Raw genomic sequence first — 54,134 nt, 5'->3', positions numbered from 1 at the left:
CCGCGAGCCGGCGATCGCCGAAATGACCGAAATCATGGATGCAATCCGGTCGCGCAAGCCGGACGAGGCGGAGGCGGCGGCGCGGCGGCATGTCGAATCCGCGTGGCAGATCGCCCGCAACACGCTTCGCCTTGGCTGACTGGTATGCCGCCGGCGGTCCATCGTTCCACGGCAGGCATCTAACTGGTGCGTACAGTGACATGTGTGACATGCCAATTTGCTTTCAGTTGCGGCGGCAAAATCGTATATCGGGTCAGTTAGGTGTGCATCTCTTGCCAAATTGCTCTGTCATTCGAACGGAGTATCGGACGGACTGAGACAGAAAAAATAGTAAAATGAATATGTTACGCCACAAAGTTGCCGTGGCGCCGATGATGGACTGGACGGACCGGCACTGCCGGTTCTTCCATCGCCAGCTGACGCGCGAGGCGCTGCTCTATACCGAGATGGTGGTGGCCGATGCGGTCATCCACGGCGCACGCGAGCGGCTGCTCGGCTTCGACGACAGCGAACATCCGGTTGCGCTGCAACTCGGCGGCGCCGATCCGGGAAAGCTGGCCGAGGCGGCGCGCATCGGCGAAACCTTCGGCTATGATGAAATCAACCTCAATGTCGGCTGCCCGTCCGACCGCGTCCAGTCGGGCACCTTCGGCGCCTGCCTGATGAAGACGCCCGTGCTCGTCGCGGATTGCGTCGCGGCAATGAAGGCGGCGGTGAAAATACCGGTTACCGTCAAGTGCCGCATCGGCGTCGATGAGCAGGATCCGGAACCGGCACTCGATGCGTTGGCCGATGCTGTTTTCGCGGCCGGCGCCGACGCGCTGTGGGTGCACGCCCGCAAGGCCTGGCTGGAAGGACTGAGCCCAAAGGAAAATCGTGACATCCCACCGCTCGACTATGACCGCGTCTATCGGCTGAAAGCCAGAAAACAAAACAAATTCATCGGCATCAACGGTGGCATTCAATATCTCGCAGAGGCGCTGACGCATCTCGACCATGTCGATGGCGCCATGCTCGGCCGCGCCGCCTATCACACGCCAGGGATACTGACCGGCATCGATGCCGCGTTTTACGGCAGCACAGCTGAGTCGTTCGATTTTGCCGCACTGATCGATGCCATGGCGGATTACGCGTCACGCCATATCGAGCAGGGCGGACGGCTCGGGCATGTCACCCGGCACATGGTCGGGCTGTTTCACGGCCTGCCCGGTGCACGCCGCTATCGGCAGATCCTGTCCACCGAGGCGACAAAGCCCGGTGCCGGACCGGAGGTGATCAAGACGGCTTTCGCAGAGGTCGATTTCGGCCGGACCGCAGAGGCGGCCTGAGGAAAAACTTAATCCCGCAAAATCATGCGATCGCCGCGTACGTCGAAACCCGATAGCGAGCCGATGAAATTCATACCGAGAAGGCTCTGGCCGAGCGTGCCTGGTGCGGCGATCATGATGGGCATGTCCTTGCGCACGATGCCGCCGATCGACAGTTCGTCGGTTCGCACCGCCGCCGCGCGTGTCATGCCGTTGGCGGTAGAGATCGGTATGGTGAAGCGGAGAGCCGCCGAATTGAACCCGACCGCCAGCGCGTCCTCGGCGGTCAGAACGGTGCTGGTCGCGCCGGTATCGACAACCGTCAGGATCGGCGTGCCGTTGATCGTGACGCGCGCTTCGAAATGGCCGCTGCCGGCCTTGTCCAGGGTGACTGTGGCATGGCCTTCTTCCACGCCCAGCGCCAGCGGACTGCCGGGAACAAGGCCGGCGGTGACGCGGCTGGCGAAATCCTGCAACTCATAGCGGTACTGATAGCCGGCGATCAGCGCCAGCACGATGGCACCCCAGGCGCCGAGGCTGCGGGCCATGGTGCCCAACGGCCTGCCCGATCTGACCAGGCCGGCGCCGACGAGTGCCGCTAAGGCGCCAAGCCAGATCAACTGGCTGAAATCGTAATTCTCGATGCCGAACGTACTGCCGGCGGAATCGTTGAGCATGAGCAGGAGCACACCCGCCCCGATCGCGACGATCAGAATCCACAACAGTCGGTTCATCTCTGCGGCCGGTTCACGAGAGGGCGTCGCGTTCGCGTGCCATGCGGCTGCGACGGGTTTCCCGGCGGGGGCGTCGCTCGACCGTTTCCAGCCTTGCCGGCAGCTCGGCCATGACGCTGCGGCGGGTTTGCGGGGTCATGTCGATCCAGGCGGCGATTTCCTCGCGCGTGCGCCCGCAACCGAAACAGAAGCCGGTTTTCATGTCGATCGAGCAGACCAGGATGCACGGGGATTCAATGGCCGTCATAAGGATTTCCTTGGCTAGCCTCCACATGGTGCAACGACAAAGTCAATGCAAGCCCTCCGGGAAGCGCCGCCAACGAATGCTTTCGCGTCAATACCGCCAAGTTGTACCAGGCCTGGAGGTTGTGCCGGCTTGAGGTTGTGCCGGCTGGCCAAGGCGGCTATGCCGCTCACCAATCCACACGGACGATTGCCATCGACATGACCAGCGCGCTGCCTTTCGACGATTTTCGCGACCTCCTGGTGAGCCTGCCGCCGGGAGATATGGCGGCCAAGGCCCGCGTGCGCCAGTTGTTTGCCAAGGCAGACAAGCCCAAAGGCTCGCTTGGCCGCATCGAGGACATCGCCGCCTGGCTTGCCGGGTGGAGCGGCCGCGCGCCGCCGGCGGTGACGCGGCCATTGGTGGCGATCTTTGCCGGCAATCATGGCGTCACCCGCCACGGCATTTCGCCGCGCCCCGCCGCCGCCACGGCAAATGCAGTCGAGCTCTGCGCCGCCGGCGGTGCAGCGATCAACCAGATCTGCATCGCCAACGATCTCGGCTTGAAGGTGTTCGATCTGGCCCTGCACATTCCGACAGCCGACATTACGGAGGATGCGGCACTGGACGAGCGCGGTTGTGCCGCTACCATGGCCTTCGGCATGGAAGCGATTGCCGGCGGTACCGACCTGCTTTGCCTTGGCGACCTCGGCGTCGGCAATTCGACTGTCGCCGCGGCCCTTTGCACGGCACTGTTCGGCGGCACCAGCGCCGACTGGGTCGGCCCTGGATCAGGGGCGGACGCGGCGATGCAGAGGCGCAAGGCGGAGGTGGTCGATGCCGCGGTCGCGTTTCACGGCGCGAGCCTCAAGGACCCGCTGGAAGCGCTGCGCCGGGTCGGCGGGCGGGAATTCGCCGCGATCTGCGGCGCCATTCTGGCGGCGCGGATGCAGAAGATCCCGGTGCTGCTCGATGGGTTTGCGGTGACTGCGGCCGCTGGTGTCCTACATACCGCCAACCCCGCCGCGCTCGATCATTGTCTCCTCGCAAGCCTGTCGCCAGAGTCTGGTCATGCCAAGGCCGCCGAGCGCCTCGGCCTTCGCCCGCTGCTCGATCTGGGCGTCAGTCAAGGCGAGGGGGTAGGGGCGGCGCTTGCCGCCGGCCTGGTCAAGGCGGCCGCGCTGACCAGCTCCGGCATGGCAGCCGCGGTCCGCGGTTAAGCATTCAGCGCCGGCGCGAGGCAACCGCCTTGGTCGGCAGCGCCGGCAGTTCCTCCATCACCCGGCTCAGCGGGAAGATGGCGATCGCCTCGGTGCCTTCGCGCAGCCTGGAATGGAGCTGGAATTCGCCGCCATGCATGGCCAGCAGGCCTTGCACGATCGGCAGGCCAAGCCCGGTGCCCTGTTCGGCGCTCTTGATGGCGATCGAGCCCTGGCCGAAGGCCGAAAGCACGATCGGAATCTCGTCTTCCGGTATGCCCGGCCCATTGTCCTTGACGGAGAGATATTGCCCGCCGCCCGCCGTCCAGCCGACGCGCACGCGGATTTCGCCGCCGGTGGCGGTGAACTTGATGGCATTGGACAACAGGTTGAGCGCAATCTGCCGCACCGCGCGTTCGTCGGCGAACAAGCGCGGCAAGGCGTTTTCGAAATCCTGGACGATGCGGATGTCCTTGTTGCGCGCCTTCAGCTCCATCATGTGGCAGCAATCCTCGACGACGGAGAGCAGCATCATCGGCTCCTCGTTGAGCTGGTAGCGGCCCGCTTCGATGCGCGACAGATCGAGAATTTCGTTGATCAGGTCGAGCAGATGCTGTCCGGAGTCGTGCACGTCACGGGCATAGTCGCGATAAGTCGGGTTGCTCATCGGGCCGAGCACCTCGTTGGCCATCACTTCGGAAAAGCCGAGAATGGCGTTGAGCGGTGTGCGCAGTTCGTGGCTCATCGAGGCTAGGAAACGCGATTTCGCCAGATTGGCGTCTTCCGCCCGCCGCCGTGCCTCGTCCGACATCGATTTCGCCGTCTCAAGTTCGGCGATCAGCGCATCTTTTTCGGAGCGGAACGACAGCAGCATCAGCGAGGAACGGTTGAGCTGGCGCGCCACATAGGCGAAGAAAGGCAACGAGGCGATCAGCAAGCCTGCCATGATCGCCTCGACCGGCATCCATAATTTCGCACTGGCATAAGCATAGATGGCGACCGGGAGGGCGAAGGTCGCCAACAGCGCACCGCGCAGGGACGAGGCCAGGATAGCGGTTGCCGACATGGCGAGCAGCAGCACCACCGCCTTGGCGACCTGGAACTGATCCATTTGGCAAGTTTCGCAGCCGAGCCATGCGAACCAAGCCCAGCCAAGCCCGCACAGAAAATGGCCGATCAGGAAATCCCTATGCGTTTCCAGCGGGTTGAGTTCGGACGCTCGCGTGACGCGTCTGGCCATGAATGCAACGATGGTATAGCAGATGAATGTGAACAGCGCCCAGACGCCGATCTCCTTGCCGATGCCCGCGAGCAAGCCTGCCGCGGCCGTTGCCAGAACGAGCAGCGGGATAACGATCACGCCGCCGGTCATCGAAAGCGCGTGGAGCTTCAACAGCTCGCGGTCGAAGTCGGGATTTCCGGCTTGCTGCGAAAGACGGTCGCGCGTCTTGCGCACCGCGCGCGCGACATCGCTGTTGCGATGGCGTTTTCTGCGGTCCACAATAAACTTGTCCGCCGTGGTCGAGCGTTGCAGGGGCATGAAGTCTTCAATTTACGCGGGCAGCAATTTCAAATCGTTAAGCTACGTTCGAATGATTAACCAACGGTTTGCCATATGAGCCGTTCGTGGTCGCGATGGCCGTGCCAGCGATACTATGCGCCGCGTCCGCGAAGCCTGTGGCGCCGACTAATGGACTATGGGCTGACACTCATCGTGCTCGGCCTGGCGATCCTCCTGGCGGCGCGCCTCGACCGGGTGGAGACGCGCAAGACGGAGGGCGCGGCCACCGTCAATGACGGCGATAGCATCACGCTCGGCGGCGAGCGTATCCGCATGCGTGGCATCGACGCGCCGGAATATTCGCAGATCTGTCGCAAGGACGGTGCCGACTATCCTTGCGGCAAGCTCGCGCGGCAGTCCCTGGTGCGGTTGATCGCCGGCAAAGCCGTCTCCTGCAGCGGCTGGCAGCGCGACCGCTACAGCAGGCTGCTCGGCGACTGCAAGGCCGGCGGCAAGGATCTCAACCGCGCACAGGTCGAGGCCGGCTGGGCGGTCGCCTTTGGCGATTTCGAGACCGAGGAAGCTGCTGCGCGCGCGGGCAAAGCCGGCATCTGGGGCGGAACTTTCGACGAGCCGAAGAACTGGCGCGAGAGCCACGGCCACGAGCTGGTCGAAAGAAAGCACGGCACCTTGGCGTCGATCGGCGATGCCTTGCGTGAAATTTTTCGCTTCTGGTGAGTTGTGCCTATAGTTCGTCGGGACGGACGAGGAGGATAGAGATGAAGCTGTTCGACGGCGGGCGCGCGCCCAATCCACGTCGGGTTCGGATTTTTTTGGCCGAAAAGGGACTTCAGGTTCCGCTGGTGCCCGTCGACATGGGCGCGCTGGAGCACAAAGAGCAGCCGGTCAGCTCGCGCAATCCGCTGAAGCGTCTGCCGGTGCTCGAGCTCGACGATGGCACCATCATCACCGAATCCGTCGCAATCTGTCGTTACTTCGAGGAACTGCACCCCGAGCCGGCTTTGTTCGGGCGTGGCGCGCTCGGCAAGGCAATCGTCGAGATGTGGCAAAGACGTGTGGAGTTCAATCTGTTCGGCTGCGTCGCCGCGGCGTTCCGGCACATCCACCCCGCAATGAGGGAATGGGAGATCCCGCAAATCCCCGAATGGGGCGAGGCCAACAAGCCGAAGGCGATCGAATTCCTGAGATTTCTGGACACTGAGCTCGCCGGCAGGGAATTCGTCGCCGGCGATGCGTATTCGATCGCCGACATCACCGGGCTGGTCGCCATCGACTTTATGAAGCCGGCTCGCATCAAGGTACCCGAAGAGTGCACCAACGTGCTGCGCTGGTATCGGGAAATCTCCAGCCGGCCGAGTGCCGCCGCCTGACAACGAGTTCCGAATGAGCAAAGAGCTGGAAGCCTTGGCGGCGCGGGTACGCGCCTGCCGCATCTGCGTCGATAAGCCGGCCGGCAGGCCGTTGCCGCACCAGCCGCGTCCGGTGCTCAGGCCATCGTCGAGTGCGCGTATCCTGATCGCCAGCCAGGCGCCGGGTACCAAGGTTCACATCACAGGCATGCCGTTCACCGACGCCTCCGGCGACCGGCTGCGAAGCTGGCTGGGCGTCGGCAGCGAGGAATTCTATGACACGGACAAGTTTGCCATCGTGCCGATGGGCTTTTGCTTTCCCGGTCAGGACGCCAAGGGCGCCGACCTGCCGCCGCGCCGCGAATGTGCGCCGGCCTGGCGCACATCGCTGATGGCGCTGATGCCGCAAGTCGATATGGTGCTGACGATCGGCATCTACGCGCAAAGCTGGCATATGGGCGCGGCGCGCCGTCCCTCGCTGACGGAAACGGTCATGGATTGGCGTGCCATCTGGGCGGCGGCAACCGACCCGAAAGTCCTGCCGCTGCCGCACCCGTCCTGGCGCAACACCGGCTGGCTGAAGCGCAATCCATGGTTTGAAATGGATTTGCTGCCCTTTCTGAGATCGGAAATCCGCTATCGCCTCGGCTAGGCATTCAGCAAGAAATCACTCGCTTTCGCACTATGCGGCAGAATTTCTTTCTTGTAATAGGCTCGAGCAAGAGGGAATATGGTAATCCATTCCTCGAAGCGCGTCGCGCATGAGGGGACGCGCGTTAAATTCTTGTTTTTATGCATGTCGTTGTGCCAAGGCCGTTGCGCACTTGGACGACTTGCATCAGGGGAGCACCCAATGGACCGCCTTGATAGAAAAATTCTCCGCCTCCTGCAGGAGGATGCGACGCTTGCAGTCGCCGACGTCGCCAAGAAGGTCGGCCTGTCGACGACGCCGTGCTGGCGGCGCATCCAGAAGCTCGAGGAGGAGGGCGTCATAAAGCGGCGCGTCGCCATCCTCGATCATGAAAAGGTCAATGTGCGGGTCACGGTGTTCGTCTCGATCCGCACCAATTCGCACAGCCATGAATGGCTGCGGCGCTTTTCGGAGGTCATCCAGGAATTCCCGGAAGTGGTCGAATTCTATCGCATGAGCGGCGACGTCGACTATCTCTTGCGCGTCGTGGTGCCCGATATCGCCGCCTATGATGCCTTCTACAAGCGGCTGATCGCCAAGATCGAGATCCGCGACGTGTCGTCTTCCTTCGCCATGGAGCAGATCAAATACACGACCGAGATGCCGCTGGATTACATGATGCTCGACAAGGAGTCCGGCGCGAACGCCGCCTGAGATTCTTCTGTTTAGTTCTTCTTTTTGTTGAGGAAACTCCAGGGCGAGTTGACCGGCAGCGTGATCGTGTCCGGCACGGTGTCGACATTGACCACCTCGGCCTTGCGCACGGTGTAGCCCGACTGGATGACGCTGACGCCGTCAAGGATGAAAAGCTGGCTCTTCTCCATGCCCGGCCGTAATGCGCCGGTCACCGAAACCGGCTGGTAGGTCTCGGACATCCTGTAAGGGTGTGCAGGCGTGACGAGGACGATCTGGTTGGGCGGCGGCGTCGGCATGTGGCTGCAGGCTCCCGTCCACGGCACCAGCAGGAATTGGTAGACGAGATCACCATCGCGGTCGACCGGCAGCGCATAGCCTGCGAGTTGCACGGTCTTGTCCTGCAAGTCGAGTGAGAGCGTCTCGCCACGATCCGGCATTTTGGCCGCGATCATTGGCAGTCCGACGCTTTCGGCGGCTGCCTGGGTCGCCGGGCGCAGATCCTTCCAGAAAATATGCATGGTTCCGGCGGAAGCGCTTGCCGCGATCGCGGACGCCAACAAGGCAGTTGCCATGATCGTGCCTGATTTAAAACGGTTGCTCATCGCTGCTCCGCCGTTGAGCCTTGATCTGCGGACATCAAGTAAAGCTGCCGCTGCCTCACAGGTCAACGTTCAAGCCGCATCACATGCCGGCGCGAGCCGGTCATGCCGATCTCGCGAAAGCCGCGGGCGGCGAACATGTCGCGAAAACCCATGAAGCTGTAGCTCGGCGACGCCTGGTCGACGGAATAGGCTTCGATCGTCCTGGCGCCTTTGGCAAAGGCGTGATCGATGGCCGCGTTGAGCAATGCGCTTGCCAGCCCGCCGCCGCGCAGCGCTTTCGGTACATAGAAGCAGACGATCGACCAGATGCCCATCTCGCTATCGTCCTGCTGCCGCGACAGCCTGCGATAGGTCTCGCGCGGCGCAATCGAGCACCAGCCGACGGTCCGGCCATCGATCTGGGCGACAATGCCGACCGGCGTGCCGGCGTCGATCAGCGTCATCATCGCGCGTTTCTTCTCGTCGTTCTCGACATGCTCGCGGCGGTCGAGATTGCGCCAAGCCATACACCAGCAGTATTTCGGCCCGCCGGGTTGCTCGAACAGGTTTTCGAAATCGGCGCGCGTCGATTGCGTCACCTCCGTGAAGCGCACTTCGCTCAGGTCAGGCTTTTCTGGCGGCGAGCCGCTCGAGCGTCTTGGCATCGGAAAGTTCCTTCACGGCGTCCTTGCCGATCCAGCGTGCGGTCCTGTCTGTCGAGGCCGCCAGTTTTAGCGCCACGGCAAGGGCAAGGCCGTGCAAATTCATCGATCGCTTGCCGATCGAACGAAGCGCCCAGTTCACGGCCTTCTTCACAAAATTGCGGCCGTCGGTCGCATGCGCTTCGATGATCGGCAGGAATTCGAGGAAGGTCGTCTCGGGTTCCTTCTTCCGGTGAACCACCGACCAGGCCATCATCGCAAAAGCCGTGCGCCGAACGAATTCCCGTTCGTCGACCGCGAATTCGGCGATCAATTCCCTCCAGCAATCCGTATCGACAAAGAGATCGGAGACCCCATCGACGATATCCCAGGAATCGAAAGTCGCCGCCCATCGTCTTGCATCCGCGGCGGAGAACCGCTCCGGATCGGCTGTCACGGAAGCGATGAACTGCGCCTCCATGATGCCTGTCTGCCAAAGCTCGAAGGCACGCTCATGGTTGCGCCTGATTTTCTTGGCAATCTGCCGCTGCACGCCATGCGAGATACCTAGCGCACGTTCGATCTTGATGCCGTAGCGCAGCATGCCAAGTCGATTTTCCTCCGAGGCGATCGAGCGCAGATGAGCGACAATTTCATCGGCGCTGGATTGAGGCGAAAGCTCGGCCACGGTGAAATCCTATTTCTCCAGCCTTGCCAGCAGCGAGGACGTGTCCCAGCGCTTGCCGCCCATCGCCTGCACGTCCTTGTAGAACTGGTCGACAAGTGCCGTCACCGGCAGTTTGGCGCCGTTGCGGTCGGCCTCGGCGAGGCAGATGCCAAGATCCTTGCGCATCCAGTCGACGGCGAAGCCGAAATCATATTTGCCGGCATTCATCGTCTTGTGGCGGTTCTCCATCTGCCAGGAACCGGCGGCGCCTTTGGAGATAACCTCGATTACCTTTTCGATGTCGAGCCCAGCCTTCTTGCCGAAATGGATGCCCTCCGCCAGGCCCTGAACGCGGCCGGCGATGCAGATCTGGTTGATCATCTTGGTGAGTTGGCCAGCCCCGGCCGATCCCATCAATCCGACCATGCGGGCATAAGCATCTATAACTGGCTTGGCCCTGTCGAAGGCGTCGGGCTCGCCGCCGACCATCACGGTCAGCATGCCGTTCTCGGCGCCTGCCTGACCGCCGGAGACCGGGGCGTCGAGGAACGCAAACCCGAGCGCTTGCGCGTCCTGTGCCAGTTCGCGCGCGACCTCGGCCGATGCCGTGGTATTGTCGATGAAGATGGCGCCTTTCTTCATGGAATTGAAGGCGCCTTCGGCACCGGTCGTCACCGAGCGCAGATCGTCGTCATTGCCGACGCAGGAAAAGACGAAGTCCTTGCCCGCGGCCGCCTCCGCTGGCGTCGCGGCGAAGCTGCCGCCATGCTGGGCAACCCACTGCTCGGCCTTGGCGCTGGTGCGATTGTAGACGGTGACGTCGTGACCGCCCTTGTTCTTGAGATGTCCGGCCATCGGATAGCCCATGACGCCAAGACCAAGAAATGCCACCGAAGCCATGTTTTCGAATCCCTTAGAAGCCTGCTTTGCGGCCTTCTTACCGGATCAGGCAAGGCGATGGGAGTCAGCGGTGCAGATGGATGGTGATGCGCCGTTCGATCCACTCGACCGCGTGACGCAGGATCTCGACAATGATCAGATAGATGATCGCCGCCCAGATAAAGGACTGGAAGTCGAAAGTGCGCGCATAGGTGAGCTTCGTGATGCCCATCAGATCATAGACGGTGATGATGGCAACGATCGCCGAGCCCTTGATCATCAGGATGATCTCGTTGCCATACGGGCGCAGCGCCACGATCAGGGCCTGCGGCAGGATAATTTTCCGTAGGATTTGCACTTTGTGCAGGCCGAGCGAGGCGGCACCTTCCCATTGACCCCTCGGTACACTCTCGATCGCGCCGCGCAAAATCTCGGCTTGATAGGCGGCCGTATTCAGCGAAAAGGCGAAGATCGCGCAGTTGAACGCTTCGCGGAAGAAGCCCCACAGTCCGACCATCTCGAGCTCCGGCCGGAAGGAGCCGACCCCATAGTAGACCAGGAAGGTCTGCGCCAACAGCGGCGTGCCGCGAAAGAAATAGACATAGGCATAGGCAAACCCCGAAAGGATCGGGTTCTTCGACATGCGTGCATAGGCGATCGGCACAGACAGGATCGCACCAAGCACAATCGAGATGGCAACCAGCAACAGGGTGATGCCGAGGCCGGATATGTAGCCGGGTGCATATTTCTGGAAGAACTCCGGGTTCCACGCAGCGGTCAGGTAGACGACCATGCCGATGCCGAGAGCGATCCACAGGCCGACCAGGACATGGCCGAGGATGCGTTGGCGCGACCAGCCGCGTGCGGGGGGCGGCGGCCGGTCGACCTTCAGCGTGTCGGTGGCCAGGCTCATCTCTTGACCTCGCTGCCGCCGACCGCTCGTTCGATCGCATTGATGCCGAAGGAGGAGACGATCGCCAGCAGGAGATAGATCAGGCCGGCAAAACCATAAAACAGGAAGGCATGCTTGGTGACGCGAGCGGCAACCCCGCTCTGCCTGAGGATCTCGTTGAGCCCGACGGCCGAGACGAGCGCGGTGTCCTTGAGCAGGATAAGCCAGAGATTGGCAAGTCCGGGTAACGCGATGCGGATCAACTGCGGCAGCACGATCAGCCGCATCGTCTGGCCGCTGGACAGGCCAACCGAATAGCCTCCCTCATATTGCCCTTTTGGAATGGCGCGGAACGCGGATAAAAACACCTCGCTGGAATAAGAGGAAAAAATGAAGCAGAGCGCGATCATGCCGGCGACGAAGCTGTTGACGTCGGCGGACGTTCCGGGGCTCACCAGCCGGACAATGTACTGCAGGATCAATGGGATGCCGAAGAAGATCAGAAACAGCGTGAGCAGCTCGGGTATTCCGCGAAAAATCGTGGTGTAGATGTTCCCGGCCAGTCTCAGCGACGGCTCTTCCGACTGTTTGGCCAGCGCCACGAAAAAGCCGAGCGTCAGCCCGAAGGGCAGAGTGGCCAGCGCAAGACATACTGTGACAAACACACCCGCGGCGATGTCGTCGAGCCAGCCTTCGGGTCCCCAACTGAGAAGCGTCAGTGCGCTCTGCATCCGCCTGCCTGTTCTCCTTGAGGCTCTTTGAGACCCGTGCCGCGTCACCCCTCGTGCGCGGCATCCTTATAAGAACGGCGGGAATCTCCCGCCGTTCAAGTCCTCGTATGTCGGTCGATCAGGACTCGCCGCCATAAACATCATATTTGAAGTATTTGTCGTTGATTTCCTTGTACTTTCCGTTTGCTCGGATGGCGTCGATCGCCGCATTGAACTGGTTGACCAGATCGGTCTCGCCCTTGCGCACGGCAATGCCGGCGCCCGGACCGTGGATTTCGATGACCGGCTTGATTGTGCCGACCAGCTTGCAGCAGGCGCCGTCCGGCGAATCCAGCCATTGCTGCAGCACGACGATGTCGTCATTGGCGGCATCGAGCCGGCCATTGGCCAGATCGAGCTGGTATTCCTGTGCGGTCGGGTACGGCTTGACGGTGCTGTCGGTATAAGTCTTGGTCGAATAGTTGAAATGCGTGGTGGACGCCTGCACGCCGATCGTCTTGCCGGCCAAATCTTCCTTGGTGACACCCTTGATGTCGGTGTCCTTGGGCGCGGCAATCGCCGGCGGCGTATTGTAATATTTGTGGGTGAAGTCGACCTTCTCGGCGCGTTCCGGCGTGATCGACATCGACGCGACGATGGCGTCGAACTTGCCTGCCTGAAGGGCGGGAATGATGCCGTCCCAGTCCTGCGCGACAAAGGTGCACTTCACCTTCATCTCGTCGCAGAGCGCCTTGGCAATGTCGATATCGAAGCCTACGAGCTGGCCGTCGGCTGTCAGATTGTTGAATGGGGGATAGGCTCCCTCGGTGCCGATCCTCAAGGTCTTTTCCTGGGCCTGGGCAACGCCAAGCGTCAGCAGCGCAGCCGAAGCGGCAAGCGCGATACGCAGTGCAATACGCATAATGGTCCTCTCTGTTAGTCCCGGCCGTCGTTCCCGAACGGCTCTGTGGGCGGTGCTTTTGACCGCCCGCTGATGCGATATTCCCATTCTTTCCCAAGAAAAAGCAACTGCAAAACCGTCGCTTGAGGGAAGGTCATGTTCAGAAAGCGATGACGCTGGGTCAGACGCCTAAATTGGAAAGCAACTGGGCGGAAACTGTCTTCTGCCGCATTTTCAGCGCGACAGGCTTGTGGCGCGCTCGATGAAGTCAGCTATCGAATTCGTGTCGTCGAGATCGAAGGCCGGCAGGTCTTCGCCGACAATGGGGAAGTCGGAGGCGATGGCGACAATGTGTGGATCGCCTGCCGAGAGCGGTGTCCGGTCCTTGGCCTCGAGCCGTCTCGTCTCGATTTTCATGTGCGCTTCGCGCTTGTAACCCTCGACCAACACGATGTCGCACGGTGCCAGCCGTGACAGGATCGCGTCCAGCGTCGGCTCGTCCTCGCCGCGCAATTCGTGCATCAGCGCCCAGCGCCTGCCCGACACGACCGCGACCTCCATCGCTCCCGCCTGCCGGTGGCGAAAGCTGTCCGCTCCGGGTTTGTCGATGTCGAAATCATGATGGGCGTGTTTTACCGTCGACACTTTCCAGCCGCGCCGGACGAGTTCGGCTACCAGCTTTTCGGTCAATGTCGTCTTGCCGGAGTTCTTCCAGCCGGTGATGCCGAAAATACGTCTTTTCATGGCTTGATGCTCTGCAACAGATGCACGGCCTGGGCAAGGTCGTCGGGAGTGTTGATGTTGAAGAACGGATCGATCTCGGCCCCGCCGGATTTCAGGATGGGAAATTCCACCTCGACAAAACCGTGCCGGTCGATGAACGCCGCAACGCGCCGGTTGTCTTCCTCGACGAGAAATTGTCGCAAGACCTGATCTAACCCTAGCGGCCAGAGTGCAAAGGTCGGATGCCGTTTGCCGCCGGAACAGGCGACCGCAATCGAGCCGGGGCGTTCGTCGGCTGCCGCGAGCAGCCGCTCGACCATATCCCTGGGCAGGAAAGGCGTATCGCCGGCAGCCGTGACCAGCGCCTGGCAGGTCGTGTCGGAAGCCCATTCGAGGCCGGTCAGGATCCCGGCAAGCGGCCCGGCATAACCTTTGACAGTGTCGGCAAGCACCGGAAGCCCCGTTGCGGCAAACCGTGTCGGATCGCCATTGGCGTTTAGCGCAAGCGGTCCGACCTGCGGGCCAAGGCGCGAAACGACACGGTCGAGCAGGGTACCGTCGCCAAGCGCAAGCAGCGTCTTGTCGCCGCCACCCATCCGGCTCGATCGGCCGCCGGCCAGAATGATCCCTGCGATATGTCGGCCCATCGTTTGCTGCCTAGACCCAAAATCCAGTTTTCAAATCAGACAGTCGTCGACAGTCACTCTATATGCCGTCCGGCGCCATGTCCGGTCCAGTGCTTTCGGCGGCTGTTTTTCGCCGGCCGACGATCCGTTCGCGGTAGAGTGCATAGAGGCCTGACGCGATGATGATCGTGGCACCGAGGATCATCGGCAGATCGGGGACATCGCCGAAGATCGTGAAGCCAAGCAAGATCGACCAGAGCAGGGCGGTGTAGCGAAACGGCGCGATGAAGGAGATATCGCCCACCCGCATCGCCGTGATGATGAAGTGATAGCCGATGAGCACGAGCACCGCCGCCAGCGCCAGGAACGCCGTGCTTTGTCCTGTCATCGGTGTCCAGCCGCCCATCGGCGAAAGCAGTGCCGCGCCCAGAACTGTCATGGCAAGGGCGGTGGCGGTCGACACCAGCAATGTTGGAATTGCCTGCGGGATCCGCTTGGTAGCGAGATCGCGCACCGCGCAGCATGCGACGCTGGCCAGCGCCAGCAGAGAAAAGACGCTGAACCCTTCGAAGCCGGGCCGCACGATGATCAGCACGCCGGCAAAACCGGCGGCAATGGCCAGCCAGCGCCGCCAGCCGACGCCCTCGTTGAACACAAGCGCGGCGCCCATCGTCACCGCCAGCGGCAGCGCCTGCAGTACGGCGGAGACATTGGCGATCGGAAGGTGTGCCAGAGCAACCAGGAACGACACGGTGGCGCCGGCCTCGCCGGCGACGCGCAGCGCAACGGTCGGCTGCAGCATCGAACCTGGCCGGGCAAGCGCGCCCCGTTGCCACGCAAGCAGGCCAACGAAAAGCGAAGCGAAGGCGCCGCGGATCAGCATGACCTGCGCCATGTTCATCGATTCTGATGAGAATTTGGTGATCGCGTCGTTCAGAGTGAAACCAGCCATGGCCACCATCATGAACAACGCGCCGCGGAGGTTTGGCGAAAGAGGCAAGGCGATTACCGGGTGAGTCCTGCAGCAAGCGTCTAGCAGGCACCCACAAGACAGCAACGTCAAAGGGCTGGGCCACAGCCTTTCTGTGGCCCGTGACATCTGCCGCGCAAGAGCGGCAGGGCTTATTTGGGCGTCAGTACCTCGGTGCCGTTGCCTTCCTTGCCGGCAATCGTCCACAGGCCATGCAGCGAGCCGTCTTCCTGCACCTTGTAGACAACTAGACCGACCGCCTTGCCCATGACATAGCCGGCGGAGAAGGCATCGTCGTTGCGCATGCAGATACCGTCCGAGGACGAGCCGCCTGTCTCCCAATGGATCGTGCAGGTCGTCTCGCTGGTCAGCGTGATCGTGGCGTCGCCACCATAGGACGACCCATCGAAATTGGTGCCGGCCACGGCATAGGTGCCGCCGATCGACTGAGCCGCCGCGGGCAGGGCCGCGAGGCTGAGCAATGCAAGAGAAAGAATGAGTTTGCGCATATCGTATTCCCCCACTGGGCGAAGAACCGCTCCAGAGCAGAGGCTAGGCCCGAATGGGCTTGCGGTAAATCCGGTGACCGTTTGCGGACAAGACCTTTTCTGGGTGTGACCCCAAAAAAGGTGCCGTTCTAAAGGATGGGTTCGGAGGGCAAATTTGTCACACTGCGGCTCGAGGAGAATTTTTCGACGAGATCAAATTTGCTCGGCAAGATTCACCAAATTGGTCATTGTAAGCTTCTGATCGTGTTGGGGAGATGGTCCATGATGAATGCACGAGGCAATGCGGACTGGCTTGGCACAGGCAGCAGGCGGCATGTTTCGTCGGCTTTTCCGGTTCTCCTCTGCCCTGGCGGTTATCCTCATGGCGATAGCGCCTGCGTTCGCCGAGAACGGCGCTTCGGCGTCGGCAGTCGAACGGATGTCCACGCCGGGTCACGAAGCGGATGAGCTCGCTCGCCGCGTCGGGAAATGGTCCGTCGTCAACACGATCTGGCCAACGCCCGGCGCCCAGCCGATCGTGATGACGGGGCTGGTGGCCGAGCGCACGATGATCGGTCCCTTCATGCAGGAGGTGATGCGCCCGGCGCCCGGGTCGAAAATGCCGGACTTCCAGCGGATAGCCTATTTGAGCTATGACCGGGTGGAGGGCCGCTGGAAGTATGTCTCCATGGACACCCGTTTCCCGGCAGGGATCATGCCCGCCTGGAGTTTTGGTGGCGAGGAGGACGGCAAGATTTCACTGCTGTTCCAGCCGCTTGGTTTCGTCGGCTTCGGCCCCGAGGTCGAAGGGCGGTTCACGGCCTCCGATTTCGTCATTTCCAGGGACGGCGACAATCACGAAGTGGCCGAGCAACATTTCCTCCAGGCCAATGGCAGCGGCAAAAAATGGCTTGCCGTACGATATGACTACACGCGCCAACAACCGTGACTCGCTAGCAAAAACAATAGGCTGCCAATAAGTTCTGACGTCGCCGGATGCTCACGGTCCCCTGAGGCTGCCGGCGATCGCATCGACGAGCGGGTCGTATTTCGATTTCAGGGCTGGCGGGTAGTCGATCCAGACCGTGCGGATGACACCGTCTTTTCCAAACAGGCGGCGTTCATAGAAGATGTTCCCGCCTTTGATGCCCGACAGCACCGCCCAGTCCTTGCCGGTCTTGCTGTAGGTGATCCTGTAGCCAGGTTCCTTGCTGGCCCTCTCGGCGGAGACGAAGGCTGTCGGGGTGTCATCATCGATGTTGAGGATACCCGAACAGATCAGGCTGGCGCCATCGGCAGTGAGCCATTGTTGTCCATCGCCATTGTCCGGCTCAGGCTGGCGAAGAGTGAAGATTTCATCCGGATAGGTGCAGATGGTACCGAAGCGCTCGTTCGTGTAGGTAAATGGCGCGGCAACTGCCGTGGTCCCCGCCATCACTCCGAAAAACGTCAGGACTGCAAAAAACCGCTGCACGCCTTGCCTCGCGCCGATACCAAGGTGATTATTCTTGCACGAAATCGGCGAAAAATCAGCCGCCGGTGACGCTCATATGCCGCGACACCGACGGACGGTTGGTGCGGCGATCGATGATGAAGTCGTGGCCTTTGGGCTTGCGGCCGATTGCTTCGTCGATGGCATCGGCGACCAGCTCGTTGCCTTCCGACGCACGCAGCGGCGCGCGCAGGTCGGCCGCATCTTCCTGGCCGAGGCACATGTAAAGGGTGCCGGTGCAGGTCAGCCGGACCCGGTTGCAGCTTTCGCAGAAATTATGCGTCATCGGCGTGATGAAGCCCAGCCGTCCGCCGGTCTCGGCGACTTGGACATAGCGGGCCGGGCCACCGGTCTTGTAGGGAATGTCGCTTAGCGTGAACTGGCGTTCGAGAGCCGCGCGCAGCAGCGACAGCGGCAAATACTGGTCGGTGCGGTCGGCGTCGATCTCGCCCATCGGCATGGTTTCGATGACCGTCAGATCCATGCCGCGGCCATGCGCCCAGCGCAGCATTTCCGGCAATTCGGCGTCATTGAAGTCCTTCAACGCCACGGCGTTGAGCTTTACCTTTAGCCCGGCCGCCTGCGCGGCGTCGATGCCGTCCATGACCTTGTCTAGATTGCCCCAGCGGGTGATCTGGCGGAATTTGTCGGCATCGAGGGTATCGAGCGAGACGTTAATGCGCTTGACGCCGCAGTCGGCGAGCTCGGTGGCAAAGCGGGAAAGCTGCGATCCGTTGGTGGTCAGCGTCAGCTCTTCCAGTGCACCACTCTCGAGATGCCGCGAAAGCTGGCGTACCAGGTGCATGATGTTCTTGCGCACAAGCGGCTCACCGCCGGTGAGGCGGAGCTTGCGCACACCCTTTTCGATGAAGACCGTGCAGAGCCGGTCGAGCTCTTCCAGCGACAGCAGGTCCTTCTTCGGCAGGAACGTCATGTCCTCGGCCATGCAATAGGTGCAGCGGAAATCGCAGCGGTCGGTGACCGACACGCGCAGGTAGGTGATCGTGCGACCGAAAGGATCGATCATATCCATGCTTGTGCGCTTCCCGTGGGCGTGAACGGCTTCGTTATATATGGCTATGTGATACGAGCCAACTTGGCATTCAAGATAGAAGCTCGCGATCATCGGTAACATTCCGACGCCGACAGATCATGTCGGAACTTTCCATGCGGCCTTTTCCCTCGACGCGAAGCGGCGTAGGGAAGGGCAGTTCTCCGCAGGATCCACCACCATGACAGCGCCAAAAGAACTTAGGGTCTCGAAGGACCGCAAGCTGCTTTCCGTCACCTTTCCGGGCCATCAGCCGTTCGAATTGTCGGCCGAGCTGCTGCGCGTCGCCTCGCCATCGGCCGAGGTGCAGGGCCATTCGCCCGAACAGCGCGTCACCGTTCCCGGCAAGCGCAATGTAGCGATTCTGAAGATCGAGCCGGTCGGCAATTATGCCGTGCGCATCACCTTCGACGATTTCCATGATACCGGCATCTTCACCTGGAATTACCTGCATACGCTGGGTCATGAGAAGGATGCACGCTGGGCCGCCTATCTCGCCGAACTGGAAGAGAAGGGGCTGAGCCGCGACCGTTGAATGGATCCCGCAGGACTCTCAGGTCAACGCAGGATCGCCAGTATCTCGCTGGTGTCGTAATAAAACGGCGTGCCTTCGATCAGCCGGTCATCCTTGAAGCGCAAGACTTCGGCAAACGGCTGTTTGATGGTTGCACCATTGGCCCACGATGTCAGCGAAAGCGAGCAGCTCATGAACACCGTGTCATCGTTTTGGGCGACCTGAAGGTCCTCCACCGCCACGTCGCTCCAGATTTCCCGCATTTTGCGGAAAAGGGCGCCAACGCCGTCGAGGCCGTTCCAGTCACCGGCATAGGGCAGGGAGCGCGGCTCATGCACGACAATGTCGGCATGAAATGCGCCGGCAAGCACATCGAGGCTCTCCGAGCCTGATTGCAGGAAACGCATTTCAACATTGAACATGTTTTCAATAAGTTCCATGGCGGTGCGTCGCCGGTCGAGCGGTTTATCCATTTTTGACCTCCGTATCCGTTGGCACGATCATGCAGGTAAAGCGGTTTGCCCTTGTTTGCGTTGCCTCGACACCCGTTTCCTGATGACCGGCAAACGGGCACTTGTCGTGAAAACGTCATCCATCTGGAGTAGCGCCGGCAAAGCTTTGGAGACGAAAACATGTCCATGATCACCAGCATCGAACAGCTTGAAGCGCTCTATGGCCCGCCCGGCGAGGCGTCGGTGGTCAAGGAACTCGACCAACTGATTCGCGAATACGCAGCTATCATCGAGGCTTCGCCGTTTGCCGCGCTCGCAACCTGCGGGCCAGAAGGGCTGGACTGCTCGCCGCGCGGCGATCTCGCCGGCTTCGTCCGCATCCACGATCCGAAAACGCTGATGATGCCGGACCGGCGCGGCAACAACCGTGCCGATTCGCTAAGGAACATCCTTCGCGATCCGCGCGTCGCGCTTCTGTTCCTGGTGCCGGGTTCCGGCACGACACTGCGCGTCAATGGCCGCGCCCACATCACCACCGATACCGGGCTCTGCGCCTCGTTCGCCGTCGAGGGCAAGCCGGCGCGCTCGGTGACGATCATCGAGATCGATGCGGTTTATTTCCAGTGCGCCCGCGCCATCCACCGATCGGAACTGTGGAATCCGGCAAGGCATGTCGACCCGAGATCGCTGCCGACTCCCGGCCAAATCCTGGAAATCACCAGCCGCAAGAACATTGACGGCGAGGTCTACGACAAGGAATGGCCCGAGCGCGCGAAAAAATCGATGTGGTGAAGCAGTTGGTGGTGGAGCACTGGGCTGTCAGGCGGTCTTCAAAACCTCGGCAATCCTACGCATCTGTTCGCCGATCATGTCACATTGTTCCGGCGTCGACTGGCTCATCGCCTTCTCGATCAGCGCCATATGGACCTTCAGCGCCTGCATCAGCAGTGCCTCGCCGGCCTCTGTCAACGTCAGCCTCAGCACGCGCTTGTCCTTCTCGTCGCCCTCGCGGCGCAGCAGGCCACGGGTCTCCAGCTGAGGCAAAAGCATGGTGATGTTGGAGCGGCCGACGAGCAGCCGACGAGCAAGGTCGTGCTGCGACATGCCGGGATGACGGTAGAGGTTCATCAGCACGTCGAGCTGCGCCGGCTTCAGGTCGAGCGGCGCAAGCTTCACCGCCAGGGTGCGTTCCACCACATGGCAGGCGCGCGCCACCGCGACCCAGTTGCGAAAACGCGGGTTGTCCCAGGGCAGGTCTTGCTTAATGTTCATGTTTGAACTATTATGTTCATGCTTGAACCAATGAATGGATCGCCACTATGGCATCATTTGGACTGAAGGTCATCCGCGGCACGTTCGGCGTGGCTGAGCATGTGGCACCGCGACTCACCGGGCGTGCTGCATTCGAGCTGTTCTGCCGCACGCCGCACGAGAAGAGCTTGAGCAAAGGCGAGCGCCGCGCAATTGATCGCGCCGCCGATTTCATGACCCAGGCACGCCATCACCGGCTAAAGACCAGAACCGGCTGCGTCATGGTGCATGAATTCCGGCCCGAGCCGGGCAGGGCGACTGCCGGCACCGTGCTCGTCATCCATGGTTGGCGTTCGCGCACCGAATACATGCGCGCGCTGATCGAAGCCTATCGCGATGCCGGCTACAAGGTGGTCTCGCTCGATCTGCCGGGCCACGGCCAGTCGCAGGGCCGCCGGCTTACCCTGGTCAGTGCGGTCGATGCGGCACGGGTTGCCGGCGAATGGTTCGGCCCGTTCGCGGCCATTGTCGGCCATTCCTTCGGTGGTGCCGTTGCCGCCAACGCCGTCGCCGGTTCGATCAGGAACATCCCGCGATTGGCGGCCGGGCGGCTGGTGCTTATCGCCGCGCCGAGCTCGCTGCCGGCGATCTTCGCTGATTTCAGCCGCATGCTGAATGTCGGCTCGCGCTCGCAGGCCGCCATGGCCGACCGGGCCGAGCGCATCGCCGGCCGGCCGTTGCACGAGTTCACCGGTGACCGCCAGCTCGCAAGCACGCCGCTGCCGACGCTGGTGATCCACGCGCCGGACGACCGCGAAGTGTCCGCCGAGCATGCAAGGCTCTACACGCGCGCCGGAGACCATGTGCGGCTTTACTGGGCCGACGGGCTCGGCCACCGCCGCATTCTCGCCGACAGGGGTGTGGCGGAGCGTGCCGTTGGCTTCGTTGCCGGCAGACTGGAGCCGTCTCTGCAGTGACCTGAATATCGTTCTTGTCAGCCGGTTTCGACCGTCACGCCGCCCCGGTGCTGGCCATCGCTATCCAAGCCGCCATTGCCCCGGCCACCGTCGCCAGAAGAGCCGAGCGCGACGCGCCGTCGCGCGCCTGGATCGACATGCCGTGCTGCACGGTCGCGTAGAAGGTCGCGGCTGTACCGCAGTCGAAATCGGCCGGCAACTCCCCCTCGGCCACGCCACGCTCGAGCCGTCTCAGCAAGGCTTCGCGGTTTTCGGCGCGGCGACGGCGCAGATCATCGCAGATGGCGCCGCGGCTTGAGTCCTGGTGCAATGCGCCGAGCGCGATCAGGCAGCCTTGCGGGCGACCGGTCTGTGAATAGGCCCTGGCCGTCTGCCGCAGGAACCGCTCGACCGCCTGGCGCGCGGTCGGCGCCTTTTCCAGCGCGGACCAGATCTCGGTTCCCTCGACCCGCGTGTAAAGCTCGGTTGCCTCGAGAAACAGCGCTTCCTTGCTGCCGAAGGCGGCATAGAGGCTGGGAGAGTTGATGCCCATTGCAGCGGTCAGGTCGCTTATCGACGCGCCCTCATAACCCTTGACCCAAAACACTTCCATTGCGCGCCGCAAGGCGGCGGCTCGATCGAAGGTGCGGGGGCGGCCTCGTTCCGGCATGGCATCCTTTCTGTATTGATCGATACATAATTCGGTTGACGTGGTTCAGCAAGGCTGGCAGATATTTATGTATCAATCACTACAAAATGGAGAAGCAGGTGTCATCCAGAAGCTTGAACGGCAAGGCCGCCCTCGTCACCGGCGGCAGCCGCGGCATTGGTGCGGCGATCGCAAGAAGGCTCGCGGCCGACGGCGCAGGCGTGGCGATCACCTATGTGAATGGCGAGGAAGGGGCGCGTGCGGTGGTCAGGGAAATCGAGGCGGCCGGCGGCCGGACCTTTGCCATCAAGGCCGACAATCGCGATGCTGGTGCGATCGAGGCGGCAGTCGATGAGGCAGCAAAAGCCTTCGGACGGCTCGACATCCTGGTCAATAGCGCCGGCATCTGGCGCGCTGCGCCGATCGATGTCCTGTCGCTTGCCGATTTCGATGAGACAATGGAGGTCAACCTCAGAGCCCCGTTCGTCGCCGCCAAGGCGGCAGCAGCGCATATGGGCGAGGGTGGCCGGATCATCTCGATCGGCAGCAATCTGGCCGAGCGTGCCACCGACACCGGCCTGAGCGCCTATTCGGCCAGCAAGGCTGCCTTGGTTGGCCTGACCAAGGCCTTTGCACGCGATCTCGGTCCGCGCGGCATCACCGCCAATGTCGTCCATCCGGGGTCGACCGATACCGACATGAATCCGGCAGCCGGCCCGCACGCCGAGCATCAGCGCCAGAAGATGGCGATGCCTCGCTTCGGCACGGCCGACGAGATCGCCGGCATGGTCGCCTGGCTTGCCGGTCCCGAAGGGCGCTTCGTGACAGGCACGGCATTGACCATCGACGGCGGCGCCAACGCTTGAGGCTTGGCTCACGGGCACTACCATTGATCGGGGGCGATGGCGGATCGGCTCGACCCGTCACGATCTTGTGAAACCGTTCTGCAACAGACGTTCCGAAATTTATGGAAGCTTAACGAAATCAGTATGAATCAGTGTAGTCACGCCTTACATCCGCCATGCGGTGGGCGAGACCGTGAAAGCGGCGCGGAATGGGATCCGGTTCAACCGGAGCGGGTGATCCATGAAACTCTTTGGAAACAAAGCAACCGTGCTGCCGTTTGCGGTGGCCGCGGCAATGCTGGCCTTCGGGGCGCCGAAGGCTGAAGCGCAAGGGTTCTTCGACATGCTTTTCGGCGGCGGCGTCAAACACGCACCGCCGAAAGGTAACTTTCCGCCGCCACCGTCAAAATACAAGCCGAAGCCCAAGGCGCCGGCCGCTTCCGGTGGTGGGGGCGGTGGTGGTGCGCAAATCAGCGGCCCGTCCTATTATACCTACAAGAGCGATCCGCTGGTGCGCGTCGATTTTTCGGCACTGTCGGCAGCGCCTGAACCAGCAACGCCTCAGGACGCTGCTTTCGAGCCGGCGGCCACCGGGGCTGCATTCCGCGAAGCCATTGCCGGCCTCGACGGCTATGACCTCTACGCCGAGAAGGACACCGCCAAGGCGCTGATCGCCTATTACTCGGCCAATCCGGATTTCATCTGGGTGACGGGAACCAGTCCCAGCAGCCGTGCCCAGGATGCCGTGCGGGTGCTGGGCGAGGCCGCGAGCTACGGCCTGACGCCCGCCGACTACACCGTCGAAGTTCCGGCAGCAGGCACATCGGCGGGCAATGTCGATGAACGCCTGAAAGAGCTGGTCCGCTTCGAGATGGCGCTGTCGGCGCGTGTCCTGCGCTACGCCCGTGACGCACAAAGCGGCCGCGTCGATCCCAACCGCATGACCGGCTACTACGATTTTCCGCCGAAGCCGCTCGACATGGAAGGGGTGCTGAAGACGCTGGCCCATACCCAGCAAGTGCGCACTTATCTCGAGTCACGGCATCCACAGAATTCCGAGTATCAGGCGCTGCGCGTCGAACTGGAAGCGCTCCAGGCCAGCGCCGAAGACGAAATCACCATCGATCCCAACCTGCTGTTGAAGCCGGGGCAGACCAGCCCCGAGCTGCCGAAGCTTTTGACAAAGATCGCGCGCAATCTCGATGACGAGATGGGCGGCGCCTATGGCGAGGTCCTGGCGAGGCTCGCCGCCAGCGAGGTCTACGATCCGGAGCTGGTGCCGGTGATCAAGGCGGTGCAGAAACGGGCCGGCATGAAAGGCGACGGCGTCATCGGCCCGCGTACCGTTGCATCGTTGGCCGGAACGTCCAAGGCCGACAAAATTCAGAAGGTTCGGGTTGCGCTCGAAGAGTTGCGCTGGTTGCCTTCCGACCTTGGCAGCCCGCGCGTCTTCATCAACCAGCCGGCTTTCACCGCGAGCTATATCGATGATGGCGAGGAGAAGCTGAAGACCCGCGCCGTGGTTGGCAGGCCCACCAACCAGACTGCTTTCTTCTATGACCAGATAGAGCAGGTCGACTTCCATCCCTATTGGGGCGTGCCGCAGTCGATCCTGGTCAACGAGATGCTGCCGCGGCTGCGCCGGGATCCTGGCTATCTTGACCGCGCCGGCTACGAGGTGGTCAATGCCCGCGGCAAGCGCATTCCCTCGTCCTCGGTCAATTGGGGCGCCTACGGCGCAAAGATACCCTACGGCGTGCGCCAGCTGCCGAGCGAGGCCAACGCGCTGGGCGAGCTGAAGATACTGTTCCCCAACAAGCATGCAATCTACATGCACGATACGCCGCAGAAGTCGTTTTTCCAGCGCGACATGCGTGCGCTCAGCCATGGCTGCGTTCGCTTGCAGGATCCGCGCGGCATGGCCGCTGCCGTGCTCGGCACCTCGGTCGACTACATCGAGGACAGACTGAAACACGGACATTCGACCGAGGACGTGACACGCAAGATCCCGGTCTATGTCGCCTATTTCACCGCATGGCCGGACCTGTCCGGTACCGTCGAATACTTCAACGACGTCTACGGCCGCGATACAAGGCTGCAGCAGGCACTCGACAGCACGGAAGCGGTGCGTTCGCCGGCAAGCTGACGAATGCGGTTCTAGCGCTGAAACAGCGGACGCCGGAAACCGGCGTCGCGTCCGGCGATGAGCCAATAGACCAAGCCCGCGACAACGCCTGCGGCGGCAATGATGCCGATATCGGCCCAGCGCTCCGGGTTCGTGTCATCCGGTACACTGGGCCAGATCAAGGCGAAGCCGCCAACCGCGGCCGCCGCGCCGAAGACCATGTGCAGCCAAAAACTGCGCAGCGAGAAAAACTCGGCAATCAGTGCGAAGATCAGCGTCTGCAGGCCGGTCAGCACGATCGTCAGAAAATAGATGAACATGCCTAGCGGCGGCAACAGCAGCACCGCAACGGGGGTGACACCCATGACGTCGAAATAATTCGGCGCATTTGGCAGCGAACTCAGCCCGCCATAGATCGCCGCCACCGCGATCAGCCCAACCAGTACCGCTATGAAATAACCCGCGAGCATCATCAGAAAGCGTTTCAATACGTGCTTTACCGTCGCCATGCCCACCCCCGCGCGCAATGATAGCACCGCAGTCAGCCATCAAAGTCATATCTGCGCAAGTGCATGCCCAAGGCCGGGTGCCTCCGGGCGCGCCTTTTTCGAATGCTGACCTTTGCAGGCAGCGACTATTTCGGCGCGGCTGTCACCGGATCGTAGGTGATTTCGACTTTCGCCTTGTCGCTCGTGTAATAAATGACGGTGTAGCCATCGCTGTCCCAATCGATTTCCTTGATGTAGCGGAAGTCGTCGCGCTGCTCGACCTTGGCGATGATTTCCGACAGCTTCTTGGCATTCTGCGGCGGCACCGGATTTTCGTCCGCGGCAAAGGCCGATCCGCCGACAAGCAGCACGGCGGCCGCCAAAACAAGTCTGGACATGGCTTTCCCTCACATCTCGATCAGCAGAAACTCGTTTCTATGTAGGTTTGTTCCGGGATAGCGGACCGTTGCGCTACAAGGAGGCGCCGTCCGTACCTGATTTATGGCTGCCGAAAGAAAGGCAGCTCGCTAAAAATCATGATGCGGCGAGGGGGCGACCTGCAGCTGCGAGGTAAGCCGGGTCATAGGCCGTGTAGCGCTCCGTAACGCCCGGCCGCCTGTGTCCGAGCTGGGTGGCAGTGTCCCACTCACTCACGCCCTCTCGGCGCATCCAGCGGGCCGCTGTGTGCCTCAGGCTGTAGGGATTAACCTTGTCATCCAGTCCCGCAGCAACGCGGGCAGCACGCCACTCAGTTTTGACATCCTGCACCGGCGCTGTCTTGTAAGGCAGAATAAATACCAGCCAGAGAATCATGTGGCAAAGCCCACTTCTTGACCAGCGATTTCGAGCGTTAGCGTGTATAAGCGCTCTAGGGAAGAGCTTGGGAGGATGGTTTGGCGGCAAACCCGGTCGGTACTATTGAAATCACTGTCGACGGCGCTTGGGATATTCAGGACTTGTTTCATCTGTCCGAGAGCCTGACTGAGAGTTACGGCTACTTCCTGCCGTTAGTGGCGCAGGATGAGGACACGCGGGCTCAGCTGCATTCCATCGTTCAGGCGCAGTTTTGGCGCGGCGACATCGAGACCCGGCGCTTTGGGCTGTTTCTCTATCGCCAAATCCCGAAGGACGACGGCCTACGCATCAAGTCCTTCCACTACTCTTCGCCAGGCACCCTGATATTGGTCGGCATCCTGCCGGCACTCTTGCTTGCGGCGCGCGTGGCCAGCAAGTGGCTGGACGTGTCGGAGAAGCTGTTCGACCTCTACGCCAAAATCGAAAAATACTTCCTGAAGCGGAGGAACCTGGTCAAGCCCGGCCGTAAGACAGAGATAGACGACCAAATGGGGTTCGACCTGGACGAAGCCCGCGTGTTGCTCTTTCAGCTTTCCGAATGCCTTGGCTTTGACGAGGAATCGACGGAGCGGATTTGTGCCATCGTTGGCAATCCGGTGTCGGCCCTGAAATTCATGGTGGCGATGTGCAATGAGGCGCGCAAGCTGTCCGCGCTGGAGCGGGAAGGCCTGTTGAAGCTCCCGCGCATCGGTAACCACAACATCAAGGTGCTGCCCCCGGTAAAGGCACTGGACGGGCGCCAGAACACGCGGAGCGGGGTTGTGGTGCAGACCCGGAAGCGCCGGAAGGTCAAGAAGCCGGGCGCCGCTTGACATTCTTCCGCCACTTATCCCAGCCGCTGCCTTTGCTGCGGTCGAGCGCATAGTAGGTTTCGCCGCCGAACTCCCACGCCATCGCCTCAGCATGCTCCGGCTCCTTGAACCGGAAGCCGAGGTATTCCCGGTAATCGCGCCGGATGAAGGCGTGGCGCTCAGCCGTCCCCATTGCCGCCGCCCGCCCGTGGGCAGGCTCATAGGCCTTCTCGCAGCAGTTTTCCCCACGGAATCAAGGCATGGTACGGCCAAAAACGGTCTAGGCATCGGAGTTGATGCCCTTGTGGCGGGCTGGCATGGTGACCTCGCGAACGTTCTAGGAATATATTCCTTGTTTGTTCCAGAGGAGTCAAGGCCATGTCGGGAGATTGCAATTGTTAAATACTCCAGCTAGTCTCCGCTTGTAACAGAGGGGGGACTTGCATGCGTAAGCTAATCGCATTACTCGCTTTTTCTACCTTACTTGCCACATCGGCGTTTGCTTTCTACTCCGATCCGGCTACGGAAGCCTCGGTAAAATTGCATCGGCAAGTGCCAATTCCGATGAGTAAGAAATTCAAAGAGGTTGCTTGCACAAATCGAGGTTCAGCATGTGGGGAATCTTACCCCGACGTGAGTTGCTGCAATAGTTGTTACATTCCGCCCGATAACTCGAACGGGCAGTGCACCTAATAGGCTGGACGATGCAACTGGGGCGTTTTTTAGATGCGGTCACTGTACGAGGAAACGCTCCAGCATCTGTTTGCGGGTTAGCACGTTCGAGCGGATCGCCAGCTTCACGTCGCGGATGAACGCGGCCAGCGAAGGCAGCTTGTCTTCACCGCGGATTGCCATTTGTAGGCCCCGTATTGGTAGCTCACCATGTCATTGCTCTCACAAATCGATTGAGCGCCCGATTTGTAGGCATCTTCGTCCGAGATATCCTGCAACCGCTCTACCCGTACGCTGACGATTTCCAAGAGGATGCGAGAAAGCTCACGCCCAAGTCGGATACGACGGTATCAAGCGAGGGAAGCTGGAGCGGGTCACTCGCGGCACGTTCTGGATTAAGGGCAAGCCGATTCCTACGGCTGCGGAGCGAAGGGGCTAATAGCACCGTGCCTACGGCACCCCCAACCGCCCGCCCAAGCGGTGCGATTGGAGAACCAGGTTGCGTCTGTGCTTTTCCGCCGAGATTCTGCGCTCGGCAAAGGTCTTTTTGGTTTACGCGCCAGTTACGCGCCAGTGAGCTTTTTTGGAAAAAAGATGGCTGGGTCAAATCATCTAACCGTTTTAGTAGGTTAGATGGTGGGCGATGCAGGGATTGAACCTGCGACCCCACCCGTGTGAAGGGTGTGCTCTCCCGCTGAGCTAATCGCCCGCTCGTTGCCCGAAGGCCAAGCGCGCCGCGATATAAGGGAGGCCGGCCTGCTAAGTCAACCACTTGTCGGTCGGCATTTGGCGGTCCGCCCGATGGACAGCTTTCAGCCTTCTGCCGCGGCCATCAGCCCTTGCACCAGATCGAGCGTCAGCGAATCGAAATGCGAGATCACCGCCGACGGTTCGAACTCTCGCACATGACGGTCGGTGTAGCCGAAATCGACTGCCACTACCGGAATCCCGGCGGCTTTCGCCGTGTCGATGTCGGTCTGCGAATCACCGACCATCAGTGCACGGTGCGGGTCGCCGCCGGCGCGCGCGATGGTCTGCGTGAGATGGCGCGGGTCGGGCTTGCGGAACGGAAAACTATCCTGACCGCAGATCGCCGCGAAATGCCTGGTCATACCGAGCGCCTCGATCAGCGCCACCGAATTGGCCTCGTATTTATTGGTGCAGATGGCCAGCAGGTAACCGGCTGCCTCGAACCGTGCGATCGCCTCGGGGACGCCGGGGTAGGGGCGCGACTTGCCGGGGATGTTAACGGTGTAATGGTCCAGAAACAGCTTGAGCAGGCGGTCGTGCTCCTCCACTGCCAGCGACCTGTGCTGCGCTGCGTGAGCGCGCTCGATCATCACCCGGCCGCCATGGCCGACGAAGCGCTTGAAGCCGGCTTCGTCGACGGCCGCGAGCTGGCTGGCGGCAAGGCTGTGGTTGAGACTGTCGAGCAGGTCCGGCGCCGTGTCGATCAGCGTCCCGTCGAGGTCGAACACGATGATCGGTCGGGTCATGGCCTGTCCTGTGACGATTTGATTGCCGGCAGGCGATAAACGCTGCGGCCCGTTCAGGCAAGCCGGCTTATCCACCGCGGGCAAGGTCCTTTGACCAGCCCGGCAAAAATGCTACGAGCGCCGAAACAAATCTCGGGACCCGGCATGGATGCGAGGCAATTGAAGGTTGAGGCCGCGCGGGCAGCGCTTGCCCATGTCACGGATGGCATGCGGCTCGGCATCGGCACCGGCACGACGGCGGACGAGTTCGTCCGGCTGCTCGCCGACAAGGTCGCCACCGGCCTGACTGTCATCGGCGTGCCGACCTCGGAGCGCACCGCCGTCCTTTGCAGCGAGCTTGGTGTGCCGCTGTCGACCCTCGAGGAAACGCCCGAGCTCGACCTCACCATCGACGGCGCCGACGAGATCGATCCGGCGCTGACATTGGTCAAGGGCGGCGGCGGCGCGCTGCTGCGCGAAAAGATCGTCGCGGCGGCCTCCGCCCGCATGATCGTCATCGCCGACAGCTCCAAGATGGTCGAGATGATCGGCCGTTTTCCGCTGCCCATCGAAGTCAACCGGTTTGGCCTGCGCGCCACCGAAATTGCGGTCGGCGCGGCGGCTGCAAACCTTGGCCTTTCCGGCCCTGTTACATTGAGGATGACGGGGAGCCAGCCATTTGTTACAGACGGCGGCCATTTTATCCTCGATGCATCTTTTGGCCGCATTCCGGATACAAGAGCGCTTTCGAATGCTCTCCACGCCATTCCGGGCGTGGTCGAGCATGGTCTTTTCATCGGGCTGGCATCAACGGCCATCATAGCCGGCGGCGACGGCATCCAAACCGTCCATGCCGCCCGAAAATCAGGGAGTTTTACCGATCATGATGTTGCATAACCGGGTTGGCCGCTTTTTTGCCATTCTGGCGGCCTCGGCCGTTTTCGCGTTTTCGTCGCCTGCGTTTTCGCAGGACGTCACCGATGCGCATTTGAAGGCGGCGCGCGCCGCCGTCACGGCGATCCATGCGACGGATACGTTCGACAGCATCCTGCCGCAAGCGGCCGCGGCACTGGAGCAGCAGCTGATCCAGAAGAACCCGGACATGCAGGAACTGATCGCCAAGACGATCAACGAGAAGGCGATGGCCCTGGCATCGCGCCGCGCCGACCTGGAAAAGGAAGCGGCGCTCGCCTATGCAAAGGTGTTCTCGGAAAAGGAACTCAATGAAATTGCCGCGTTCTACAATTCCGATTCCGGCAAGAAGCTGCTCGACAACGGCCCGATCGTGACGCGCGAACTGGTGAAGGCTGCCGAGATCTGGCAGAACGGCCTGGCTCGCGATCTCGCCCAGCAGGTCGGCGAGACCCTGGGTGCAGCGGCGAATGCCAAGGCGCCGGCTGCACCTGCCGACGGTACCGCTCCGGCCGATGGCGCAGCTCCCGCGGACGCTACACCGAATTGATTGCGGACTTCCGAGCCGCCTGACCGCCACTGGACCAAAAGCCCGGCAAATCCGGGCTTTTCTTTTGATAGTCGGCAGCCTACCTGTCTCGGGGTTTGAGGGGCAAGGAGTTCAGCCATGGCCGGTTACGACTACGATCTTTTCGTCATCGGCGGCGGCTCCGGCGGGGTGAGGGCGGCGCGCGTCGCGGCCGCACTCGGCAAGCGTGTCGGCATTGCCGAGGAATACCGCTATGGCGGCACATGCGTGATCCGTGGCTGCGTGCCGAAGAAGCTCTATGTCTACGCCTCGCAATTCCCCGAGCATTTCGCCGACGCCGCCGGTTATGGCTGGACGGTGCCTGAGGCGCGTTTCGACTGGCAGACGCTGGTCGCCAACAAGGACCGCGAAATCAGCCGGCTGGAGGCCATCTACAAGAAGAACGTGCAGGGCGCCGGCGGCGAGGTCTTTCATTCGCGCGCCACCCTGGTCGGTCGGCATGTGGTGCATCTTCTCGGTGAGGATCGCACCGTTACCGCCGACCAGATCCTGATCGCTACCGGCGGGCGACCGGCGCCGCATCCGGCATTGCCCGGCCATGAGCACTGCATCTTTTCCAACGAGGCCTTGGACCTCAAGGAACTGCCGAAGGCAATCATGATCGAGGGCGGCGGCTATATCGCCGTCGAATTCGCCAACATCTTTCACGGCCTCGGCGTCGACACGACGCTGGTCTACCGCGGCAAGGAGATCCTCAGCCGTTTCGACATGGACCTCAGACGCATGCTGCACGACACGATGGAAAAGAAAGGGATAAAAATCCTCTGCCACGCCGTATCAGAGTGGGTCAGGAAGCGGCCTGACGGCCGGCTCGACGCGCTTGTCACCGGCGGCACGGTGCTGACGGTCGACCAGGTCATGCTCGCCATCGGCCGCATTCCCAATACCGAGAACATGGGCCTGGAAGGCGTCGGCATCGAGATGACCAAAACCGGGGCAATCCACGTCGACGAATACTCCCGCACGAACATCGACAACATCTGGGCAATCGGTGACGTCACCCATCGCGTGCAATTGACGCCGGTGGCAATCCACGAGGCGATGTGCTTCGTCGAGACCGCCTTCAAGGACAAGCCGACGGCGCCCGACCATGACACGATCGCTACCGCAGTCTTTTCGCAGCCCGAGATCGGTACGGTCGGCCTGTCGGAGGATGAGGCGGCAAAGCGCTTTTCGGATGTTGAAATCTACCGCGCCACCTTCCGGCCGATGCGGCACACACTTTCCGGCCGCGACGAAAAGATGCTGATGAAGCTGGTCGTCGACGGCGCCTCGAAAAAGGTCCTCGGCGCCCACATCCTCGGGCCGGATGCCGGCGAAATGGCGCAGCTTCTCGGCATACCGCTGAAGGCCGGCCTGACCAAGGATGATTTCGATCGCACCATGGCGGTGCATCCGACCGCCGCGGAAGAACTCGTCACAATGTACAAGCCGACTTACCGGGTGAGAGATGGTGAGCGGGTCTGACGCGACAAGAACCCATCGCGGCAACGAGATTGCCGCGATGGAAGTGCGTGAGTTTTCTTACAGCAACGTTCCGCGCAGGATCACCAGCGCCACAGAAAAATAGATCACCAGCCCGGTGACGTCGACCAGCGTGGCGACGAACGGGGCCGATGCGCTGGCCGGGTCGAAGCCCATGCGCTTCAGGGCGAACGGCAGCATCGATCCAGACAGCGAGCCGAAGGTGACGATGCCAACCAGCGTGGCGCCGATCGTCATTGCGATCAGCGGCCAGTGCGGGCCGTAGTCGTAGAAGCCGAGATACTGCCAGAGCGCGATGCGGCAGACGCCGACCACGCCAAGAATCGAGCCAAGCACCAGGCCAGTGGGCAGCTCGCGCAATGCCACCCGCCACCAGTCGCCAAGGCCGATCTCGCGCAGCGCCAGCGCCCGGATGACGAGCGAGGTCGCCTGCGAGCCGGAATTTCCGCCGGAGCTCATGATCAATGGAATAAATAGCGTCAGCACGATCGCCTTTTCCAGCTCGCCCTCGTAGCTCTGCATCGCGTTGGCGGTCAGCATCTCGCTGATAAACAGCGCGCACAGCCAGCCGGCGCGTTTCTGGATCATCGCCAGAAAGCCCATCTTCATATAGGGCTCGTCGAGAGCCTCCATGCCGCCGAAACGATGCACATCCTCCGTCGTTTCCTCGATCATTGTGTCGATAATATCGTCGATGGTAACGATGCCGAGCAGTCTGCCGTTGTCCACGACCGGAACGGCGAGCAGATCATATTTCGAGATCAGCTGAGCAACCTTTTCACTATCGGTCAGCGGTGAAACGGTGATAGGCGCGCGATCCGGCGCTATTGCCATGATCAGCTGATCCGGCTCGCCAGCGATCAGTCGACGCAGGCTGGTCGAGCGCAACAGGACATGCGTTTGCGGATCGACGATGTAGATCGCGTAGACGGTTTCGCGAGTCCGCTCCACCTTGCGGATATAATCCAGCGTGCGGGCCACGCTCCAGTCCGGCGGCACGCTGACATATTCGGTCGTCATGAGCGAGGCGGCGCTGCCCTCGGGATAGCCGAGAATGGCAAGCAGCGTCGCGCGCAGCGGTGGCGCCAGGCCGCCGAGCAGTTCGGAACGAGCCGGCTCGTTCAGATCGCGCAGTATGTCGGCGGCGCGGTCGACCGACATGGCGGCAAGCAGTCTGCCTGCCTTGATGCGGGGCAGCGCCTCCACCAGTTCGGAAGCGCCGTCGAGTTCAGGCTGGTCGAAGATCTCGACCAGCCGCTCGAACGGCACTTCGCAAAGCAGCGCCGATGCCGTCTCCCGGGGCTCCTGGTTCAAGGCCTCGACGATGTCGGCGACGTGTTCGTTGGCAAGTACGCGAGCGATGGCGATGGCATCGCCGCCCGCGACAGGGGAAAACTCGTTCATGGCTCACTCCTTGCCGTCCGGCAGGACGTGAGCCTGTCAGGTCACGTCAAGCGGACGGCGGTTGCGTTCGACTGTGACTGTCGCCAGGCATGGCGCGGTGACCTTTCTGCTCGCGGGTTCGAGTTGAGATTCTGCAAGCCGGCGCAACATAGGAGCGCGCCTTGCCGAGTCAATCGCGAGAGCGGGTTAAAGCGGCGGCAAACCGACTGGATCGCGAGACTGTGATCGGGCGACGTGGCAGGCTGGCTGGATGCCGGCAGTGGTGCCCGCGGCTATCTCTGCTTCAGCCGGCGGGGAAAGCGCAGCCATTTGTCCTCGGCCGGCCGCGTCGGCTGCGTGAGGATGGTGGTGAGCTCTACCGGCAAGCTCGGAACCAGCGGCTTCTTGGTGGCGACGCCGTCGGCGATCGCAACCACGCTGTGGTAGAATTCGGTGCCCGCGAGCGATCTCGGCGGCGTCGCCTCATGCATGATCGAGATCACAGTTGCATCAGGGCAATTGTCCTTGATCGCCTGATGGAAGGCGATCCGTCCTTCGGGATCGAGCGCGCCGGTGGCTTCATCGAGGAACAGTAGTCCCGGCTGCTGCAGCACGATGCGGGCGACGACGAGCTTCTGTTTCTGCCCACCCGAAAGAACCTGATCCCAGATCTTTCCTTCACGGCTCTCATCGGCCAGATGCTCGATGAAGTCGCCGAGGCCGGCCTTGTGCAAGGCGGACGCGACCTGCACGTCGGCATAATCATGCTCGGAACCGGGCAGGCAGACCAGTTGCTTCAGTGAAACCTGCTGCAGCTTCACCTCCTGGGCGGCGTAGAAACTCCTGACCCCTTCCGGGAAGACGATGGTGCCGCGACCGTAAGGCCACAGCCCGTTGATCGCCTTGATCAGCGAGGTCTTGCCGCAGCCGGATTCGCCCTTGAGGAAAGTCCACTCGCCACGCCGGAAGCGCAAATTTGCAGCACTCAGGAAGGGCGTTGCGTCCTCGCCCTGATGCGCCAGTTCGAGCTTCTGGATGGTCAGGCCGAAAACCGGGTTTTGGCGGTCGTAGCGAAAATCGGAGCGGCCGGTCTGCTGATAAAATTCCTGCGGGTGCTGGACGTTTTCGATCGCGTTTGCGAGTTCGGTGACGCGCTGGCTGTTGGCCCGCAGCGCGGCGATGGCAGGCATGACGTGGATGAACCACGAGCATTGACTGATCAGCGAGTTGACCATCTCGGAGCCGGTTATGTAGCCCTTGAGATCGAAGCCGTTATGGATAAAGGGAACCAAGCCTGGCCCGTAGGCGACAATGCGGGCACCGATGAAATTGTAGATCAGCTCGAACGAATTGTAGCCTGTGTTGACGATGTTCAGCCGCGCCCAGGTGCGGTCGATGTCGACATAGCGCTGGCTGTGCACTGCCTTCTGCACGTTCTCGCCTTGCGATGCGGCGACATGAAAACTGCGGCGCAGAAACGTGATCAGCTCGCCGCGATAGCTGCCTTCGGCCTGCTGCATCCTGACATTGAGTCGTTCCAGCAGCCTGCCCAGCTTGACCGCGATCCAGGTGTTCAACGGCACGTAGGTGGCGACCGCCAGAAAGGCGAGGACGGCGCTGCCATAGCTGCCGAGGAACTCCAGCCCTTTGACCTCCGCCGAGTGTGCAAGCAGTTGCTGGCCAACGAAATACAATGAAGTAGCAACGGCCAGAACCCCCATCGCGAGGCCGATGGCTCCGCCCGTCATATCCTTGATCGATTCCTGGATGCGCTGATCGATATTGTCGGGAGCGGCGGCACCTGACGAGCCATGCTGAGCGTGGAAATGCGTGTGATTGGCGTCAAGCAGGGCTTCGTTGAACTGGCTGTCCAGCCAGCCGCGCCACTTGCGATGCAACGTTGCGGATACCAGGCTGCGGATACCGGTAAAACCCGCATCCTTGAGCAAGACCAGGAGGACAAGTATCCCGGCATTGGTCAGCAGTGTCTGAAGCGGGGTGGTGTTTGCGGCATCGTGGAAAAAGGCGATCGAGTTGACCAGCTCTCCGGATGCCACGGCAAACCACACGCCTGACTTGCTGGAGAGCGCGGTGAGCAGGGCGATCACCAGCGTCAACGTCCAGGCTTCCACCCACCGGTCCGAGAACCAGTAGGCCCGCATCAGTCCCCAGAAGCTGCGCATCGACGATACGGGCGTCAGGGGCGACGGCCTTGCGGCACCGCGGAGCCATTTTTCCGATATTGAATGTCGCGTTGGTCTATCGACCCGAATCACTATCCCGCCCAAACGATTTTTCTTTTGTTACGGACAGTAACACCAATTGATCATTTTCCATTAGCTTTTCACCAGTCGCAGGTGGCTTAGCTCGCCGGCCGTTGCAGTAGAGCAACAGAATGAATGATCACGGCGCTATGCCGTCATGCTTCGAGGGGCGGAATACCAACGCAATTTCAAATAGTTACTTGCCTGAGCCGGAGCAAGCAGTGACCTTCCCTAAGGGAAGGTCTTCACACAGCTTTGTGAACATAGAAGCGCCGTCCAGCGGTCGATCTTTCACAGCCTGAATCGCCTTCACGGCCAGTCCGGCCTCGTCGGCGGCCAGAACGTGACCGTATGATTCGTGGTTGAAGCCGCCTTGTCAGGACCCCGTAGTCGGCCAAGCAATGACTTTGCCGACACAGTCCAGGATGAAGATCAATATCAATTGGCCCGTGCCGTTTTAAGAGCGCGCACAAACCGCGTTTGACAAACACGCGCTTCGGATTGAACCTGGCCGGACGCATCCAGGTTTGAACCAGGGGGAGTTCGCCATGCTTGCACTGACATTTTTTGTCGCGACGCTCGCAACATTTTTCTGGCTGCCGCAAACATATGCCGGCAGCCAGACCGTTCCCGCAAACGCCGAGGGACAGATCGAGTTCAACACGCCGTCCGGCAATATTGGCTGCATCTACACGCCGAAGGGCGGCACCAGCACCTACGAGCCACAGGATGGCGGACCGGAACTGAGCTGTTCGCGTGTCGAGCCCAGCTACGTCACCGTCATCCTCGGTCCGAAAGGTCCGGCGACGCTGATCAAGAATCCGGGCGAGCAAGGCTGCTGCGGCGACGTCACCAGGCTGGCGTACGGCGCCAGCTGGAGTAAGGGCCCGTTTTCCTGCCAGTCATCCACCAAGGGATTGACCTGCACCGGCAAGCATGGCCATGGCTTTTTCGTCAGCAAGGCCAAGGTGACGGTGAAGTAGTCCGACTCAGTTCGCTGTTTCCAGTTCGCCGCGCGCCTTGGCCGCGGCGACCTGGCGGAGCGCATCGGCAAGCGTATCGGCGTCCTGGGCTCCCATCACCGCATATTTGCCTTCAAGCAGAAAGCACGGCACACCCGATATGCCCATGCGCGAAGCGGTGGCGATTTCGGTGCGCACCGCCTCGACATCGGCGTCGGTCGGCAGAAGCGTTTCGACCACGGAGGCATCCATGCCGGCCTCGCGGGCGGCTTCGATCAGCACGGCATGATCGCCGAGATTGGCGCCTTCCTCGAAATTCAGCTGGAACAGCCGGCGCACCAGCCGGTTCTGAATGGCCTCGCCGGCCGTGCCGGCCCAGCGAATGAGACGGTGCGCATCCAGCGTATTGGGCGCGACCTTGATGGCGTCGAAGGCGAAGGAGATGCCTTCAGCCTCGCCCAGCGGTTCGATCCGGGCATGGATTTCGCGGATGCGTTGCTCGCTGCCGAATTTCGCCACCATATAGTCACGGCGGTTCTTGCCTTCGGGCGGGATTGTTGGGTCGAGTTGGAAGGGCCGCCAGCGTATGTGAACGTCGATATCGACGGCGGCAATCGCCTTGTCGAGCCGTTTCTGGCCGATAAAGCACCAGGGGCACACGACGTCGGAGACCACATCGACGGTAATCGAGTTCTCGTCGTTCATCTTGATCTCCTGTTGTGAAGAGGTCACTTCGGTTTGCGCCACCAGGTCGGCAACTGATAACCGTATATGGGCGTCTTTTGCGGATGTTCCAGATAGTTCCAATAAGCGAGCCATTGCTGGTTGTTGTGCTGCGTCGGCACCATGTAGTTGCCGGAGATCAGCAGCCGGTCGAGAACGCGGACGGCGGCGACGGAGTCCTCCTTCGAACGAGCTCTCAGCATCGCCTCGATCGCCGCATCCACCGCCGGATCGGCGACGCCGGCGAGGTTGAACGATCCTTCGGCCTTGGCGGCAGCGGATCCCCAGCGCCCGGTTTGCTCGATACCGGGCGACAGCGAGTTGTTGAAACCGGTCGAGCCGACCAGCACCTCGAAATCGAAACGCTGCTTGCGCGACTGGATCTGATCACCGTCGAGGCTGCGGATGCCGACATCGATGCCGAGCTTCTCAAGGGTGCGCTGATAGATAGCGGCAAGTCGCTCTTCGTCCTGCGAGGCGGTCAGGATCTCGAAACCGAACGGCTTTCCCTCGGGATCGAGCATCGCGCCGTCCTGCACCGTATAGCCCGCGCTCTTCAGCAGCTCGAATGCCGCCTTCAGCACCTTGCGGTCCTGGCCGGAGCCGTCGGTAACGGGCGGCCTGTAGGTGCCGTCCATGACATCTGCGGGCACGCGGCCGGGGTAGGGGGCCAGCAGGGCCTTTTCCTTTTCGCTGGCCGGGTGGCCGAGCGCGGACAACTCGGAATTCTGCCAAAAGCTCATCGTGCGCGTGTATTTGCCGCCGAACAGATTCTTGTTGGCCCATTCGAAATCGTAGAGCATGCCGAGCGCGCGCCGCACGACCGGATTGGAAAATTTCGGCAGCCGCGTGTTGAACAGGAAACCGTTGACCACCGGCGGAATGCCGGTATCGAAAGTTTCGGCGATGACCTCGCCCCTGTGGAAGGCCGGAAAGTCGAGATCGCGCTCGCGCTTGACCGGGTCGCTGTCGTCGTCGATGGCGCAGATGCCTTTCTTGAACGCTTCCTGCTTGGCGTTGGCGTTGAGGAAATATTCGATGGTGATCTGGTCGTAATTGTCGAAGCCGCGCTTGGACGGCACGTCCTTGCCCCAATAGTCCGGATTGCGCTTGAACACGATGCGCTGACCGGGCACGACTTGCGCCACCGTGTAAGGCCCGCTGCCGATCACCGGCTTTAGCGTCGTCCTGTCGAAGGTGTCCTTGTTGAAGGCGTGTTTCGGGATGATCGGCGTCAGCGCAATGATCAAAGGAAATTCGCGGTCGGCCTTGTCGTTGAAGGTGAAGCGCACACTGCGGTCGCCGGTCTTTTCGAGCTTGGCAATCGCTTTCATTCGCTGGCTGTAAGGTGGGCGGCCCTTCTCGGTGAAGACGTCATAGGTAAACAACACGTCTTCCGGCGTCACCGGCTCGCCGTCCGACCATTTGGCGTTGGGATCGAGGTGGAATTCGATGCTCTTGCGCTCGGGATCCATGTCGGCGGTATCGGCGAGCAGGCCGTAGAGACTGAAGGCCTCGTCGTAGTTGCGCTGCATCAACGGCTCGAAGACAAGATTGCCAAAGGCTTGATCCATCATGCCGCGCGCGGTGGTGCGCAGGCTTCTCAGGATGAACGGATTGAGATTGTCGAAGCTGCCGACGACGCAATAGGTAATGCTGCCGCCTTTCGGCGCGTCGGGGTTGACGTAGTTGAAATGATCATAGTCGGCCGGCAGCGCCGGCTCGCCCTGCATGGCAAGCGCGTGCACCGGTTCCGACAGGGCCGGCTGCAGGGAAAGGCCGACAAACAAGATTGCGGCGATCAGCCAAACGACAACGCGGCCCATGACCGTCTCCTTCCCGATTCGATGCGCAGCATACATGAGCCGGTCGTGCACCGGCCAACCCCTTGAGCCTATCCCTTGGCCAAGATTCGCGAGACCCGGGCTGGATTCGGCACCGCTTGCAGTGTAACACGCCGTCCGAAGTCATTCTGTTGCCTCATTTCGGCAACAGGTAGCTGGACCACACGGCATGAAAAAAGCCGGTTCCGGGATCATTTGAGAGGAATGCACGACATGACGAGCCTGAACAGCAACGCGTACCGCCTGTCGGTCATGGCCGCTGGCGTGGTCGGCATTCTGGGCGCCGGGATTCCCGCTGCTTCCGCGCAGCAGCAACAGCAGATTCCGCAAGGCTGGTTCAAGGCCTGCACCAAGCAGGAAGACGTCGACATCTGCAATGTCCAGAACATCACCACCGCCGGCAACGGCCAGCTCATCACTGGCGTCAGCCTGATCGAATTGAAGGGCAAGGTGAACCGCAAGGTGTTCCAGGTGACGGTTCCGACCGGCCGTCTCGTTCCTCCCGGCATCGGTCTCCAGATCGACGGCGGCAAGGCGCAGAAGCTCGACTATGTGATCTGTTTTCCGGATCGCTGCGTGGCGGAAGTGCCGCTGAGCGATCAGCTTGTCGCATCCTTCAAGAAGGGATCGGCGCTGACGCTCACCTCGGTCAATTTCCAGAACCAGCCGAACCCGATCAAGATTGCGCTGACCGGCTTCAGCGGCGCCTTCGACGGCCCGCCGCTGCAGCAGTCGGATATCGAGGACCGGCAGAAGAAGCTCCAGGAGTTCGTCGCCAAGAACAATCAGGACTTTGCCAAGAAGCTCAAGGAAGAGCAGGAAAAGGCGAAGGCCGCCAACTAATCGACGGGTTTTCGAACAAAACAAAAAGCGGGGTTCATGCCCCGCTTTTTTATTGAATCGGCTGATTGTCGGGTCCAGACTTGTCTCAAGCCTGTCCGAGCCCAGCCAGATCCCGACTAAGTCAATGTCTCAATTGGTGCTTCGGCTCGTAGCGCCCGTCCGGCTTCTTGTCGAACATTTCACCAATCTGCGGGTGCCGGACCGGTTCGCCCGACCGGTCCTCGAGTAAATTCTGCTCGGACACATAGGCGATGTATTCCGTTTCGGAATTCTCGGCGAGCAGATGATAGAAAGGCTGGTCCTTGCGCGGCCGCACGTCAGCGGGGATCGCCTCGTACCATTCGTCAGTATTGGCGAATTGCGGATCGACGTCGAAAATGACGCCGCGGAACGGAAACAGCCGGTGCCGAACCACCTGTCCGATCGAGAATTTGGCTGTCTTCATCGCACTCACCACTTGAACTTCTTGAACGCCACGCATCCTGGAACACGCAAGGAACGCTCCAGGACTTTAGATTCTTACGCACCGGTCCGGCAAAGACTGGCCCAGACCTTAAGGTCGACATCGTCATTATTTGGCGCAGACGCCGCGGCAATTCAATCCCGATCCCCTTGATGCCGGGTTGAGCATCGCGAGATGCGGATCAAGGGCGGTGGCCAAGATCGCTATCGCTCAGCCGGTTTTCGCAATCCGCCAAAAAACGCCGCAAAACCGCTGCCGGGTCGAAGACCCTCGCGCATGAAAAACGCCCGTAACGGCGCAAACCCCTCAAGCGCGCCCAGGCCAGCGCTGCGCACCATCTGAGCCGGCAGCATATCGGAAAGCAACGACATGTTGAGCAGGTTGACCGCGCTGCTGCGCGCCAGAATGTCCGGCCGCCGCTTGAAATCATAGGCTGCAAGCGCCTTGGCGGCGCCCGGGTCCGAGCGGTTTCTGCTTGCGGCACCAATCAGGTCGTCGATGTCCCGGATGCCGAGATTGAGGCCTTGCGCGCCGATTGGGGGAAACACGTGGGCGGCTTCACCGACAAGTGCCACGCGGCGATGCGCAAACCGCCACGGGCTCACCGCTGAAAGTGGGTAGATCTGCCGGCCGGGCTCAACCGACACGCGGCCCAACATCGATTGCATTCGCTGTTCGACCCGCGTCGAAAGCTCGGCGTCGTCGAGTGCTGCAAGGTCCTTGGCGATATCGGGTTCGAGCACCCAGACAAGGCTGGACCGGTTGCCGGGCAGGGGAACCTGTGTGAACGGACCGGTCTCGGTGTGGAATTCGGTCGAGGTGAAGGCATGGTCGCTGCGGTGACCGAAATTGAGCACCAACGCCGCCTGCGGATAGGATCGGATCGAGGTCCGGATGCCGGCTGCCTCGCGGGCCGGCGACTGACGGCCATCGGCGGCAACTGCCAACGATGCCTCAACCTCGCTGCCGTCGGCGAGAACGGCATGGGCATGGTCGGCATCGAGGCGCCATGCCTCCACCATCGACTTTCGCCATTCGATGCCCGAATGCGCGACAGCCTCGGCTAGCGTGCGGTTGAGAACGCTGTTGGGCAAGTTCAGCCCGAATTGCTCTTCGTTGATCTCGCTGGCACGAAAAGTCACTGTCGGGCTGCGGATCAGCCGGTTGGTTGCGTCAACGATGCGCATCACCTTGAGTGGCGCTGCATGCGGCCTGATTCCGTCGAAGATCCCTAGCCGTTCGAACATCTTCAGGGCAGGGTTCATCAAGGCTGTCGTCCGGCCGTCGAGGCCGGCTGCCTCGGGTCCGACGAGCGTCACGGGAAAGCCCGCCTCGGCAAAGCTAAGCGCCGCGATCAGCCCCGCAGGGCCGCTGCCGGCGACCAGTATCCGTGCTGTTTCCCGATGGTTCAAATTCGGCTTCCGGATTGCGAGGTGAGGCCCGTCCGACCTGCTGGTCCATATAGGTCAGGTGATGCGGCTTGATCAACGCGGCGATTCGGCCCATTCGGTTGCCATGACCGGCCAACAAGACGATTTCAGCCATCTCGACGGCACCGGCCGCGCGATGGCGAGCGTTGCGCGCAGCCCTCAACTGACCGTGAGCGTCGTTGCCGGCATGGGCATCGCCCTTGCCTGGCTCCTTCTCGGCGCAATGGCAGTTCGGGGGGCGGTGAGCCGGCTCCCGGGCGCTGATGTACCCGGCGACGCCGTGCTGGAATACCTGCTGCAACTGCCGTTGCCGGATTTCCTTGCGCGTTTCTTCGCCCTTTGCCTTGCGCCGGCGCCGCTTCGCGCAAGCGTAGGCGCGCAAGGCGGGGCACTCACCGCGATGTGGCTGTTGATGGCCATCGCGACCATGCTGCCCTCCGCGGCGCCGATGATCCGCACCTATTGCGAGATCGCAGATACCGCCAGGATCAAGGGGGAACCCGTTGCCCATCCGCTGATCCTTGTCGCTGGATATTTGAGCGTCTGGCTTGCCGCCTCGGCAATATTCGCTGCCCTGACGCTCGCAGTCCATGCATTCGTGTCATCCGGGCAGATGCTCGATCCGCTGCTTGGAATTGCCGGAGCAGCCGCGCTGTCGATCGCTGGTCTCTATCAGTTCAGCTGGCTGAAGGAAGCCTGTCTGGAGAAGTGCAGAAATCCGTTCTCGGTCCTGTTCGCCAACTGGAGCGCCAAGCCCATTCGCATTTTCCGGCTCGGTATGGAGCAGGGCCTGTGGTGCCTTGGATGCTGCTGGGCGCTGATGCTGGTAATGTTTGCCGTCGGTGTGATGAACGTGTTCTGGATGGCGCTGATCGGCTTGTTCAGCCTGGTCGAAAAACAGACGGCAGGCAATCTGCCGACGCGGCTGGGCGGTGCGATACTGCTTGTCTGGGCAGCCGCGCTACTAGTAGTCTCGGCATGAGGGGGAGAATTCGATGACAGATCAAAACTGGGCAATGAAAGGAGAGCTCATCCTTTCCTGCAATTGCACGGTTTTTTGCCCTTGCGTTCTGTCGCTCGGCAATCATCCGCCTACGGAAGGCTATTGCCAAACCTGGGCGGGGTTCCGGATCGATGCCGGCCATTTCGGCGAGGTCGACCTGTCCGGTCTCAATCTTGGGCTGGTCATGGAAATCCCCGGTTATATGAGCCGCGGCAACTGGACGGCGGGCCTGTTCATCGACAAGCGCGCCTCGGTTTACGCAGTGAAGGGACTGACGAAGATATTCACCGGCAAGGCCGGTGGAACCACATCGCTGCTCTCCATCCTGGTCGGACAGTTCCTCGGCGCCGAGCAGGTGCCGATCACCTACGACACGCGTGAGAAAACACGCATCTTTCAGATACCGAAGATCATCGATGGTGCGGTGACACCAATCACCGGCAAGGATCGCGACAAGGATACGGTCATCAGCAATTCGGAATACTGGATTGCGCCGGAAATCATCGTCGCCAAATCCGACAAGAGCAAAATGCGGGCCTTTGGCCGCAACTGGAACTTTGCTGGCCGTTCGGCCGAAATCTGCAAGCTGGACTGGCGGGGCCCGTGAGCAAGAAGACGACGGCCAGGAAAATCGCCGACCGGATTCCGCGGCCGAAGAAGAAAGTCACATGGCCTCAGGCGCGGGCGTTCTCGGTCCATCTCTTGACCGCGTCGGGCTCATTCCTGGCGTTTCTGTCGCTAGTGGCAGCAAGCGAGCAGCGCTGGACGGCGATGTTCTGGTGGCTGGGGCTGGCGCTTTTCGTCGACGGCATCGACGGGCCGATCGCCAGGAAGCTCGATGTCAAGGAAATCCTGCCGACTTGGTCGGGCGAACTGCTCGACAACATCATCGATTACGTGACCTACGTGTTGATTCCGGCCTTCGCGCTCTATCAGCGCGGTTTCATGGGCGAGCGCCTGTCGTTCCTGTCGGCGGCGATCATCGTGGTGTCGAGCGCAATCTACTATGCCGATACCGGCATGAAGACGAAGGAGAATTTCTTCAAGGGCTTTCCGGTCGTCTGGAACATGGTGGTGTTCACGCTGTTCGTCATCGAGCCCGGACAATGGGTTTCTTTCGCCGTGGTCGTGGTGGCCGGCATTCTCACCTTCGTGCCGATCAATTTCATCCATCCGGTGCGGGTGAAGCGGCTGCGGCCAATCAATCTCGGCATGACGCTGCTTTGGTGCGCTTTCGGCGCGCTGGCGCTGGCGCAGGCCGCACTTGCCTCCTTCTACGACCAGATCGGCGTGCTGGGCGAGCAGGTCAGCGATTTCATCAAGTTCGGGATTACGTTCACCGGGCTTTACCTCGCCTGCATCGGCGCTATCATGCAGTTCTTCCCAAATCTCGGCGCCAAGCCGGATAAGAAAGCCTGATCCCAAGAGAGCCAGAAAATGTCCAAAGCGATCCGCATCCATGCCCATGGCGGCCCGGAGGTCCTGACCTATGAGGATGCCGATCCCGGGCAGCCGGGCTCGGGACAGATCCTGGTCAAGCATACCGCGATCGGTCTCAATTTCATCGACGTCTATTATCGCTCTGGCCTTTATCCGCCGCAGGGCGGATTTCCGCTGGTCCCTGGCGGCGAGGCGGCCGGCGTGGTCTTGGATGTCGGCTCGGATGTCGACTGGCTCAAACCCGGCGATCGCATCGCCTACGCCGTGACGACCGGCGCCTATGCTGGGCAGCGCGTGATCGCCGCCGACCGCGTGGTGAAGGTGCCGGACGGAATCAGCGACGAACAGGCCGCAGCCATGATGCTAAAGGGCATGACCGCCGAATATCTGTTGCGCCGTACATTCAAGGTGAAAGCCGGCGACACGATCCTGTTTCATGCGGCGGCCGGCGGTGTCGGGCTGATCCTCGGCCAATGGGCCAAGCATCTCGGCGCGACAGTGATCGGCACGGCGAGTTCCACCGACAAGATCGAGCTCGCCAAGGCGCATGGCTTCGACCACGTGATCAACTATCGCGAACAGGATTTCGTGGCCGGCGTTGCCGCTGTCACCGGTGGCAAGAAATGCGACGTTGTCTACGATTCAGTCGGCAACGACACATTTCCAGCCTCGCTCGATTGCCTGCGGCCGCTCGGCACTTTCGTCAGCTTCGGTCAATCGTCTGGGCCGATCCCGCCCTTCAGCATCTCGTTGCTGGCGCAGAAAGGCTCGCTGTTCGCAACGCGGCCGACGCTGTTCGTCTATAATGCCAGGCGCGAAGACCTCGAGGCTTCCGCCGCCGCCTTGTTCGGTGTGGTGCTCAGCGGCGCCGTCAAGATCAAGATCAACCAGCGTTACGCGCTCAGCGAGGCCGGCAAAGCGCATTCCGATCTCGAAGGGCGCCGGACCACCGGGACAACAATACTTATGCCTTAGGCGCCCGCAGTTTCGGGCCGCCGACGCCGCCGTTCTTGCGAACTGCTCTTTACCGCTTGAGTTTCCGCTGAAATTCTTGAAGCTCTTTCAAGTCGTGAGGCGCTTACCGTAGAGAGCAGCCCGCGCATACGATGCTTGCGGGAACACAGAACATGTCTGGCAAACCAGATGGAGGCACCGTGAGTGCAGATCAGGACGGCGCAAACCTGCTTGAGGTTCGCGGCCTCACAAAGATATTCGGCACGTTGACGGCGTGCGACCACGTCGATCTCAACATCGCCAAGGGCGAGATCCATGCGTTGCTTGGCGAGAACGGCGCCGGCAAGTCGACCCTGGTGAAAATGCTGTTTGGATCGCTGGAACCGAATTCCGGCGAGATTTTCTGGAATGGCCAGGCGGTCAGGATCACCAGCCCCGGCACCGCAAAAAAGCTCGGCATCGGCATGGTTTTCCAGCATTTTTCCCTGTTCGAAGCGCTGACGGCGGCTGAGAACATCGCGCTGTCGCTGGATGACGGCTCGCCGATCAGCACGATCGCGGCCAAGGCGAGGGCGCTCTCCTACAGTTACGGCCTGCCTCTCGATCCGCTATCGCTGGTCGGTGATCTGTCGGTCGGCGAGCGTCAGCGTATCGAAATCATCCGCTGCCTGCTGCAGACGCCGCAACTCATCATCCTCGACGAACCAACTTCGGTGCTGACGCCGCAGGAGGCCGATAAGTTGTTCGAGACGCTCGAACGGCTGCGTTCGGAAGGAAAGTCCATCCTCTACATTTCGCACCGGCTGGAAGAGGTCAAACGCATCTGCGACCGCGCCACCGTGCTGCGTCACGGCAAGGTGGTCGGCCATTGCAATCCGCGCCAGGAAACCGCGTCTTCGTTGGCGCGGATGATGGTCGGCAACGAGGTGCTGGCCGTGGTGCGGGCGCCGGCCGAGGGTATCGAAACCGCGCCGGTGCTGCTTCAAATCCGCGAACTCACCCGCAAGCCGGCGACCCCGTTCTCGATCCCGCTCAGGAACATCAATCTTGAAGTCCGCGCCGGCGAGGTGATCGGCATTGCCGGTGTCGCCGGCAACGGCCAGGGCGAATTCTTCGAATCCGTTTCCGGCGAGGTGCTGCAGCAGGATGCCGGCTCGGTCCGCATCCGCGGCAAGGATGCCGGCGGCCTCACCATCACCGGCAGGCGTCTGATGGGCGCTGCCTTCGTCCCGGAAGAGCGGCTCGGCCATGGCGCAGCACCGCGCATGAAGCTTTCGGAGAACCTGCTTCTGTCGCGCCACGCCACCGATGGCAAGATGTTTGTCGGCGCCGGTGGAATGGTCAAGGGCGATGCGATCCATACCGCTGCCCAGCGCATCATAAAGGCGATGGACGTGCGCAAGAGCGCGCCGGATCCGGAAGCTGCGGCTCTTTCGGGCGGCAATCTGCAGAAATTCATCGTCGGCCGCGAACTCGACCGCCGGCCGAGCGTCTTGGTGGTCAATCAGCCGACCTGGGGCGTCGACGCGGGTGCGGCGGCCCACATCCGCCAGGCGCTGATCGAACTGGCACGCAGCGGCTCGGCGGTGCTGGTGATCAGCCAGGACCTCGACGAGCTGTTCGAGATTTCCGATGCGATCACGGTCATGCACAATGGCGAACTGTCGAAGCCGCTGCCGATAGCTGAAGCGACATTCGAGAAGATCGGGCTGCTGATGGGCGGCGCCGAACCCGGTCATGCCGAACATACGCTGGAGACGGCCTGATGCGCCTCGAACTTGTAAAACGCCCGCAGCGCTCGATGCTGTTTTCGGCACTCTCGCCTTTCATCGCTTTCGTTTTGACGATCATTGCCGGTGCCATCATGTTCGCGCTGCTCGGCGTCAATCCGTTGACTGCGTTCCGCATCTACTTCATCGAACCGATCAGCCAGGTCTGGCAGCTGCATGAGCTGGCGATCAAGGCCGCCCCCCTGATCCTGATCGCGGTCGGACTGTCGGTCTGCTACAAGGCCAACATCTGGAACATCGGCGCCGAAGGCCAGTTCATCCTGGGCGGCATTGTCGGCTCGATCATCCCCGTGCTGTTTCCGCAGTTCGAAGGCCCATTGGTGCTGCCGCTGATGCTTCTGCTCGGCATGGTCGGTGGGGCCGCCTATGCTGCAATCCCGGCACTGCTGAAGACGCGCTTCAACACCAACGAGATCCTGACCAGCCTGATGCTGGTCTATGTCGCCCAGCTCTTCCTCGATTGGCTCGTACGCGGGCCGTGGCGCGATCCGCAGGGCCACGGTTTCCCGCAGACCATCCAGTTCAACGACTCGGCCATACTGCCGGAACTCCTCCCGGAATCCGGCCGGGCAAACTGGGGATTTGTCTTCGCGCTGATCGCGGCGATACTGATCTGGATCCTGATGAGCCGTATGCTGAAAGGCTTCGAGGTCCGCGTGCTCGGCTCAAGCCCGAGGGCAGGGCGCTTCGCCGGGTTTGGCCTTAACCGCATGGTCTTCTTTGCCTTCCTGCTGTCGGGCGCACTGGCCGGACTTGCAGGGATTTCGGAGGTCTCGGGAGCCATCGGACAATTGCAGCCGGTGATCTCGCCCGGCTACGGATTTACCGCTATCATCGTGGCATTTCTCGGCCGGCTCAATCCGCTCGGCATCGTCGCCGCAGGCCTTGTGCTGGCGCTGACCTATCTGGGCGGCGAGGCAGTGCAAAGCGCGCTCGGCATCTCCGACAAGGTGGCGCGCGTGTTCCAGGGCATGCTTTTGTTCTTCGTGCTCGGCTGCGACACGCTCATCCATTACCGCATTCGCCTGACCGGCTTTTCCGCGCCGAAGCTCGAGGCAGCGCCGAAGTTGGAGGAAGCCCGCTGATGGACATCACCGTCAACATCCTCTTGACCATCGCGACGGCGGCGACGCCGCTGCTGATCGCGGCGATCGGCGAACTGGTGGTCGAACGTTCGGGTGTGCTCAATCTCGGCGTCGAAGGAATGATGATCATGGGTGCCGTCGGCGGTTTCGGCGCCGGCTATCTCACCGGCTCGCCTTGGATAGGGCTGTTGGCGGCAATCACCATGGGGGCAGTGTTCTCGCTTCTGTTTGCCGTCATGACGCTGTCGCTGGCCACCAATCAGGTGGCCACCGGCCTGTCGCTGACACTGCTCGGCCTCGGCCTTTCCGGCATGATGGGAACGAATTTTGTCGGCCAGCCCGGCGAAAGGCTGCCAAACCTCGATATTCCCGGCCTGACCGCAATCCCCGTCGTCGGCAGGCTGCTGTTCGGCCAGGATCCAATCTTCTACATCTCGATCGCGCTGACCGCCGCCGTCATGTGGTTCCTGTTCAAGACCCGCACCGGGCTCACGCTGCGCTCGATCGGCGACAGCCATGCATCCGCCCATGCGCTTGGCATCCACGTCATCCGCTACCGCTATCTCTCAGTGATTTTCGGCGGCGCTTGTGCCGGCCTCGCCGGCGGTCACCTATCGCTGGTCTACACACCGCAATGGGTGGAGAACATGACCGCCGGCCGCGGCTGGATCGCGCTGGCTCTGGTCGTCTTCGCCTCCTGGCGGCCATGGCGGGTGCTGGCCGGCGCCTATATTTTCGGCGCGATCTGGGTTGGCCAGCTTCACGTCCAAGCCATAAATCTGCAGGACTTCGTCGACGCGCCCTGGTTGCTCTACAAGTTAATTGCGTTCTTAAAATCGTTTCCCTCGCAACTGCTTTCTTCGCTGCCCTATCTGGCAACCGTCGTGGTTCTCGTTCTAATCTCGCGCAACAAGCGTTTGACGATGATGAACACGCCGGCCTCCTTGGGCCAGCCATTCGTTCCGGATCGTTGACAGCAAAAAGACGGAAGCTCCAAGGCTTAACTCAGAGAGGTAACACAATGAAAAAACTGCTTATTGCCCTGATGGCGACGACGGCCGCATTGTCGCTGGCGGCCTCAGCCGAGGCGGCGGACAAGCTGAAGGCGTGCTGGGTCTACACCGGCCCGATCGGCGATTTCGGCTACTCCTACCAGCACGACCAAGGCCGCCTCGAGGTGGAAAAGGCACTCGGCGACAAGGTCGAGACCGCCTATCTCGAAAACGTCTCCGAAGGCCCCGATGCCGACCGCGCCTTCGAGCGCCTGGCGCGCGAGGGATGCAAGATCATTTTCGGCACGTCCTTCGGCTTCATGGACCCGGAAGTGAAGATCGCCAAGAAATTCCCCAAGGTGATGTTCGAGCACGCCACCGGCTACAAGACGGCCGAAAATCTCGGCATCTACAATGCGCGTTTCTACGAAGGCCGCTACGTGCTTGGCCAGATCGCCGCCAAGCAATCGAAGTCGGGCGTCGCCGGCTACATCGTTTCCTTCCCGATCCCGGAAGTGGTGATGGGCATAAATTCCTTTATGCTCGGCGCACAGTCGATCAATCCGAACTTCAAGGCGAAGATCGTGTGGGTGAACTCCTGGTTCGATCCGGGCAAGGAGGCCGATGCTGCCAAGGCATTGTTCGACCAGGGCGCCGATATCATCGTCCAGCACACCGACTCGACCGCTGCCTTGCAGGTGGCGGAGGAGCGCAAGCTGCACGGCTTCGGGCAGTCCTCCGACATGATCAAGTTCGCGCCGCACGCGCAGCTGACCTCGCTGACCGACGAGTGGGGTCCCTACTACATCAGCCGCGTCCAGGCGGCGCTCGACGGCACCTGGAAGCCCGACAATGTCTGGCTCGGCATTAAGGACGGCGCCGTCAAGCTGGCGCCGTTCACCAACATGCCCGACGACGTCAAGGCGATGGCCGAAGCCACCACCAAGAAGATCGCCGACGGCTGGAACCCCTTCACCGGGCCGATCGCCAAGCAGGACGGCACACCTTGGCTGAAGGAGGGCGAGGTCGCCGACGACGCCACGTTGCTCGGCATGAATTTCTACGTGAAGGGCGTCGACGACAAGCTGCCGCAGTAGGTGGTCGGAAACATATCGAACGAAAGGGCGCCACGCGGCGCCCTTTTCATTTTGGACGGAATATCAGACTGCTGAGCCGTAAAGGTCGTAAGCGTCGGCGCGCTCGATCTTAATCGTGACGATGTCGCCGGCGCGCAGTGGCCGCCGCGACTGGATATGGACCGAACCGTCGATTTCGGGCGCGTCGTATTTGGTCCGGCCCTTGGCCGAATTGCCATGCGCCTCGTCGATCAGGACCGGCAGGCGCTTGCCAATTTTCTTGGTTAGCTGCGTTGCCGAAATCTTCTGCTGGCGCTGCATGAAGCGGTGCCAGCGGGCTTCCTTGATCTCCTGCGGCACTTGCTCGAGGCCGAGCTCGTTGGAGCGGGCGCCTCTGACCGGCTCGTATTTGAAACAGCCGGCGCGGTCGATCTTGGCCTCGTCCAGCCAGTCGAGCAGCATCTCGAAATCGTCATCCGTCTCGCCGGGGAAGCCGACGATGAAGGTGGAGCGGATGGCAAGGTCCGGGCAGATGTCGCGCCAGCCGCGAATACGCTCGAGCGTCTTTTCGCCATGAGCGGGCCGGCGCATGTTCTTCAGCACCTGCGGCGAGGCGTGCTGGAACGGAATGTCGAGATAGGGAACGATCTTGCCTTCGGCCATCAGTGGGATGACGTCTGCGACATGCGGGTAGGGATAGACATAGTGCATGCGCACCCAGACACCGAGCTTGCCCAGTTCTTCCGATAGATCGAGGAATTTCGCCCGCACTTCGCGATCGCCGAACATGCTGGTCTGGTATTTGATATCGATGCCGTAGGCGCTGGTATCCTGCGAGATGACGAGGATCTCCTTGACCCCGGCCTTGGCCAGCTTCTCGGCTTCGCGCAACACGTCGGCCGCCGGCCGCGATACGAGGTCGCCACGCAGCGCCGGGATGATGCAGAAGGTGCAGCGGTTGTTGCAGCCTTCCGAAATCTTGAGATACGCATAGTGGCGCGGCGTGAGCTTGACCCCTTGCGGCGGCAAAAGGTCGATGTGGGGATCATGGCTCGGGGGGGCAGCCTCATGCACCGCCGCCATCACGCTTTCATAAGCTTGTGGTCCGGTGATGGCGAGGACGTTCGGATGTCTTTCACGGATGACGTCCGGCTCGGCGCCGAGGCAGCCGGTGACGATAACTTTGCCATTCTCCGAAAGTGCGGAGCCGATGGCGTTGAGCGATTCATCGCGAGCCGAATCGAGGAAGCCACAGGTGTTGACGACGACCAGGTCGGCGCCGTCGTGCTTGCGGGCGATCTCGTAGCCTTCGGCGCGCAGGCGGGTGATAATGCGCTCCGAATCCACAAGGGCTTTCGGGCATCCAAGGCTGACGAAACTGACGCGAGGGGCGGACATCTAAGCTTTTCCGGATTTTCAGGAGTGGCGGCGCAGTATCACACTTGTCGCGGCATTGGTATGGGCAGCGGCTGCGGCGAAACGCAACCGCCAGCGTCGCCGAAGGCTCGCCGAAGCTGAAAGGCCGACCGATGAGAATTCGAGTCGGCGTGTCAGCTCACCGCACTGCTGACATGCGGCAAGACTTCCACCGCGCCCCGGTAGATCATATCGAGTGCGACATAGAAGATGATCAAAAGGCCGATATAGGCGATCCAGCGATGGCGGTGCAGCAGCTTGGCGATGAAGCTCGCGGCAAGGCCCATCAGCGCGATCGACAGGACGAGGCCTATCACCAGCACCTGGAAGTGATCGCGCGCCGCGCCGGCGACCGCCAGTACGTTGTCGAGCGACATCGACACGTCGGCGATGACGATCTGCAATGCCGCCTGACCCAAGGTCTTCTTGCGCGCCTTGCCGGCCACCATATCATCCCTGTTGATATCGGAATTGGACAGCGCTTCGGTCGCCTCCACCTCGTCGGCATACGACGTGCGCAGCTCGCGATACATCTTCCAGCACACCCACAGCAGCAAGATGCCGCCGGCCAGCAGCAGGCCGACAATCTGTAACAGGGTGACGGTGATCGCAGCAAAACCGATACGCAGCACCGTCGCCGCCACCACGCCGATGAGGATCGCTCTCTTGCGCTGCTCGACCGGCAAGCCCGCCGCGGCCAAGCCGATGACGATGGCGTTATCGCCTGCAAGCACGAGGTCGATGGCGATGACCTGGAGCAGGGCAGAGAAGCCCGCGGCAGTGAAAATTTCCATCGACTGGAAGTTCCTTGCTGGTTGGCCAACTGTTCGCGTCGAATGCCTGGAGGGCCTAACGTGTATGGTTCCCGCGCGTCAAGGGACTGGTTGGAACAAGGTCGGCAATATACAGAGTTTGCGACGATCGGCCCGAAACACCGGCAAAATGCGGCCACAGGTCGCGAATGCCTAGTTATAGAGGTTGTATTTGGGCCAGTCGCTTTCCGGAATTTCATCACCGATCCGGTAGCGCAGCTGCAGGACTTCCATATGGTCCGGCGCTGTCTCGCATTTGAATTTCAGCCGGTACCATTGTCCCTTGCTGCGAAACGCAGCACCCGGGCTCTTGATCGCATCGGCGCCCATTTCGGGCGTCGCAAAAGCGTAGGCGACGACACGATCGGCTTTGTATTTGTGGTCGTCGCGGGTAATCCGGTCGAGAATTTCGGCGTCGCATCGCTGCTCCAGCCGGGTTTGCGGATCGAGTTTCAGCAGGCCGGCGCGCAATGCGCTGTCCATTGCGCTGGCCGGCCAAGCCACTATCGTCCATGCGAGGACCGCAGAAAATAGTTTATTCATAGGCGGGAGAAGCACCATATTCGGACGGAGAAATCAACCCGACGAAGCGCGGCTGCGCGGCGGGTGACAGTCTTCGCTTTGTGGCAGGTTGTTGATTACGCAATAGTATCACCGGTACTTTGGTATCGTTGCCACGATCAGCACCTGTCGCATTTCAGCGACGCGAGAGGTGGTGCGCTGCATGGGGCAGAGCGGCGGTTCTCCCCGAAGCGGACCGGCCTGTTAGACCCAGGCAGTCGAGAATCCGACGAGCGGAAAACTCGACGTCATGCCTGCAGGATTGAAGAAATTGGCCGGATATGGCGGAGGGAGTGGGATTCGAACCCACGGTGGGCTTGCACCCACGCCGGTTTTCAAGACCGGTGCCTTAAACCGCTCGGCCATCCCTCCAAGGTGATTTTTCAATCACTTAGGATATCGCGAGAGGAGCGGGTTCGAGCTGTCGGTACCGGATTGGCACCAGGACGTTCCCCGACCGGTTCGCGCTCCATTCCTGTAAAGCCGCATTCAACGCCAAGTCAACCGTGGCGGCCGCACCTTTCGGCGCGATCCAGGACGGTGAGCAGCGTCATGGCGAGCTGTGTTTGTGCTGAGTGTGGAAAATCGTTTTTAAAACCCGCACGGACTATTAATCGTTGAGCGCTGATATGTGGAGCGCATTAGGCACATGTAAGTAAATCGTATTCTGGAGTTGATTTTGGCCGTACTTGGCGCTCTCCCGCCCGGTCTTCGCTGTAGACCAATCCGCGAAACCGACTGGGAGGGAGTGG

At 61.4% G+C, this 54,134-nt stretch carries 61 protein-coding genes, 2 tRNA genes and 1 pseudogene (2 of these 64 only partly in view); 28 read left to right on the top strand and 36 right to left on the bottom strand.

Translation table 11 applies throughout. From position 1 onward, the window contains the following. Positions 1–139: the 3' portion of a GntR family transcriptional regulator gene (locus tag NKJ28_RS19575; RefSeq protein ID WP_352593622.1), read on the top strand. 533 nt of this gene lie to the left of the window's left edge; only the last 139 of its 672 coding nucleotides appear in the window; the start codon falls outside the window, past its left edge; the stop codon is at positions 137–139. Positions 140–335: 196 nt separating this feature from the next. Further along, entirely contained in the window at positions 336–1,328 is a 993-nt protein-coding gene (dusA, locus tag NKJ28_RS19570) for a tRNA dihydrouridine(20/20a) synthase DusA (RefSeq protein WP_352568656.1), read from the top strand. An 8-nt stretch (positions 1,329–1,336) separates the two neighbouring features. Here the strand turns inward: dusA and NKJ28_RS19565 are convergent, their stop codons facing one another. Together NKJ28_RS19565 and NKJ28_RS19560 are read right to left on the bottom strand one after the other, a co-directional pair. Beyond that, the gene (locus tag NKJ28_RS19565) at positions 1,337–2,041 is read right to left on the bottom strand and encodes a TIGR02281 family clan AA aspartic protease (protein ID WP_023674999.1); all 705 of its coding nucleotides are present in this window, start codon (positions 2,039–2,041) and stop codon (positions 1,337–1,339) included. Positions 2,042–2,054: 13 nt separating this feature from the next. Continuing rightward, the gene (locus tag NKJ28_RS19560) at positions 2,055–2,288 is read right to left on the bottom strand and encodes a DUF1289 domain-containing protein (RefSeq protein ID WP_031193575.1); all 234 of its coding nucleotides are present in this window, start codon (positions 2,286–2,288) and stop codon (positions 2,055–2,057) included. A gap of 197 nt (positions 2,289–2,485) precedes the next feature. Between NKJ28_RS19560 and NKJ28_RS19555 the strand changes: the two genes are divergently transcribed. After that, positions 2,486–3,484 (top strand): nicotinate-nucleotide--dimethylbenzimidazole phosphoribosyltransferase, encoded by a 999-nt coding sequence (locus tag NKJ28_RS19555; protein ID WP_023675001.1) that lies wholly within the window; start codon positions 2,486–2,488, stop codon positions 3,482–3,484. 4 nt (positions 3,485–3,488) lie between these two features. On the opposite strand, the gene NKJ28_RS19550 is transcribed toward NKJ28_RS19555, so the two are convergent. Then, entirely contained in the window at positions 3,489–5,003 is a 1,515-nt protein-coding gene (locus tag NKJ28_RS19550; protein WP_352636734.1) for a sensor histidine kinase, read from the bottom strand. Positions 5,004–5,078: 75 nt separating this feature from the next. Here NKJ28_RS19550 and NKJ28_RS19545 point away from each other — a divergent pair, with 75 nt between their 5' ends. The 4 genes from NKJ28_RS19545 (at position 5,079) to NKJ28_RS19530 (ending at position 7,679) form a co-directional block, all read left to right on the top strand. Then, positions 5,079–5,702: a thermonuclease family protein gene (locus NKJ28_RS19545; RefSeq protein WP_352636733.1), complete on the top strand. Its 624-nt coding sequence runs from the start codon at positions 5,079–5,081 to the stop codon at positions 5,700–5,702. A 41-nt stretch (positions 5,703–5,743) separates the two neighbouring features. Further along, positions 5,744–6,355 (top strand): glutathione S-transferase, encoded by a 612-nt coding sequence (locus NKJ28_RS19540; RefSeq protein WP_352466226.1) that lies wholly within the window; start codon positions 5,744–5,746, stop codon positions 6,353–6,355. Between the two features lie 13 nt (positions 6,356–6,368). Further along, complete coding sequence (locus NKJ28_RS19535) at positions 6,369–6,986, top strand: uracil-DNA glycosylase family protein (RefSeq protein ID WP_502898253.1); 618 nt, start codon at positions 6,369–6,371, stop codon at positions 6,984–6,986. Between the two features lie 201 nt (positions 6,987–7,187). Next, on the top strand, positions 7,188–7,679 hold the full coding sequence (locus NKJ28_RS19530; RefSeq protein WP_023675006.1) for an Lrp/AsnC family transcriptional regulator: 492 nt from the start codon (positions 7,188–7,190) through the stop codon (positions 7,677–7,679). Between the two features lie 11 nt (positions 7,680–7,690). Here NKJ28_RS19530 and NKJ28_RS19525 read toward each other — a convergent pair whose 3' ends face one another. The 11 genes and pseudogenes from NKJ28_RS19525 to NKJ28_RS19475 form a co-directional block, all read right to left on the bottom strand. After that, positions 7,691–8,263 (bottom strand): DUF3299 domain-containing protein, encoded by a 573-nt coding sequence (locus tag NKJ28_RS19525; RefSeq protein ID WP_352636732.1) that lies wholly within the window; start codon positions 8,261–8,263, stop codon positions 7,691–7,693. 62 nt (positions 8,264–8,325) lie between these two features. Next, positions 8,326–8,907: a GNAT family N-acetyltransferase gene (locus tag NKJ28_RS19520; protein WP_352636731.1), complete on the bottom strand. Its 582-nt coding sequence runs from the start codon at positions 8,905–8,907 to the stop codon at positions 8,326–8,328. Further along, a complete protein-coding gene (locus tag NKJ28_RS19515; RefSeq protein ID WP_352636730.1) occupies positions 8,867–9,571 on the bottom strand; it encodes a DNA alkylation repair protein in 705 nt (234 codons plus the stop codon). The genes NKJ28_RS19520 and NKJ28_RS19515 overlap by 41 nt, the downstream gene beginning before the upstream one ends. Before the next feature lie 9 nt (positions 9,572–9,580). Beyond that, positions 9,581–10,456 (bottom strand): annotated as a pseudogene (locus NKJ28_RS19510) (NAD(P)-dependent oxidoreductase); the annotation flags it as partial. Between the two features lie 58 nt (positions 10,457–10,514). Continuing rightward, positions 10,515–11,342 carry an ABC transporter permease gene (locus tag NKJ28_RS19505; protein WP_352636729.1) on the bottom strand — a complete coding sequence of 276 codons (828 nt, stop codon included), beginning with the start codon at positions 11,340–11,342 and terminating at the stop codon, positions 10,515–10,517. Next, positions 11,339–12,052, bottom strand: a complete 714-nt coding sequence (locus NKJ28_RS19500; RefSeq protein WP_023675013.1) for an ABC transporter permease — start codon at positions 12,050–12,052, stop codon at positions 11,339–11,341. The genes NKJ28_RS19505 and NKJ28_RS19500 overlap by 4 nt, the downstream gene beginning before the upstream one ends. Before the next feature lie 118 nt (positions 12,053–12,170). Continuing rightward, the gene (locus tag NKJ28_RS19495) at positions 12,171–12,953 is read right to left on the bottom strand and encodes an ABC transporter substrate-binding protein (protein ID WP_023717637.1); all 783 of its coding nucleotides are present in this window, start codon (positions 12,951–12,953) and stop codon (positions 12,171–12,173) included. Between the two features lie 213 nt (positions 12,954–13,166). Then, positions 13,167–13,676: a molybdopterin-guanine dinucleotide biosynthesis protein B gene (gene mobB / locus NKJ28_RS19490; RefSeq protein WP_352636728.1), complete on the bottom strand. Its 510-nt coding sequence runs from the start codon at positions 13,674–13,676 to the stop codon at positions 13,167–13,169. Then, the gene (gene mobA, locus NKJ28_RS19485) at positions 13,673–14,302 is read right to left on the bottom strand and encodes a molybdenum cofactor guanylyltransferase MobA (RefSeq protein ID WP_352593597.1); all 630 of its coding nucleotides are present in this window, start codon (positions 14,300–14,302) and stop codon (positions 13,673–13,675) included. The genes mobB and mobA overlap by 4 nt, the downstream gene beginning before the upstream one ends. A 58-nt stretch (positions 14,303–14,360) precedes the next feature. Further along, entirely contained in the window at positions 14,361–15,281 is a 921-nt protein-coding gene (locus NKJ28_RS19480) for a DMT family transporter (RefSeq protein ID WP_352456740.1), read from the bottom strand. 122 nt (positions 15,282–15,403) lie between these two features. Then, entirely contained in the window at positions 15,404–15,760 is a 357-nt protein-coding gene (locus NKJ28_RS19475; RefSeq protein WP_023675018.1) for a hypothetical protein, read from the bottom strand. Between the two features lie 361 nt (positions 15,761–16,121). On the opposite strand from NKJ28_RS19475, the gene NKJ28_RS19470 reads away from it, so the two are divergent. After that, the gene (locus NKJ28_RS19470) at positions 16,122–16,688 is read left to right on the top strand and encodes a DUF1579 family protein (RefSeq protein ID WP_352636727.1); all 567 of its coding nucleotides are present in this window, start codon (positions 16,122–16,124) and stop codon (positions 16,686–16,688) included. A 51-nt stretch (positions 16,689–16,739) separates the two neighbouring features. On the opposite strand, the gene NKJ28_RS19465 is transcribed toward NKJ28_RS19470, so the two are convergent. Together NKJ28_RS19465 and moaA are read right to left on the bottom strand one after the other, a co-directional pair. Next, positions 16,740–17,213, bottom strand: coding sequence for a hypothetical protein (locus tag NKJ28_RS19465; RefSeq protein WP_352456743.1), 474 nt, complete (start codon positions 17,211–17,213; stop codon positions 16,740–16,742). A 55-nt stretch (positions 17,214–17,268) separates the two neighbouring features. Further along, entirely contained in the window at positions 17,269–18,264 is a 996-nt protein-coding gene (moaA, locus tag NKJ28_RS19460; protein WP_031211306.1) for a GTP 3',8-cyclase MoaA, read from the bottom strand. A 199-nt stretch (positions 18,265–18,463) separates the two neighbouring features. Between moaA and NKJ28_RS19455 the strand changes: the two genes are divergently transcribed. Next, positions 18,464–18,817, top strand: a complete 354-nt coding sequence (locus tag NKJ28_RS19455) for a gamma-butyrobetaine hydroxylase family protein (RefSeq protein WP_352456745.1) — start codon at positions 18,464–18,466, stop codon at positions 18,815–18,817. A 23-nt stretch (positions 18,818–18,840) separates the two neighbouring features. Here NKJ28_RS19455 and NKJ28_RS19450 read toward each other — a convergent pair whose 3' ends face one another. Beyond that, positions 18,841–19,269, bottom strand: a complete 429-nt coding sequence (locus NKJ28_RS19450; protein ID WP_352636726.1) for a nuclear transport factor 2 family protein — start codon at positions 19,267–19,269, stop codon at positions 18,841–18,843. Positions 19,270–19,428: 159 nt separating this feature from the next. Here NKJ28_RS19450 and NKJ28_RS19445 point away from each other — a divergent pair, with 159 nt between their 5' ends. Beyond that, on the top strand, positions 19,429–20,040 hold the full coding sequence (locus NKJ28_RS19445) for a pyridoxamine 5'-phosphate oxidase family protein (RefSeq protein ID WP_352636725.1): 612 nt from the start codon (positions 19,429–19,431) through the stop codon (positions 20,038–20,040). A 27-nt stretch (positions 20,041–20,067) separates the two neighbouring features. On the opposite strand, the gene NKJ28_RS19440 is transcribed toward NKJ28_RS19445, so the two are convergent. Further along, positions 20,068–20,520 (bottom strand): MarR family winged helix-turn-helix transcriptional regulator, encoded by a 453-nt coding sequence (locus NKJ28_RS19440; RefSeq protein ID WP_352448891.1) that lies wholly within the window; start codon positions 20,518–20,520, stop codon positions 20,068–20,070. A 47-nt stretch (positions 20,521–20,567) separates the two neighbouring features. Here NKJ28_RS19440 and NKJ28_RS19435 point away from each other — a divergent pair, with 47 nt between their 5' ends. Further along, positions 20,568–21,476: an alpha/beta hydrolase gene (locus tag NKJ28_RS19435; protein ID WP_352636724.1), complete on the top strand. Its 909-nt coding sequence runs from the start codon at positions 20,568–20,570 to the stop codon at positions 21,474–21,476. 34 nt (positions 21,477–21,510) lie between these two features. Here the strand turns inward: NKJ28_RS19435 and NKJ28_RS19430 are convergent, their stop codons facing one another. Beyond that, positions 21,511–22,125 carry a TetR/AcrR family transcriptional regulator gene (locus NKJ28_RS19430; protein WP_352636723.1) on the bottom strand — a complete coding sequence of 205 codons (615 nt, stop codon included), beginning with the start codon at positions 22,123–22,125 and terminating at the stop codon, positions 21,511–21,513. Between the two features lie 98 nt (positions 22,126–22,223). On the opposite strand from NKJ28_RS19430, the gene NKJ28_RS19425 reads away from it, so the two are divergent. Both NKJ28_RS19425 and NKJ28_RS19420 read left to right on the top strand, forming a co-directional pair. After that, positions 22,224–22,970 carry an SDR family NAD(P)-dependent oxidoreductase gene (locus NKJ28_RS19425; RefSeq protein ID WP_352636722.1) on the top strand — a complete coding sequence of 249 codons (747 nt, stop codon included), beginning with the start codon at positions 22,224–22,226 and terminating at the stop codon, positions 22,968–22,970. Between the two features lie 220 nt (positions 22,971–23,190). Continuing rightward, positions 23,191–25,095, top strand: a complete 1,905-nt coding sequence (locus tag NKJ28_RS19420; RefSeq protein ID WP_352636721.1) for a L,D-transpeptidase family protein — start codon at positions 23,191–23,193, stop codon at positions 25,093–25,095. 11 nt (positions 25,096–25,106) lie between these two features. Here NKJ28_RS19420 and NKJ28_RS19415 read toward each other — a convergent pair whose 3' ends face one another. From NKJ28_RS19415 to NKJ28_RS19405, 3 genes are all read right to left on the bottom strand, one after another. After that, positions 25,107–25,583, bottom strand: a complete 477-nt coding sequence (locus NKJ28_RS19415; protein ID WP_352448896.1) for a hypothetical protein — start codon at positions 25,581–25,583, stop codon at positions 25,107–25,109. A gap of 125 nt (positions 25,584–25,708) precedes the next feature. Beyond that, complete coding sequence (locus NKJ28_RS19410) at positions 25,709–25,960, bottom strand: PepSY domain-containing protein (RefSeq protein ID WP_023675031.1); 252 nt, start codon at positions 25,958–25,960, stop codon at positions 25,709–25,711. 136 nt (positions 25,961–26,096) lie between these two features. Further along, positions 26,097–26,375: a tyrosine-type recombinase/integrase gene (locus NKJ28_RS19405; RefSeq protein ID WP_352636720.1), complete on the bottom strand. Its 279-nt coding sequence runs from the start codon at positions 26,373–26,375 to the stop codon at positions 26,097–26,099. A gap of 80 nt (positions 26,376–26,455) precedes the next feature. On the opposite strand from NKJ28_RS19405, the gene NKJ28_RS19400 reads away from it, so the two are divergent. Continuing rightward, complete coding sequence (locus NKJ28_RS19400; protein ID WP_352636719.1) at positions 26,456–27,229, top strand: hypothetical protein; 774 nt, start codon at positions 26,456–26,458, stop codon at positions 27,227–27,229. Here the strand turns inward: NKJ28_RS19400 and NKJ28_RS19395 are convergent. The 4 genes from NKJ28_RS19395 to NKJ28_RS19380 all read right to left on the bottom strand — a co-directional run bounded on the left by NKJ28_RS19395 (position 27,207) and on the right by NKJ28_RS19380 (position 29,376). Beyond that, entirely contained in the window at positions 27,207–27,401 is a 195-nt protein-coding gene (locus NKJ28_RS19395) for a hypothetical protein (RefSeq protein WP_352636718.1), read from the bottom strand. The two genes, NKJ28_RS19400 and NKJ28_RS19395, sit on opposite strands and share 23 nt — an antisense overlap. Before the next feature lie 539 nt (positions 27,402–27,940). After that, on the bottom strand, positions 27,941–28,063 hold the full coding sequence (locus NKJ28_RS19390; RefSeq protein WP_352636717.1) for a hypothetical protein: 123 nt from the start codon (positions 28,061–28,063) through the stop codon (positions 27,941–27,943). A gap of 451 nt (positions 28,064–28,514) precedes the next feature. Next, positions 28,515–28,589, bottom strand: a tRNA-Val gene (locus tag NKJ28_RS19385). A gap of 103 nt (positions 28,590–28,692) precedes the next feature. Then, complete coding sequence (locus NKJ28_RS19380; protein ID WP_352471880.1) at positions 28,693–29,376, bottom strand: phosphoglycolate phosphatase; 684 nt, start codon at positions 29,374–29,376, stop codon at positions 28,693–28,695. A 144-nt stretch (positions 29,377–29,520) separates the two neighbouring features. On the opposite strand from NKJ28_RS19380, the gene rpiA reads away from it, so the two are divergent. The 3 genes from rpiA to gor all read left to right on the top strand — a co-directional run bounded on the left by rpiA (position 29,521) and on the right by gor (position 32,323). Beyond that, a complete protein-coding gene (gene rpiA, locus NKJ28_RS19375; protein WP_352448900.1) occupies positions 29,521–30,252 on the top strand; it encodes a ribose-5-phosphate isomerase RpiA in 732 nt (243 codons plus the stop codon). Beyond that, positions 30,239–30,817 (top strand): DUF2059 domain-containing protein, encoded by a 579-nt coding sequence (locus NKJ28_RS19370; RefSeq protein ID WP_352636716.1) that lies wholly within the window; start codon positions 30,239–30,241, stop codon positions 30,815–30,817. The genes rpiA and NKJ28_RS19370 overlap by 14 nt, the downstream gene beginning before the upstream one ends. Positions 30,818–30,934: 117 nt before the next feature. Next, complete coding sequence (gene gor / locus NKJ28_RS19365) at positions 30,935–32,323, top strand: glutathione-disulfide reductase (protein WP_352636715.1); 1,389 nt, start codon at positions 30,935–30,937, stop codon at positions 32,321–32,323. A 57-nt stretch (positions 32,324–32,380) separates the two neighbouring features. Here the strand turns inward: gor and mgtE are convergent, their stop codons facing one another. Both mgtE and NKJ28_RS19355 read right to left on the bottom strand, forming a co-directional pair. Further along, positions 32,381–33,745 carry a magnesium transporter gene (mgtE, locus tag NKJ28_RS19360; protein ID WP_352636714.1) on the bottom strand — a complete coding sequence of 455 codons (1,365 nt, stop codon included), beginning with the start codon at positions 33,743–33,745 and terminating at the stop codon, positions 32,381–32,383. A 272-nt stretch (positions 33,746–34,017) separates the two neighbouring features. Beyond that, the gene (locus NKJ28_RS19355; RefSeq protein WP_352636713.1) at positions 34,018–35,907 is read right to left on the bottom strand and encodes an ABC transporter ATP-binding protein/permease; all 1,890 of its coding nucleotides are present in this window, start codon (positions 35,905–35,907) and stop codon (positions 34,018–34,020) included. 629 nt (positions 35,908–36,536) lie between these two features. On the opposite strand from NKJ28_RS19355, the gene NKJ28_RS19350 reads away from it, so the two are divergent. Beyond that, positions 36,537–36,971: a hypothetical protein gene (locus tag NKJ28_RS19350; protein WP_352636712.1), complete on the top strand. Its 435-nt coding sequence runs from the start codon at positions 36,537–36,539 to the stop codon at positions 36,969–36,971. 6 nt (positions 36,972–36,977) lie between these two features. Here the strand turns inward: NKJ28_RS19350 and NKJ28_RS19345 are convergent, their stop codons facing one another. Together NKJ28_RS19345 and NKJ28_RS19340 are read right to left on the bottom strand one after the other, a co-directional pair. Further along, on the bottom strand, positions 36,978–37,655 hold the full coding sequence (locus NKJ28_RS19345) for a DsbA family oxidoreductase (RefSeq protein WP_352456761.1): 678 nt from the start codon (positions 37,653–37,655) through the stop codon (positions 36,978–36,980). A gap of 23 nt (positions 37,656–37,678) precedes the next feature. Further along, the gene (locus NKJ28_RS19340) at positions 37,679–39,499 is read right to left on the bottom strand and encodes an extracellular solute-binding protein (RefSeq protein WP_352636711.1); all 1,821 of its coding nucleotides are present in this window, start codon (positions 39,497–39,499) and stop codon (positions 37,679–37,681) included. 231 nt (positions 39,500–39,730) lie between these two features. Between NKJ28_RS19340 and NKJ28_RS19335 the strand changes: the two genes are divergently transcribed. Further along, positions 39,731–40,360, top strand: coding sequence for an invasion associated locus B family protein (locus NKJ28_RS19335; RefSeq protein ID WP_352448908.1), 630 nt, complete (start codon positions 39,731–39,733; stop codon positions 40,358–40,360). Between the two features lie 121 nt (positions 40,361–40,481). On the opposite strand, the gene hspQ is transcribed toward NKJ28_RS19335, so the two are convergent. Together hspQ and NKJ28_RS19325 are read right to left on the bottom strand one after the other, a co-directional pair. Continuing rightward, on the bottom strand, positions 40,482–40,805 hold the full coding sequence (hspQ, locus tag NKJ28_RS19330; RefSeq protein ID WP_023675043.1) for a heat shock protein HspQ: 324 nt from the start codon (positions 40,803–40,805) through the stop codon (positions 40,482–40,484). A gap of 221 nt (positions 40,806–41,026) precedes the next feature. After that, positions 41,027–42,235 (bottom strand): UbiH/UbiF family hydroxylase, encoded by a 1,209-nt coding sequence (locus tag NKJ28_RS19325; RefSeq protein ID WP_352636710.1) that lies wholly within the window; start codon positions 42,233–42,235, stop codon positions 41,027–41,029. 61 nt (positions 42,236–42,296) lie between these two features. Between NKJ28_RS19325 and NKJ28_RS19320 the strand changes: the two genes are divergently transcribed. The 8 genes from NKJ28_RS19320 to NKJ28_RS19285 all read left to right on the top strand — a co-directional run bounded on the left by NKJ28_RS19320 (position 42,297) and on the right by NKJ28_RS19285 (position 50,614). Further along, entirely contained in the window at positions 42,297–43,235 is a 939-nt protein-coding gene (locus NKJ28_RS19320; protein WP_352636709.1) for a DUF2182 domain-containing protein, read from the top strand. Between the two features lie 13 nt (positions 43,236–43,248). Continuing rightward, positions 43,249–43,863 (top strand): DUF1326 domain-containing protein, encoded by a 615-nt coding sequence (locus tag NKJ28_RS19315; RefSeq protein ID WP_352636708.1) that lies wholly within the window; start codon positions 43,249–43,251, stop codon positions 43,861–43,863. 35 nt (positions 43,864–43,898) lie between these two features. Further along, positions 43,899–44,675: a phosphatidylcholine synthase gene (pcsA, locus tag NKJ28_RS19310; protein WP_502896505.1), complete on the top strand. Its 777-nt coding sequence runs from the start codon at positions 43,899–43,901 to the stop codon at positions 44,673–44,675. An 18-nt stretch (positions 44,676–44,693) separates the two neighbouring features. Continuing rightward, the gene (locus NKJ28_RS19305; RefSeq protein ID WP_352636707.1) at positions 44,694–45,671 is read left to right on the top strand and encodes a quinone oxidoreductase family protein; all 978 of its coding nucleotides are present in this window, start codon (positions 44,694–44,696) and stop codon (positions 45,669–45,671) included. Positions 45,672–45,823: 152 nt separating this feature from the next. After that, a complete protein-coding gene (locus NKJ28_RS19300; protein WP_502893792.1) occupies positions 45,824–47,416 on the top strand; it encodes an ABC transporter ATP-binding protein in 1,593 nt (530 codons plus the stop codon). Further along, on the top strand, positions 47,413–48,525 hold the full coding sequence (locus NKJ28_RS19295) for an ABC transporter permease (RefSeq protein WP_352636755.1): 1,113 nt from the start codon (positions 47,413–47,415) through the stop codon (positions 48,523–48,525). Before NKJ28_RS19300 ends, NKJ28_RS19295 begins: the two co-directional genes overlap by 4 nt. Next, positions 48,525–49,499: an ABC transporter permease gene (locus NKJ28_RS19290; protein WP_352448916.1), complete on the top strand. Its 975-nt coding sequence runs from the start codon at positions 48,525–48,527 to the stop codon at positions 49,497–49,499. Before NKJ28_RS19295 ends, NKJ28_RS19290 begins: the two co-directional genes overlap by 1 nt. 47 nt (positions 49,500–49,546) lie before the next feature. Beyond that, positions 49,547–50,614: a BMP family ABC transporter substrate-binding protein gene (locus tag NKJ28_RS19285; protein WP_023675052.1), complete on the top strand. Its 1,068-nt coding sequence runs from the start codon at positions 49,547–49,549 to the stop codon at positions 50,612–50,614. Between the two features lie 63 nt (positions 50,615–50,677). Here NKJ28_RS19285 and rimO read toward each other — a convergent pair whose 3' ends face one another. The 4 genes from rimO to NKJ28_RS19265 form a co-directional block, all read right to left on the bottom strand. Next, positions 50,678–51,991, bottom strand: a complete 1,314-nt coding sequence (gene rimO, locus NKJ28_RS19280) for a 30S ribosomal protein S12 methylthiotransferase RimO (RefSeq protein WP_352636705.1) — start codon at positions 51,989–51,991, stop codon at positions 50,678–50,680. Between the two features lie 152 nt (positions 51,992–52,143). Next, positions 52,144–52,803: a TerC family protein gene (locus tag NKJ28_RS19275; protein ID WP_352568620.1), complete on the bottom strand. Its 660-nt coding sequence runs from the start codon at positions 52,801–52,803 to the stop codon at positions 52,144–52,146. Positions 52,804–52,974: 171 nt separating this feature from the next. After that, positions 52,975–53,382 carry a DUF930 domain-containing protein gene (locus tag NKJ28_RS19270; protein ID WP_352456770.1) on the bottom strand — a complete coding sequence of 136 codons (408 nt, stop codon included), beginning with the start codon at positions 53,380–53,382 and terminating at the stop codon, positions 52,975–52,977. 282 nt (positions 53,383–53,664) lie between these two features. Further along, a tRNA-Ser gene (locus tag NKJ28_RS19265) sits at positions 53,665–53,754 on the bottom strand. 307 nt (positions 53,755–54,061) lie between these two features. Here NKJ28_RS19265 and NKJ28_RS19260 point away from each other — a divergent pair. After that, positions 54,062–54,134, top strand: the 5' end (the start) of a protein-coding gene (locus NKJ28_RS19260) for a GNAT family N-acetyltransferase (RefSeq protein ID WP_352593883.1). Its footprint extends 812 nt past the window's final position; only the first 73 of its 885 coding nucleotides appear in the window; its start codon is at positions 54,062–54,064; the stop codon falls past the right edge of the window.

The sequence above is a fragment of the Mesorhizobium sp. M0145 genome (assembly GCF_040322355.1).
Classification (GTDB): domain Bacteria; phylum Pseudomonadota; class Alphaproteobacteria; order Rhizobiales; family Rhizobiaceae; genus Mesorhizobium.
Note: the sequence above shows the minus strand (reverse complement) of the source record. Positions and strands in the feature narration are given on the sequence as shown.

Coding starts and splice junctions, on each gene's coding strand:
- dusA (WP_352568656.1), top strand. CDS start 336: ATGAATATGTTACGCCACAAAGTTGCCGTGGCGCCGATGATGGACTGG.
- NKJ28_RS19565 (WP_023674999.1), bottom strand. CDS start 2,041: ATGAACCGACTGTTGTGGATTCTGATCGTCGCGATCGGGGCGGGTGTG.
- NKJ28_RS19560 (WP_031193575.1), bottom strand. CDS start 2,288: ATGACGGCCATTGAATCCCCGTGCATCCTGGTCTGCTCGATCGACATG.
- NKJ28_RS19555 (WP_023675001.1), top strand. CDS start 2,486: ATGACCAGCGCGCTGCCTTTCGACGATTTTCGCGACCTCCTGGTGAGC.
- NKJ28_RS19550 (WP_352636734.1), bottom strand. CDS start 5,003: ATGCCCCTGCAACGCTCGACCACGGCGGACAAGTTTATTGTGGACCGC.
- NKJ28_RS19545 (WP_352636733.1), top strand. CDS start 5,079: ATGAGCCGTTCGTGGTCGCGATGGCCGTGCCAGCGATACTATGCGCCG.
- NKJ28_RS19540 (WP_352466226.1), top strand. CDS start 5,744: ATGAAGCTGTTCGACGGCGGGCGCGCGCCCAATCCACGTCGGGTTCGG.
- NKJ28_RS19535 (WP_502898253.1), top strand. CDS start 6,369: ATGAGCAAAGAGCTGGAAGCCTTGGCGGCGCGGGTACGCGCCTGCCGC.
- NKJ28_RS19530 (WP_023675006.1), top strand. CDS start 7,188: ATGGACCGCCTTGATAGAAAAATTCTCCGCCTCCTGCAGGAGGATGCG.
- NKJ28_RS19525 (WP_352636732.1), bottom strand. CDS start 8,263: ATGAGCAACCGTTTTAAATCAGGCACGATCATGGCAACTGCCTTGTTG.
- NKJ28_RS19520 (WP_352636731.1), bottom strand. CDS start 8,907: ATGCCAAGACGCTCGAGCGGCTCGCCGCCAGAAAAGCCTGACCTGAGC.
- NKJ28_RS19505 (WP_352636729.1), bottom strand. CDS start 11,342: ATGAGCCTGGCCACCGACACGCTGAAGGTCGACCGGCCGCCGCCCCCC.
- NKJ28_RS19500 (WP_023675013.1), bottom strand. CDS start 12,052: ATGCAGAGCGCACTGACGCTTCTCAGTTGGGGACCCGAAGGCTGGCTC.
- NKJ28_RS19495 (WP_023717637.1), bottom strand. CDS start 12,953: ATGCGTATTGCACTGCGTATCGCGCTTGCCGCTTCGGCTGCGCTGCTG.
- mobB (WP_352636728.1), bottom strand. CDS start 13,676: ATGAAAAGACGTATTTTCGGCATCACCGGCTGGAAGAACTCCGGCAAG.
- mobA (WP_352593597.1), bottom strand. CDS start 14,302: ATGGGCCGACATATCGCAGGGATCATTCTGGCCGGCGGCCGATCGAGC.
- NKJ28_RS19475 (WP_023675018.1), bottom strand. CDS start 15,760: ATGCGCAAACTCATTCTTTCTCTTGCATTGCTCAGCCTCGCGGCCCTG.
- NKJ28_RS19470 (WP_352636727.1), top strand. CDS start 16,122: ATGGCGATAGCGCCTGCGTTCGCCGAGAACGGCGCTTCGGCGTCGGCA.
- moaA (WP_031211306.1), bottom strand. CDS start 18,264: ATGGATATGATCGATCCTTTCGGTCGCACGATCACCTACCTGCGCGTG.
- NKJ28_RS19455 (WP_352456745.1), top strand. CDS start 18,464: ATGACAGCGCCAAAAGAACTTAGGGTCTCGAAGGACCGCAAGCTGCTT.
- NKJ28_RS19450 (WP_352636726.1), bottom strand. CDS start 19,269: ATGGATAAACCGCTCGACCGGCGACGCACCGCCATGGAACTTATTGAA.
- NKJ28_RS19445 (WP_352636725.1), top strand. CDS start 19,429: ATGTCCATGATCACCAGCATCGAACAGCTTGAAGCGCTCTATGGCCCG.
- NKJ28_RS19440 (WP_352448891.1), bottom strand. CDS start 20,520: ATGAACATTAAGCAAGACCTGCCCTGGGACAACCCGCGTTTTCGCAAC.
- NKJ28_RS19435 (WP_352636724.1), top strand. CDS start 20,568: ATGGCATCATTTGGACTGAAGGTCATCCGCGGCACGTTCGGCGTGGCT.
- NKJ28_RS19430 (WP_352636723.1), bottom strand. CDS start 22,125: ATGCCGGAACGAGGCCGCCCCCGCACCTTCGATCGAGCCGCCGCCTTG.
- NKJ28_RS19420 (WP_352636721.1), top strand. CDS start 23,191: ATGAAACTCTTTGGAAACAAAGCAACCGTGCTGCCGTTTGCGGTGGCC.
- NKJ28_RS19415 (WP_352448896.1), bottom strand. CDS start 25,583: ATGGCGACGGTAAAGCACGTATTGAAACGCTTTCTGATGATGCTCGCG.
- NKJ28_RS19410 (WP_023675031.1), bottom strand. CDS start 25,960: ATGTCCAGACTTGTTTTGGCGGCCGCCGTGCTGCTTGTCGGCGGATCG.
- NKJ28_RS19405 (WP_352636720.1), bottom strand. CDS start 26,375: ATGATTCTCTGGCTGGTATTTATTCTGCCTTACAAGACAGCGCCGGTG.
- NKJ28_RS19395 (WP_352636718.1), bottom strand. CDS start 27,401: ATGGGGACGGCTGAGCGCCACGCCTTCATCCGGCGCGATTACCGGGAA.
- NKJ28_RS19390 (WP_352636717.1), bottom strand. CDS start 28,063: ATGGCAATCCGCGGTGAAGACAAGCTGCCTTCGCTGGCCGCGTTCATC.
- NKJ28_RS19380 (WP_352471880.1), bottom strand. CDS start 29,376: ATGACCCGACCGATCATCGTGTTCGACCTCGACGGGACGCTGATCGAC.
- rpiA (WP_352448900.1), top strand. CDS start 29,521: ATGGATGCGAGGCAATTGAAGGTTGAGGCCGCGCGGGCAGCGCTTGCC.
- NKJ28_RS19370 (WP_352636716.1), top strand. CDS start 30,239: ATGATGTTGCATAACCGGGTTGGCCGCTTTTTTGCCATTCTGGCGGCC.
- gor (WP_352636715.1), top strand. CDS start 30,935: ATGGCCGGTTACGACTACGATCTTTTCGTCATCGGCGGCGGCTCCGGC.
- mgtE (WP_352636714.1), bottom strand. CDS start 33,745: ATGAACGAGTTTTCCCCTGTCGCGGGCGGCGATGCCATCGCCATCGCT.
- NKJ28_RS19355 (WP_352636713.1), bottom strand. CDS start 35,907: ATGCGCAGCTTCTGGGGACTGATGCGGGCCTACTGGTTCTCGGACCGG.
- NKJ28_RS19350 (WP_352636712.1), top strand. CDS start 36,537: ATGCTTGCACTGACATTTTTTGTCGCGACGCTCGCAACATTTTTCTGG.
- NKJ28_RS19345 (WP_352456761.1), bottom strand. CDS start 37,655: ATGAACGACGAGAACTCGATTACCGTCGATGTGGTCTCCGACGTCGTG.
- NKJ28_RS19340 (WP_352636711.1), bottom strand. CDS start 39,499: ATGGGCCGCGTTGTCGTTTGGCTGATCGCCGCAATCTTGTTTGTCGGC.
- NKJ28_RS19335 (WP_352448908.1), top strand. CDS start 39,731: ATGACGAGCCTGAACAGCAACGCGTACCGCCTGTCGGTCATGGCCGCT.
- hspQ (WP_023675043.1), bottom strand. CDS start 40,805: ATGAAGACAGCCAAATTCTCGATCGGACAGGTGGTTCGGCACCGGCTG.
- NKJ28_RS19320 (WP_352636709.1), top strand. CDS start 42,297: ATGCGGCTTGATCAACGCGGCGATTCGGCCCATTCGGTTGCCATGACC.
- NKJ28_RS19315 (WP_352636708.1), top strand. CDS start 43,249: ATGACAGATCAAAACTGGGCAATGAAAGGAGAGCTCATCCTTTCCTGC.
- NKJ28_RS19305 (WP_352636707.1), top strand. CDS start 44,694: ATGTCCAAAGCGATCCGCATCCATGCCCATGGCGGCCCGGAGGTCCTG.
- NKJ28_RS19300 (WP_502893792.1), top strand. CDS start 45,824: ATGTCTGGCAAACCAGATGGAGGCACCGTGAGTGCAGATCAGGACGGC.
- NKJ28_RS19290 (WP_352448916.1), top strand. CDS start 48,525: ATGGACATCACCGTCAACATCCTCTTGACCATCGCGACGGCGGCGACG.
- NKJ28_RS19285 (WP_023675052.1), top strand. CDS start 49,547: ATGAAAAAACTGCTTATTGCCCTGATGGCGACGACGGCCGCATTGTCG.
- rimO (WP_352636705.1), bottom strand. CDS start 51,991: ATGTCCGCCCCTCGCGTCAGTTTCGTCAGCCTTGGATGCCCGAAAGCC.
- NKJ28_RS19275 (WP_352568620.1), bottom strand. CDS start 52,803: ATGGAAATTTTCACTGCCGCGGGCTTCTCTGCCCTGCTCCAGGTCATC.
- NKJ28_RS19270 (WP_352456770.1), bottom strand. CDS start 53,382: ATGGTGCTTCTCCCGCCTATGAATAAACTATTTTCTGCGGTCCTCGCA.